At 47.8% G+C, this 42,876-nt stretch carries 42 protein-coding genes, 1 rRNA gene and 1 riboswitch (1 of these 44 only partly in view); of the genes, 16 read left to right on the top strand and 27 right to left on the bottom strand.

What is annotated here, in order from left to right; all coding sequences use genetic code 11:
- The 3 genes from rrf to C8D98_RS09645 all read left to right on the top strand — a co-directional run.
- Positions 1–84: ribosomal RNA gene (gene rrf / locus C8D98_RS14060) — 5S ribosomal RNA — on the top strand; the annotation flags it as partial.
- 900 nt (positions 85–984) lie between these two features.
- The gene (locus tag C8D98_RS09650; protein WP_132873922.1) at positions 985–2,586 is read left to right on the top strand and encodes a diguanylate cyclase domain-containing protein; all 1,602 of its coding nucleotides are present in this window, start codon (positions 985–987) and stop codon (positions 2,584–2,586) included.
- Between the two features lie 27 nt (positions 2,587–2,613).
- Positions 2,614–3,342 carry a hypothetical protein gene (locus C8D98_RS09645; RefSeq protein ID WP_132873921.1) on the top strand — a complete coding sequence of 243 codons (729 nt, stop codon included), beginning with the start codon at positions 2,614–2,616 and terminating at the stop codon, positions 3,340–3,342.
- A gap of 22 nt (positions 3,343–3,364) precedes the next feature.
- On the opposite strand, the gene C8D98_RS09640 is transcribed toward C8D98_RS09645, so the two are convergent.
- Positions 3,365–4,006: a flavodoxin family protein gene (locus tag C8D98_RS09640; protein ID WP_132873920.1), complete on the bottom strand. Its 642-nt coding sequence runs from the start codon at positions 4,004–4,006 to the stop codon at positions 3,365–3,367.
- A gap of 66 nt (positions 4,007–4,072) precedes the next feature.
- On the opposite strand from C8D98_RS09640, the gene C8D98_RS09635 reads away from it, so the two are divergent.
- Positions 4,073–5,125, top strand: a complete 1,053-nt coding sequence (locus tag C8D98_RS09635; RefSeq protein WP_132873919.1) for an EAL domain-containing protein — start codon at positions 4,073–4,075, stop codon at positions 5,123–5,125.
- A 26-nt stretch (positions 5,126–5,151) separates the two neighbouring features.
- Here the strand turns inward: C8D98_RS09635 and ribB are convergent, their stop codons facing one another.
- Both ribB and C8D98_RS09625 read right to left on the bottom strand, forming a co-directional pair.
- Positions 5,152–5,781: a 3,4-dihydroxy-2-butanone-4-phosphate synthase gene (gene ribB / locus C8D98_RS09630; RefSeq protein ID WP_132873918.1), complete on the bottom strand. Its 630-nt coding sequence runs from the start codon at positions 5,779–5,781 to the stop codon at positions 5,152–5,154.
- Positions 5,782–5,849: 68 nt separating this feature from the next.
- Positions 5,850–5,990, bottom strand: a riboswitch (FMN riboswitch).
- Positions 5,991–6,022: 32 nt separating this feature from the next.
- Entirely contained in the window at positions 6,023–7,543 is a 1,521-nt protein-coding gene (locus C8D98_RS09625; protein WP_165871270.1) for an EAL domain-containing protein, read from the bottom strand.
- Positions 7,544–7,757: 214 nt separating this feature from the next.
- Here C8D98_RS09625 and C8D98_RS09620 point away from each other — a divergent pair, with 214 nt between their 5' ends.
- From C8D98_RS09620 to C8D98_RS09600, 5 genes are all read left to right on the top strand, one after another.
- On the top strand, positions 7,758–8,642 hold the full coding sequence (locus C8D98_RS09620; RefSeq protein ID WP_165871269.1) for a sensor domain-containing diguanylate cyclase: 885 nt from the start codon (positions 7,758–7,760) through the stop codon (positions 8,640–8,642).
- 95 nt (positions 8,643–8,737) lie between these two features.
- On the top strand, positions 8,738–9,220 hold the full coding sequence (locus tag C8D98_RS09615) for a MarR family winged helix-turn-helix transcriptional regulator (protein WP_165871268.1): 483 nt from the start codon (positions 8,738–8,740) through the stop codon (positions 9,218–9,220).
- Positions 9,221–9,278: 58 nt separating this feature from the next.
- Positions 9,279–10,502 (top strand): GGDEF domain-containing response regulator, encoded by a 1,224-nt coding sequence (locus C8D98_RS09610; RefSeq protein WP_132873914.1) that lies wholly within the window; start codon positions 9,279–9,281, stop codon positions 10,500–10,502.
- A 67-nt stretch (positions 10,503–10,569) separates the two neighbouring features.
- On the top strand, positions 10,570–12,690 hold the full coding sequence (locus C8D98_RS09605; protein ID WP_132873913.1) for a helix-hairpin-helix domain-containing protein: 2,121 nt from the start codon (positions 10,570–10,572) through the stop codon (positions 12,688–12,690).
- The gene (locus C8D98_RS09600) at positions 12,690–13,847 is read left to right on the top strand and encodes an ATP-grasp domain-containing protein (protein WP_132873912.1); all 1,158 of its coding nucleotides are present in this window, start codon (positions 12,690–12,692) and stop codon (positions 13,845–13,847) included. Before C8D98_RS09605 ends, C8D98_RS09600 begins: the two co-directional genes overlap by 1 nt.
- Here C8D98_RS09600 and C8D98_RS09595 read toward each other — a convergent pair.
- The 8 genes from C8D98_RS09595 to C8D98_RS09560 are packed head-to-tail and all read right to left on the bottom strand — an operon-like array spanning position 13,813 to position 21,877.
- Positions 13,813–14,817, bottom strand: coding sequence for a tRNA dihydrouridine synthase (locus C8D98_RS09595; RefSeq protein WP_132873911.1), 1,005 nt, complete (start codon positions 14,815–14,817; stop codon positions 13,813–13,815). The two genes, C8D98_RS09600 and C8D98_RS09595, sit on opposite strands and share 35 nt — an antisense overlap.
- On the bottom strand, positions 14,789–15,769 hold the full coding sequence (tsaD, locus tag C8D98_RS09590) for a tRNA (adenosine(37)-N6)-threonylcarbamoyltransferase complex transferase subunit TsaD (protein ID WP_132873910.1): 981 nt from the start codon (positions 15,767–15,769) through the stop codon (positions 14,789–14,791). The genes C8D98_RS09595 and tsaD overlap by 29 nt, the downstream gene beginning before the upstream one ends.
- On the bottom strand, positions 15,766–17,004 hold the full coding sequence (locus tag C8D98_RS09585) for a divergent polysaccharide deacetylase family protein (RefSeq protein WP_132873909.1): 1,239 nt from the start codon (positions 17,002–17,004) through the stop codon (positions 15,766–15,768). Before C8D98_RS09585 ends, tsaD begins: the two co-directional genes overlap by 4 nt.
- Positions 16,988–18,262 (bottom strand): S41 family peptidase, encoded by a 1,275-nt coding sequence (locus tag C8D98_RS09580; RefSeq protein WP_132873908.1) that lies wholly within the window; start codon positions 18,260–18,262, stop codon positions 16,988–16,990. The genes C8D98_RS09585 and C8D98_RS09580 overlap by 17 nt, the downstream gene beginning before the upstream one ends.
- Before the next feature lie 18 nt (positions 18,263–18,280).
- Positions 18,281–19,414, bottom strand: coding sequence for a murein hydrolase activator EnvC family protein (locus C8D98_RS09575; protein WP_132873907.1), 1,134 nt, complete (start codon positions 19,412–19,414; stop codon positions 18,281–18,283).
- Positions 19,404–20,294: a cell division protein FtsX gene (locus C8D98_RS09570; RefSeq protein ID WP_132873906.1), complete on the bottom strand. Its 891-nt coding sequence runs from the start codon at positions 20,292–20,294 to the stop codon at positions 19,404–19,406. The genes C8D98_RS09575 and C8D98_RS09570 overlap by 11 nt, the downstream gene beginning before the upstream one ends.
- Entirely contained in the window at positions 20,287–20,970 is a 684-nt protein-coding gene (locus tag C8D98_RS09565; RefSeq protein WP_132873905.1) for a cell division ATP-binding protein FtsE, read from the bottom strand. The genes C8D98_RS09570 and C8D98_RS09565 overlap by 8 nt, the downstream gene beginning before the upstream one ends.
- 1 nt (position 20,971) lies before the next feature.
- The gene (locus C8D98_RS09560) at positions 20,972–21,877 is read right to left on the bottom strand and encodes an AEC family transporter (RefSeq protein WP_132873904.1); all 906 of its coding nucleotides are present in this window, start codon (positions 21,875–21,877) and stop codon (positions 20,972–20,974) included.
- 103 nt (positions 21,878–21,980) lie between these two features.
- Between C8D98_RS09560 and C8D98_RS09555 the strand changes: the two genes are divergently transcribed.
- Positions 21,981–23,333, top strand: a complete 1,353-nt coding sequence (locus C8D98_RS09555; RefSeq protein WP_132873903.1) for an ArnT family glycosyltransferase — start codon at positions 21,981–21,983, stop codon at positions 23,331–23,333.
- Here C8D98_RS09555 and C8D98_RS09550 read toward each other — a convergent pair.
- The 9 genes from C8D98_RS09550 to cbiR are packed head-to-tail and all read right to left on the bottom strand — an operon-like array spanning position 23,308 to position 30,692.
- The gene (locus C8D98_RS09550; RefSeq protein WP_132873902.1) at positions 23,308–23,847 is read right to left on the bottom strand and encodes a YqiA/YcfP family alpha/beta fold hydrolase; all 540 of its coding nucleotides are present in this window, start codon (positions 23,845–23,847) and stop codon (positions 23,308–23,310) included. The genes C8D98_RS09555 and C8D98_RS09550 overlap by 26 nt on opposite strands.
- Positions 23,848–23,900: 53 nt before the next feature.
- Positions 23,901–24,326, bottom strand: coding sequence for a precorrin-2 dehydrogenase/sirohydrochlorin ferrochelatase family protein (locus tag C8D98_RS09545; RefSeq protein WP_165871267.1), 426 nt, complete (start codon positions 24,324–24,326; stop codon positions 23,901–23,903).
- A gap of 11 nt (positions 24,327–24,337) precedes the next feature.
- The gene (cbiB, locus tag C8D98_RS09540; protein WP_132873900.1) at positions 24,338–25,303 is read right to left on the bottom strand and encodes an adenosylcobinamide-phosphate synthase CbiB; all 966 of its coding nucleotides are present in this window, start codon (positions 25,301–25,303) and stop codon (positions 24,338–24,340) included.
- Positions 25,269–26,702, bottom strand: coding sequence for a cobyric acid synthase (locus C8D98_RS09535; protein ID WP_132873899.1), 1,434 nt, complete (start codon positions 26,700–26,702; stop codon positions 25,269–25,271). Before C8D98_RS09535 ends, cbiB begins: the two co-directional genes overlap by 35 nt.
- On the bottom strand, positions 26,702–27,760 hold the full coding sequence (locus tag C8D98_RS09530; RefSeq protein WP_132873898.1) for a pyridoxal phosphate-dependent aminotransferase: 1,059 nt from the start codon (positions 27,758–27,760) through the stop codon (positions 26,702–26,704). Before C8D98_RS09530 ends, C8D98_RS09535 begins: the two co-directional genes overlap by 1 nt.
- Positions 27,754–28,503 carry an adenosylcobinamide-GDP ribazoletransferase gene (gene cobS / locus C8D98_RS09525; RefSeq protein ID WP_165871266.1) on the bottom strand — a complete coding sequence of 250 codons (750 nt, stop codon included), beginning with the start codon at positions 28,501–28,503 and terminating at the stop codon, positions 27,754–27,756. Before cobS ends, C8D98_RS09530 begins: the two co-directional genes overlap by 7 nt.
- Positions 28,469–29,542 carry a nicotinate-nucleotide--dimethylbenzimidazole phosphoribosyltransferase gene (gene cobT, locus C8D98_RS09520; RefSeq protein ID WP_132873896.1) on the bottom strand — a complete coding sequence of 358 codons (1,074 nt, stop codon included), beginning with the start codon at positions 29,540–29,542 and terminating at the stop codon, positions 28,469–28,471. The genes cobS and cobT overlap by 35 nt, the downstream gene beginning before the upstream one ends.
- On the bottom strand, positions 29,539–30,048 hold the full coding sequence (gene cobU, locus C8D98_RS09515) for a bifunctional adenosylcobinamide kinase/adenosylcobinamide-phosphate guanylyltransferase (RefSeq protein WP_132873895.1): 510 nt from the start codon (positions 30,046–30,048) through the stop codon (positions 29,539–29,541). The genes cobT and cobU overlap by 4 nt, the downstream gene beginning before the upstream one ends.
- On the bottom strand, positions 30,045–30,692 hold the full coding sequence (cbiR, locus tag C8D98_RS09510) for a cobamide remodeling phosphodiesterase CbiR (protein WP_132873894.1): 648 nt from the start codon (positions 30,690–30,692) through the stop codon (positions 30,045–30,047). Before cbiR ends, cobU begins: the two co-directional genes overlap by 4 nt.
- A gap of 64 nt (positions 30,693–30,756) precedes the next feature.
- On the opposite strand from cbiR, the gene C8D98_RS09505 reads away from it, so the two are divergent.
- The 4 genes from C8D98_RS09505 to C8D98_RS09490 all read left to right on the top strand — a co-directional run bounded on the left by C8D98_RS09505 (position 30,757) and on the right by C8D98_RS09490 (position 34,552).
- Positions 30,757–32,076 carry a cobyrinic acid a,c-diamide synthase CobB gene (locus C8D98_RS09505; RefSeq protein ID WP_132873893.1) on the top strand — a complete coding sequence of 440 codons (1,320 nt, stop codon included), beginning with the start codon at positions 30,757–30,759 and terminating at the stop codon, positions 32,074–32,076.
- 69 nt (positions 32,077–32,145) lie between these two features.
- Positions 32,146–32,835 carry a precorrin-2 C(20)-methyltransferase gene (gene cobI, locus C8D98_RS09500; RefSeq protein WP_132873892.1) on the top strand — a complete coding sequence of 230 codons (690 nt, stop codon included), beginning with the start codon at positions 32,146–32,148 and terminating at the stop codon, positions 32,833–32,835.
- Positions 32,832–33,449 (top strand): precorrin-8X methylmutase, encoded by a 618-nt coding sequence (locus tag C8D98_RS09495; RefSeq protein ID WP_132873891.1) that lies wholly within the window; start codon positions 32,832–32,834, stop codon positions 33,447–33,449. Before cobI ends, C8D98_RS09495 begins: the two co-directional genes overlap by 4 nt.
- Positions 33,446–34,552 carry a DNA recombination protein RmuC gene (locus tag C8D98_RS09490; protein ID WP_132873890.1) on the top strand — a complete coding sequence of 369 codons (1,107 nt, stop codon included), beginning with the start codon at positions 33,446–33,448 and terminating at the stop codon, positions 34,550–34,552. The genes C8D98_RS09495 and C8D98_RS09490 overlap by 4 nt, the downstream gene beginning before the upstream one ends.
- Here C8D98_RS09490 and C8D98_RS09485 read toward each other — a convergent pair.
- The 3 genes from C8D98_RS09485 to C8D98_RS09475 all read right to left on the bottom strand — a co-directional run bounded on the left by C8D98_RS09485 (position 34,549) and on the right by C8D98_RS09475 (position 36,864).
- A complete protein-coding gene (locus tag C8D98_RS09485) occupies positions 34,549–35,511 on the bottom strand; it encodes a DUF4062 domain-containing protein (protein ID WP_132873889.1) in 963 nt (320 codons plus the stop codon). The genes C8D98_RS09490 and C8D98_RS09485 overlap by 4 nt on opposite strands.
- A gap of 132 nt (positions 35,512–35,643) precedes the next feature.
- Entirely contained in the window at positions 35,644–36,420 is a 777-nt protein-coding gene (locus C8D98_RS09480) for an enoyl-CoA hydratase/isomerase family protein (protein WP_132873888.1), read from the bottom strand.
- Between the two features lie 111 nt (positions 36,421–36,531).
- Positions 36,532–36,864, bottom strand: a complete 333-nt coding sequence (locus tag C8D98_RS09475; protein ID WP_165871265.1) for a cytochrome c — start codon at positions 36,862–36,864, stop codon at positions 36,532–36,534.
- A 258-nt stretch (positions 36,865–37,122) separates the two neighbouring features.
- Here C8D98_RS09475 and C8D98_RS09470 point away from each other — a divergent pair, with 258 nt between their 5' ends.
- On the top strand, positions 37,123–37,707 hold the full coding sequence (locus C8D98_RS09470; RefSeq protein ID WP_132873886.1) for a c-type cytochrome: 585 nt from the start codon (positions 37,123–37,125) through the stop codon (positions 37,705–37,707).
- Between the two features lie 10 nt (positions 37,708–37,717).
- Positions 37,718–39,019: an NAD(P)/FAD-dependent oxidoreductase gene (locus C8D98_RS09465; RefSeq protein WP_132873885.1), complete on the top strand. Its 1,302-nt coding sequence runs from the start codon at positions 37,718–37,720 to the stop codon at positions 39,017–39,019.
- Between the two features lie 177 nt (positions 39,020–39,196).
- Here the strand turns inward: C8D98_RS09465 and C8D98_RS14000 are convergent, their stop codons facing one another.
- The 4 genes from C8D98_RS14000 to C8D98_RS09445 form a co-directional block, all read right to left on the bottom strand.
- Positions 39,197–39,466: a rhodanese-like domain-containing protein gene (locus C8D98_RS14000; protein WP_283805598.1), complete on the bottom strand. Its 270-nt coding sequence runs from the start codon at positions 39,464–39,466 to the stop codon at positions 39,197–39,199.
- 186 nt (positions 39,467–39,652) lie between these two features.
- Positions 39,653–40,417, bottom strand: a complete 765-nt coding sequence (locus C8D98_RS09455; RefSeq protein WP_132873883.1) for a rhodanese-like domain-containing protein — start codon at positions 40,415–40,417, stop codon at positions 39,653–39,655.
- Positions 40,418–40,733: 316 nt separating this feature from the next.
- Complete coding sequence (locus tag C8D98_RS09450) at positions 40,734–42,659, bottom strand: DUF3373 domain-containing protein (RefSeq protein WP_132873882.1); 1,926 nt, start codon at positions 42,657–42,659, stop codon at positions 40,734–40,736.
- Between the two features lie 103 nt (positions 42,660–42,762).
- A protein-coding gene (locus tag C8D98_RS09445; RefSeq protein WP_132873881.1) for a TorD/DmsD family molecular chaperone crosses the window boundary here: on the bottom strand, positions 42,763–42,876 show its 3' end. The gene runs 579 nt beyond the window's last position; 114 of the gene's 693 nt are visible here — the last part of the coding sequence; its start codon lies beyond the right edge, outside the window; it ends in the stop codon at positions 42,763–42,765.

Genomic DNA, 42,876 nt, shown 5'->3' with positions numbered 1-42,876 from the left:
CATTTCGAACACGGAAGTTAAGCTCTCCAGCGCCGAGGATACTGTGTGAAGATTAACACATGGGAGAGTAGGTCGCCGCCAGGGATTTTTTACGTTTATACTTCTGATATACTTCGTTCTTCTGCGTCAGCGTCCTTTCGCTCGCATCACGTACATCTGTGTACGCTCATGCTCGTCTCAAGAAATCTTCCTTGAATAACTCGCATCTCAAAAGCATAAGTACTAACCTGTTTCCGTCTTTGCGAGGGTAATGCCCGAAGCAATCTCATTAATCGACCATTCTTTAACTACGTAATCGCAATCTATAAATACAAAACACGTCACTGCGAACCTGCAAAGCAGGTGCGGCAGTCTTCCACGTACATCAAACCTAAAAGCTCAAACATATCGACAACAATGATTCGTCACTGCGAAAAGCGTAGCGACGAAGCAGTCTGCCATACTTAGATTACCTAGACATAATGCACACCAGACTTGGAAGTTCACTTCACCCTTGCAGGGTTCGTGAAGACATTCAGCTCTGAGCTAAGCGAAGAGTCTCAGCGTTTGAGATCCTTCGTCTAAAGCCTCAGGATGACTAAAACCGTCTCTGCGAGAAGCGAAGCTACGAAGCAGTCTGCCATACTTAGATTACCTAGACATCACGCACACCAGACTTGGAAGTTCACTTCACCCTTGCAGGGTTTGTGAAGACATTCAGCTCTGAGCTAAGCGAAGAGTCTCAGCGTTTGAGATCCTTCGGCAGTAGCCTCAGGATGACGCAATCCGTCTCTGCGAGAAGCGTAGCTACGAAGCAGTCTGCCACCCCCAGATTGACTGGATATCGCTGATCATAGTTATCTTTTGTTTCTCTATTTCTTTTAAACTACAAAATGAGAATTATGCAAATATCTTAAATTTATGTCATAATAGCTAAATATCAAACTCTGAATTATTTCGTGTGACAATAATTTGGAAAACATATAATTAATTAGCAGGTATTCAATGGGAATCAGAAAAAAAGTAACGTTTATAATTTGTTTACTTTGTATTTCTCTTACAACAACTGTCTGTATTATTGCGGGTCTGATAACAACTAGCGATAAGAAGACTGATATTGGCTCCTCCCTTGCAGAAACAGCATTTCTTACATCTGAAAAACTTGATAGATATATGTGGTCACGCTACAGCGAGATAAAAACTTTCTCACAGGTAGACTCGCTTGTTTCAGTAGATAACCAGCAGACAACAAGAGATGTGCTTAACAATCTCCAGTCAAATATTCCTGCTTTTTCATGGATAGGTCTGACAGATATAAAGGGTAAAGTCGTAGCAAGTACTGGCAGTATTCTCGAAGGTGTGGATATTTCTATGCGCCCTGTTTTTAAAGAGGGCATAAAAGGCGAATTCCTTGGAGATGTTCATGATGCTGTCCTTCTTTCAAAACTTCTCCCAAACCCCACCGGAGAACCCATGAAATTTGTTGATGTCAGCTTCGCAATTAGTGACATTGATGGTGAGAAAAGGGGTGTTCTTGCTACTCATCTCAGCTGGGAGTGGGTGCGTGAGGTTCAAAGAAGGGTTATTGCTCTTGAAAAACATAAAAGGAATCTTCAGGTATATATAGTCAGTCTTAATGGCAACACAGTGCTTTTGGGGCCGGAGAAGTCCATAGGTAAAACTCTGAATATTGAAACTGTTGATACCGCCAGAACAAAAAAGAACGGCTGGGCAGTTGAAAGGCTCCCGGACGGAAAGGAATATCTTATCGGGTATTCTTTCAGTAATGGATATTATGAATATAAGGGTTTCGGCTGGACTGTTCTCACTATTCAGCCTCTTCAAGAAGCTTATAAACCTGTTGTAATGAATATTCTTTTTATTGCGATTACGGGGGTGGTATTTACTTTGCTTTTTTCAATAGGCGGATGGTACTTTGCCGGAACCATCGCCGAACCTTTGGTATTCGCTGCCGAGGCAGCGGATAAGCTTCGTTTCGGGGATGTTGCTCCTATTCCTGTTTATAAAGGGGTGAAAGAGGCTGAAGCACTATGCAGATCCATCAATGAGCTTATATTCAGCCTTTCAGATGCAGAGAAGCGTCTGGACAAAATGCAGTATGCTGCCCATACTGACCGCCTCACGGGGCTTCCTAATAGGGCGGCACTGGATGAATACATTGTAAAAACAACTGCTCTTGCGGCAAGAAACGAAAAGCCACTGGAATTCCTTTATATTGATCTGGACGGCTTTAAGCCTATTAATGATAAATATGGCCATACAGCTGGAGACCTTGTACTTATTGAAGTCGGTAAACGGTTGAATGAATGCATCCGCAAAGAGGAGATCGTAGCAAGGATAGGCGGTGACGAATTTGTTGCTATTATCTATTCCGATGAGTCAAATGCGGGAGAGAGTGTTGCACAGAGAATTCTTAATGCACTCACAAGTCCTTTTGATATTGGTACAATGGAAGTTAGTGCAGGATGCAGCATTGGAATTTCCAGATGGAACAAAGATCTTTCGGTCAAGGCTGTTTTGGAAAATGCGGATAAAGCTCTGTATATGTCTAAAAAGAGCGGTAAAAATAGATTTACACGGCTTTGATACTTTACTATTCAAGTGAGGCTTTTTATGAAAATCAGTTTTCTTCTGTCTTTATTATTAATTCTTACTGCCTGTGCGAATATCAAAGATACTGTGGTTCCTCCTGCCGATCTGGCTCTGAGAAGCGGTTTAGCCGGCAAGGTTATCTATTCTGAGGGCTGTACATATAACGATGCATTTCTCAAAGTATCCCACTACCAGGGCATACTGAGAATGCCTGTTCCTTCCTATTTCGGCGGATTTCCCAAAGCTGAGCGAGAGAAGATGCTTCAGCTTTCCGTTCAGAGTGCGGCATTCGCTTTTTTCAATCAGCTCCAGCAGACAGGCGTAACAGTCAAACTTCTTTCAGAGGACACTGTTCCGGAGGCCGGCAGCATACGCCTTAAGTGCAATATATCAAAGATAAAGATAGGGATATATGACGATGGCTGGAGCGGTTACGGTTCCGCAGGCGATTTCTGGGAGGCTGAGACAGAGTTTAATCTGAAAGCATATTTGAACGGCAGGGAATACGTTCTTGCCCCTGTTACAGGCAAAGGCCAGATAAAACATGCGCCGATCAGCCCCGGATCATTTCTGGATGCTGTCGTTCTCTCTGCGAAAATAGCCACGGCGGCCATCAACGGAAGCATGTTCGGCGTTGTTAAGGAAGGGTTTATTGATTATGATATCGACAATGACGCAAAAACTCCTGTTGAGCCTGCGGCAGGCCTTGCAGCTGTTGAAGCGGCTAAACAGCTTGCCTCATTAAAATAGGGGGCATGAAGCCCCCGCGTTGTCAGCTTACAAGGGATGCGCCGAAATCGAAAGCTTTCTGTCTATCCAGAGGAAATTGCTTTTCTCTGCTCTCTTTTTTGCTCTCAATGTCGAATGCGCCTGTTTCATATTTTGAATAATCATTGAACTGATATGTGTTGCAGGCGGTGATATATTCCGATGCTCCGAAAATTCTTGCCATGTAGCCCTTGTTCATGTTGAAGAAATACTCATATCCCCTCTGTACCATAGCTTCCTCTTTCTGGTTCATTGTGTAGATGAAGCCTGTTTTTATCTTACGGGGAAAGATGCTTGAATAGCTTTTGTCATAGAGCATTGACGGATAGAAGAGTCTCTCCATGAATGAGCGGGTTTCTCCGGTAACGTCTGCGTAATAAACGGGTGAGCCTATCACGAATGCATCAGCTTCGTATAACTTGTTAAGAAGCTCTGTCAGCCCGTCGTTGACGGCACATTTGCCGTAGCTCTTGCCTGCGTTCAGTTTGCAGGCGAAACAGCTGTGGCATCCTTTGAAATCAATATCGTAAAGATGAACAAGCTCAGCATCAGCTCCTTTTGATCTGGCTCCTTCAACAGCGCTTTCCAGAAGCATTGCGGTATTCCAGTTTTTTCTGGGACTTCCGTTGACAGCTATAAATTTCATGTTTCCTCCCAAAATTTTAAGTTATAATAGAACCTGAACTGAATATTTGCAACCAAGAGGTGTTTAATGGCCTGTTCGAAATGTACTGAAGTTCCCCACGTGCCGGAAGGGGTGAAAAGTGTGTATGTCAGCGCATCACACGAATATATTCTTGATAAGATCTATAATATTCTGATGGCCGACTCATACGATGTCAAAAAACTCGGCTCTTATATCGTTTTTGAGACGTACTGTTTCAGTGCGTTCATTGAAAGGTGCGCATCGGATGCTTCGCTGACCGAGCTTGAGAAGAGGAATATCAGCATTCTGCCCCTAGGGAGAGATGAGGCGCTTGATTTCGGGAAGGCTTCAGCTGCCAAATCCCTTGACTCATGGAACACTCTGATACTTTCAAAGGATCTGATATGGATACTTGAGAACGGTTCGTTCACGGTTCATTTTCAGCCGATAATTGACACTGCGACCATGAGTATTTATGGCTATGAATGCCTTTCCAGAGGTGTTCTGCCGGATATGAGCATAATGAGTCCCGGAAAGATGTTTGATGCGGCGGCAAAAACAGGGATGCTCTTCAATCTGGACAGACAGTGCAGAGAGACTGCCATCAAAACGGCGGCTGTTAAGAACATAAGCAGGAATATTTTCGTGAATTTCCTGCCTACATCAATCTATAACCCGGAATTTTGCCTGAAGGATACCGTTAAATGGGCAAATCAGCTTGAGTTTGATCCTTCCACCATCGTTTTTGAGGTGGTGGAGACCGAAAAAGTAGACAGCTCTGAGCATTTGCAGAATATTCTCAGGTTTTATAAGGATAAAGGATTCAGAACTGCGATGGACGATGTCGGCAGCGGGTATTCATCGCTGAACCTGTTTGCCAGCCTCAGTCCGGATATAATTAAAATAGATATGGAGCTTGTGCGTGATGTGCACAGGAATGTCATGAAGCAGTCGGTTGCAAGGGCACTCGTTTCGATGGCGAAAGAGGCCGGATGCAGTGTTCTGGCGGAAGGAATAGAGACTGCGGATGAGTTTGAATGGTTCAGGGCTTTGGGCATAGACTATGCGCAGGGGTATTATTTCGGAAAACCATCTTCCGAGCCTTTAAGACAGATATAAAAAAAGGCGGGCTTTCGCCCGCCTGACTATGCATGTACGCCGATATATTCCTTGATATCTTCGATGGATATTACCGTAAAGCTGTTCTGCTCGGCATATTCGAGGATCTGGGGCAGTTTCATCATTGTGCCGTCGGGGTTTGTCAGCTCGCAGAGAACCCCGCAAGGCTGATAGCCTGCCAGTTTCATCATATCCACTGTTGCCTCTGTGTGTCCGTCCCTTTCGTGGACTCCGCCTTCACGGGCGACAAGGGGGAAGACGTGGCCGGGAGATGCCAGATCTGCGCCGTTTAAAACAGCATGGACGGTGGTTACCCTGTCTGAGGCGGAAACGCCCGTTGTAACACCCTCTGCGGCCTCCACAGATACGGTGAATGCCGTTCCGAACTGGCTTCTGTTATTTCTGGACATCATTTCAAGTCCGAGTTCTTTCCGTTTTTCCTCGGTGATGCAGACGCAGACGATTCCGCTGCAGTCTCTTATGAGCCTTGCCATCTGTGCGGAGGTAAGTGATTCTGCGGGATAGATGAGGTCGCCTTCGTTCTCTCTGTTCTCATCGTCAACAACGATGATACCTTCACCTGCCTTAAGGGCGGCGATGGCTTTTTCCATTCGTTCAGTTGAGTTGCCGAAAATAGATAAGGTTTTCTGATTCATGTTCTTCTCCTTCATGAATCAGGGCTGATGCGGAGAGTCAGATAGCCACGCGAAAACGTGACACATTCAAAAAATCTCTTCCATCCGGACTATGACCGTCGGCTACGGAATCTAACCGTATCTGCTGACTCTGCTTTTGGCAGACGCTCGCGGGCTACCTGAAAAGGATTACCGCCGGTGGGGAATTGCACCCCGCCCTGAGAATAAAACCAATATACTGCTTTTGTTCAGAAAATGCAAGTCAGCAGAGTCTGTCTCCGCAGACAAGTTTTGAAAATTCTTCGGCAGGGCATGGTCTTCCGAAGATATAGCCCTGACCGTAAAGAACGTTATAGGAGATGAGATAGTCGATCTGCTCCCGTTTTTCGATGCCTTCGACTATGACCTGAGTGCCTATGTCGTTGGCAATATTTACTATATTGGGGATCAGGTTCGATTTTATGGAGCCATGCTCTATCTCTTTTACGAATGAGCGGTCGATTTTGATATAGTCCGCATTTATGTCACGCAGGTATGAGAGGCTGGAATATCCGGTTCCGAAATCGTCTATGGATATCACATATCCCTTTGCCCTCAGTTCGTCAATTGCGGCAGAAACCTTTGCCAGCTCAATAAGTTCATCCTCTGTCAGCTCCAGATTTATGGTGAGCTGAGGATGCTCCTCCCTGTATTTTCCGACCATATCCACAATTGTTTCCGTCCGGAAATCAGAAGGGAAGATGTTGAACGATATTTTGAATGCGGGGATATCGCTTATGACAGGGGTCAGCTCCGCAAACGCCTTATCGATTATTATCTGCGTAAATTCTTTTGTTTTCTGAAGTTCCTTAACTATTCCGAGAAACTCGATTGGGGAGGCAACCCTTCCGTCAAAATCCACCCAGCGGCAGAGAACTTCGCATCCGATGAGTCTGGATGTTTTCAGTTCAACGATGGGCTGGTAGTAGCAGAGTATCTTTTCCGGCGTCAGTCCACGCTTGAAGCGGTTACGGAATCCTTTGAACCTGTTCAGGGTGTCGTAGAGATACTTCATCACGAAGATGGTGCTTATTGCGGAGAGCATTACGATTCCGAAGATGAGCGAGGCCTCTTTCTGGATTATGTCAGAATAGGATATATAAACTGCGGCACAGATGTTTGAGGAGGTGGAGCAGAGGACAGTTTTCATGCCCTTCATGTCATAAATGGCCTGTCCGTCGGTGACAGAGTCAACTGTCAGATCTCTATTGCCGCCGTAGAAATAGGGCGGTTTATCCTTCTGCATTACATATATGGCTATGTTCGACGCACTGATGTCGGCTCTGTCTATCTCACTGGTGTTGAACACGGCATTGTAGCTTCCCGTGCGGACAACGTGGGCGTATTTTTCGAAATTGAACAGCTTTATAGGAACTTTAAGCCAGACCAGTGAACCGCCCGGTGTTGTAAGATCTGCGGGAAGTTCGTCGAAAGGTTTATCCAGTTTCCCCAGCCCTGATGTGCAGAGGAGTTTGTTGTTTTTGCTGAAGCCTATATCTTTGATATATTTGGACTCAAACTGAGCGAAACGCATCTGTTTTATCATTTCGTCGCTGCACTCATCAAGTTTCAGTGAGTTGAGTTTTTTGAGTGTGGCGGCGATGTCGGCGGAGACTCTGTCCATTTCGCCGATGTATTTATATGCGTAGTTGCCGTTTTTTTGTTTATAGTTCTCAAGAATGACAGGGACTGCACCCCCTGTGAAAAAAGCGAACAGGAATACTGAAAAGAAAAATATAAGCAACGATATTGAATGTTTTTTATTCAAAAATCTGAAAATAAAGTTCATAGCCCTGCCAATAATGGAATATCTGATAATACCATATCATGTCAAATATATATGCGTTTCTTACAATCTTAACACTAAAATCCGACTATTTTTGTGTAGTATATCATATTGGATTGATAAAATCCCTTAATTCAATTAAGCTCGATTAAAAATGTGGAGAGTTGACGGGATGAGTAAGAGCAGCGATTTTATTTTTGCCGCCGTGAACGCACTGCCTGATCCGGTATATGTTTTTTCCGAGAACGGGGACTATATCGATGTTATCGGCAGAGGGGCAGGTGACGGAAAAAATCTTATCGGCAGAAATATATATGAAGTTATTGACCGTTCGCTCGCCGACAGGTTTTTAGGGATAATCCGTGAGACCATCTCCGCAAACGAACCCGGTGTTTACGAATATGACCTTGAGGAGACCGTCTGCCGTGTGGGTGGTGCGGAACCCTGCAAAGTGTGGTTTGAGGCGAGGGTTGCCCCGTTTGACTTCGAAAACAGAAAATGCGTGATATGGCTTGCCAGGGATATCACCGAACAGAAGGAGACGGAGAACAAACTGAAGGAAACTTCATTCGCCGATCCGCTTACGGGTGTGTATTCACGCAGTTTTTTCATAACCGAGCTTAACAGCTTTTACCACAGATTCCTGAGAACCTTCAGAACCTATTCAGTCATATCTGTCGATATGGACGGCTACAGGGAGACTCTGGAAAAATTCGGTCAGAAGGTGGGCGATTCCCTTTTGGTGCATATTGCGGCAGTTTTGCGCAGGGTGCTTCGCCAGTCGGATGTTATAGCGAGACTGGGGGGCGACAAGTTTTCCGTTCTGCTGCCCGACACCGATGTCAAGGGTGCTGAAACCCTTGCGGAGAGACTGAGGGAGGTTCTTCAAAAGAGCCACATCACCACCCCTTCGGGTAAGATGAGCCTGACTGCCAGCTTCGGCTGTTCGCAGGTGTCGACCAAGGACGAAGGCTACGAAAACACGGTTTCCAGAGCTGAGATAGCTGTCAGCATGGCCAAACTGGCGGGTAAAAATACGGTGCGTTCGGTTCTCTGAATTTCTTTTTCCCCTTTTCAGGTTAAAATGTATGGTAATATATAATCAAAAAGGGTGAATCAATGTTTTTGCTGAAAGAACTTCCTGATAAAAAAATGATAAAACTTACCTCAGCTGACGACAAGTCGGTGGATGCCTCTGCGGTTATTGCACTTTTGGGCATTCTGAAGGCATCCGGCGATGTTCTGGTTGAGGTGGAGAAATTTTTCGCAAAGAACAATCTCTCCCAGAGCAGATACATTGCCCTTTCCGTTCTCATTTCACGCCCCGACGGACTCTTTCCCTATGAACTGGCCGATCACATGGGAATCTCCAGAGCCACTGTCTCTTCGGTGATAAAGGGGCTTGAAAGCTCCGGATACATCATCACGGTGAAATCCGGCGATGACAAGCGTATGAAAAAAATATCATCCACGCCTGAGGGTAAAAAAATCCACGAATCACTTTTAAGCGATTATTATGCTATACTGACAGGGCTTTTCGGTGTTCACGATAAAAAAGACATAAAAACAGTCAACGCTGTGATGAAGGGAATCAGCGAGCAGGTTCTTAATTTTAAGAACAAGGGTCAGATTTAGGTATACAATTTTATTATTTCTGCTAATTATTTTTAGCGAGTTATTTATATAGGTTCGTATGGAAAGAATACTTGTAGTTGAAGACAGTAATATTCTCGGCACCCTGCTCAAAAAGCGTATTGAAATTGAGACGGGGCTGGAGGTTGACCACGCAGTGACATATGCTGATGCTGTGGCATACGTTTCGTCCTGCACATATTTTGCTGCGGTCATAGACCTTAACCTTCCCGATGCCGTTCAGGCGGGGATGGTGGATTTTGCGCAGGACAGAAAGATCCCTTCAATAGTCTATACCGGCGACTATGACGAACAGCTTCGTGAGAAGATATGGAAGAAGAACATAGTCGACTACGTTCTGAAAAAAGATCCAGACAGTGATATATATATTGCGAAGATGCTTAAGCAGATGATGCTTAACAGGAGCATAGACGTCATCGTTGCCGATGACTCAAGGCTCATGCGAAGCCGCATCAAGGCGCTTCTTTCGGCGCATCTTTTCCGTGTTCACACCTGCGAATCCGGCAAGGAGGCCTTCGAACTCGCCCTTAAACTTGAGAATCTGAAAATTGTCATTGCCGACTATCTGATGCCGGAGATATCCGGTTTCGATCTGGTGCGGCTCATCCGTAAAAAATTTACAAAGGACCGTGTGGCTTTCATAGGCATGTCCCGTGAGGGAACGGCGGAGCTCTCGGCCAAGTTCATAAAATACGGCGCAAACGACTTCCTGCTGAAACCTTTCAGCCCCGAACAGTTCTATTGCAGGGTGAATCAGAACCTTCAGACCCTTATGCTGATAGACCATATCAGAGATATGTCGTATAAGGACTATCTGACAGGACTTTACAACCGCAGGTACTTCTTTATGCATATGGCGGACGTTTTTGATGTTGAAAAGTCCAAGAGCATAGCTGTTCTGGACATCGACCATTTTAAAAAGATAAACGATTCCTACGGTCACGACGTGGGAGATTTCGTTCTCAAAAAGATATCCGCTGTCATATCCGACTATGTGGGTTCAGGCGGACTGGTGTCCCGTTTCGGCGGCGAGGAGTTCTGTATATACAAAGAACCGGGCGCAGACGAAGGCTATTTCGACGGCATGCGAAGAGCAATTCAGGACACTGTGATAAATTATAACAGCATCAGCATATCGGTGACGGTGAGCATCGGTGTCTGCTCCAGCTACGGCAAGGGGCTGGACGACATGATCTCCGCCGCAGACGACCTTCTATACACAGCCAAACACGAAGGCCGCAACAGGGTATGTTCGATCAGCTGAAAACTCTTGTCCGCTCATGATTAATTCTGTAATATATCCCGTTGCGAATTATATTTTCGGGTGACAAATGAGAGACAGACTCTATCAGGAATTTCAATTCAGAAAGAACCACATCGACAGCGTTATCGACCTTTTTCTTGAGGGCAACACAGTTCCCTTCATCGCCAGATACCGCAAGGAAATGACAGGCAGTATGGATGCGGAGGATATCCGCAATATCATAGAGAGATACGAGTATCTTGAGAACCTTGAGAAGCGCAAGGCCGAGGTCATCGCCGCCATTGACGAGCGGGGTAAGCTGACGGATGAGCTTAAAAAGCGCATTCTTGCGGCTGAGACTCTGAAAGAGGTTGAAGACCTCTACGAACCCTACAAATCCAAAAAGAAGACCAAGGCCGACATCGCCCGTGAGGCGGGGCTTGAGCCTCTGGCAGTCTATATCAGATCAAACGAAAACCTGTCCGGTCTCGACGAAGAGGCCGCAAAATATATCAACGAAGCTGTGGCAGACCCTCAGACTGCTGTCAGCATGGCTTCGGACATCATTATTGAGGACATCGGCCACGATGTTGACGTGAAAAACCGTGTCCGTGAGCTTTACACCCTCTACGGTGTTCTGGAATCATCCCAGAAGACCGAGAGCAAAGAGCGCAACCCCTATGAGGACTATTATCAGTTCTCCCAGAAACTTTCAGAGATTCCGCCCCACAGGGTGCTCGCAATGTTCAGGGGCGAGCGTGAGAAGATTCTGAAACTGAAGCTCATTATTGATGAGGAGATGTGCCTTAACGCAATTCAGAAGGTTTCAGCCGGAAAGGGCGTTGCAAAGAACGACATAACCGTTAAATGCGTCCGTCAGGCGTTTAAAAAGATGATAGAGCTTTCCCTTGAGCTTGAGTTCAGGGGTGAGCTGAAAGAGAAAGGGGAGCTTAAGGCCATTGAGGTGTTTGCGGACAACCTGAAAAACCTGCTGCTTACCCCTACTGTTAAAAACAAGACAATCATGGGTGTCGACCCTGCGTTCCGTACGGGATGCAAGTATGCCGTTGTGGATTCAACCGGAATGCTTCTGGGCTATGGTGTGATGTATCCCACCAAGCCTCAGGAGGACGTTGAGGGCGCACGCAGGATTTTCCTGAAAGCTGTCAAAGATTACGGAGTGGATGCCGTCGCCATAGGCAACGGAACGGCCAGCCGTGAGACCGAGGAGTTCATCGCCTCGGTAATCAAGTCCGACAGCCTGAACATAAGATACACCATCGTCAGCGAGGCGGGCGCAAGCGTCTACTCCGCAGGGGATGTTGCAAAAAAAGAGTTTCCCGAACTGGACGTTTCCATCAGGGGAGCAATCTCCATCGCCAGAAGGGTCATCGATCCCCTGGCGGAGCTGGTTAAGATAGAGCCTCAGGCCATAGGCGTGGGCATGTATCAGCATGACGTTCAGGGCAAGAAGCTCGACAAGACCCTGACAGACGTTGTCGAAGACGTGGTAAACAACGTCGGTGTTGACCTGAACACAGCCAGCGCATCGCTTCTGTCATACGTTTCAGGTCTCAGCTCATCGCTGGCGGAGAAGATAGTCAAGTTCCGTGAGCGGGTGGGACGTTTCACTTCCAGAAAAGAGCTTATGAAGGTGGACGGAATAGGCGAGCAGACCTTCCGTCAGGCGGCGGGATTCCTTAAGGTATACGGCGGTGAGGAGAAGCTGGACAGCATGTTCATACACCCCGAAAGCTACGATGCCGTTTACTCATTCCTGAACGCAATGAACCTGAGCGTGGACAAATGCGAAATGGTGAAACTGGCAGTTAAAGGCAAGGACACCTCCGCACTGGGTTCAAAGCTCGGACTGGGCGAATATACCATCAAAGACATCATAGAGAACCTTGAGAAGCCCGACAGAGACATCAGGGACGACGTTGACCCTGTTATCTTCAAAGCGGGCGTTATCAGCATAAACGAGCTGAACGTGGGCGATATCCTCACCGGAAAGATAAGCAACGTTGTGGATTTCGGCGCATTTGTGGATGTTGGTCTTAAGAACGACGGACTGGTGCACATCTCTCAGCTTGCGGATAAGTTCGTCAAGGTGCCTTCCGAGGTTGTAAAGGTCGGTCAGATAGTGAAAACGAAAGTTTTAAGCATAGACAAGGAGAGGGGCAGGCTGTCCCTTTCTATGAGGATATAATGTTCATACTCGATAAACCCTTTGTTTCAAAGGTTCTTCTGGATACTGTTAAACGGAACAATTATCCGGTTCTGGATAACGACACCGCAAGGGAGCTTCTGGGCGACAGCGGAAACCTGCTCAGCTCCGAAAGGTTTGCGGACAGGTTTCGCAGCAGGCCTGTGGTCTATACCAACTCTGAGAACGCCGTTGCATGGATAAACGAGAACCTGATGTTCTCGGATATAGTTGAAAAGGTCGACCTGTTTAAGAACAAGGTAAAATTCCGTGATCTTTTAAGCGGAATGTTCCCCGATTTCTTCTACCGTGAGGTGCTTTTCAACGAGATCGAGACCCTGCGGTCAAAGGATCTGCGGTTTCCGTTCGTTATAAAGCCCGCAGTGGGCTTTTTCAGCCTCGGTGTATATTATGTCGAGGACGAGACCGCATGGAAGCGCATCCGTCCGCAGATAATCGAAGAGACCCTTAAGGTGCGTGACTATTATCCCGACGACGTTCTGAACGCCCACAGCTTCATCATAGAAGAGGTTATCGAGGGCACGGAATATGCTATAGACGGATATTACAACTCCGACGGCGAACCCGTTATCCTGAATGTTCTCAAACACTTTTTCGCAGGCTCGGAGGACGTTTCCGACAGAGTTTACGTCACATCGGTTAAGATAGTCAGGGAGATTTCCGAGCAGGTGCACAAATTTCTCGTTTCCCTCGGCAGACTGGCAGTTGTTAAGGATTTTCCGTTCCATATCGAGGTGCGGATAGACGACAAAGGACGTGTTGTCCCCGTGGAACTTAACCCCCTGCGTTTTGCCGGCTGGTGCTGCACTGATATCGGTTTTTTTGCATACGGGCTGAACACCTACGAATACTTTGCCGGAAGCAGTGTGCCCGATTGGGACGAGATAGAATCAAGATGCGGCGACAAGGTATACGCAATGGTGGTTGTTGAAAAGAGTGCGAAGATAGACGACGGCAAACTTGTGGGATTTGATTATGAAAAGCTGAGAAACAGCTTTACGAAAGTTCTGGAACTGCGTGAGTCGGATTTCAGAAGCTATAACGTTTTCAGCTTTGTGTTCGCCGAAACAGACAGCGAGGATGCGCCTGAGCTAAAGGCGATACTCAACTCCGATCTGTCTGAGTATCTGATATACTGAGGAAAAAACGCTCCAGCAGGTCATCAAGCTGTGCCCTGTCGGTGCATTCATATACGCTGCTTCTGAGGGCTGCCGCACCGGGCAGTCCTTTCAGCATCCAGACTATATATTTCTTTGAAGCGTCAATATAGCGGCTGCCTCTGGCGTTCTCCTGCTCCAGTTCGATTATGCGGGTGATAACGTCTTTCAGTCTGGGCAGAGTCAGATATCCGTCCGTAGCCTTTCCGTCATTAATGGCCTGAAATATCCACGGCTGCTTCATCATTCCCCTGCCTATCATTACTCCGTCAACGCCCGTTTCAAGCATCCTTTTGTGGGTCTCACAGCATACAATGTCGCCGTTGCCTATTACCGGCAGTTTCGCTCTGGATTTCGCATCGGCGATAAGGTCATAGTGCACCTGTCCGCCGAACATCTCCGCCTTTGTGCGCCCGTGGAGGGTGACAGCGTCCGCCCCCTCTTCATAGGCTATCTTTATCACTTCGTTGTAGTTGACCGAGTTTGCGTCCCAACCCAGACGAATCTTTATGGAAAGAGGCACACTGCCGCATGCGGATTTTGCCGCACGGACAACCTTTGCTATGTTCTCTTCATCCTTCATCATAGCGGCGCCGGACCAGGTTTTTATCACCTTTTTAACCGGACATCCCATGTTTATGTCGATGACGGCTGGAGCCATGGTTTCAAGCACAACCTTAACAGCGTCACCGTAGCTTTCGCTTTTGCTTCCGAACAGCTGAACGCCCAGCGGCATATCGTTTTCGTTGGTGCGCAGAAAGACCATTGTGCCCGATCCTTTACGGATGAGCCCTTCAACGCTGACCATCTCTGTGAAGAGCAGACCGTCGAAGAACAGACGGACAATGCGTCTGAAAGCGGGGGTTGAAACGCCCGCCAGCGGTGCGCCTATCATCGGTCTGGTTTTCAGAAGTTCAAGGTAGTTATTTGTTGATGTGCTGCATTCTGTCATGTGCTGTTTCTATGAGTGATGAAAATTTCCTGAGTTTAAAAAATCTGTGAGCGGCAAAGGCGATCATGTCGCCGTTGTCTGTGCAGAGTTTTTTTGAGGGGAAATATACGCTGTATCCCTTCTGTTCGGAAAATGCCTTGCGGATGTATCCGTTGCATGCCACTCCGCCCGCAACCACAACGTTCTTTCTGCCGGTTTCTTTGGCGATACGCAGGGTTTTAAGAATAAGAGTGTCCGCCACAGTCCTCTGAAAGGATGCGGCTATATCCTCACGGGATATGGTGTTGTCGTTTATCTTGTTCATTGCGGCGGTTTTTAGCCCGCTGAATGAAAAATTGTTCTCTTTGCGCATGGCAATGGGGAAGGCCACGGCCTTTTCGTTGCCGCCCTCTGCCAGTTTTTCGATGAGAGGACCGCCGGGATATCCCAGTTCCATCATCTTTGCGACCTTGTCGAATGATTCGCCTGCGGCATCGTCAACGGTTTTTGCCAGCAGTTCAAAGTTGTATGCGGCGTCAACATCATAGATATGCGTGTGTCCGCCGGAAATTATCAGAGCGGTGTAGGGAGGTTTCAGTTCCGGATTTTCCAGCTCCGCCGCCAGAATGTGCGCCGAAAGGTGGTTTACGGGCATAACGGGAATTTTGAGCGCATATCCCAGAGCCTTGCCGAAGGATACGCCCACAAAAAGCGCACCGATAAGCCCCGGTGCAGTGGTGACGGCTATCATGTCCAGATCCTGAGGGGTAAGCTCTGCCTGCTCCATACATTTGGAGAAAAGCTCCTCAACCTTCAGAATATGGTTTCTGGATGCCACTTCGGGAACAACCCCGCCGAATTTATTGTGCAGATCCACCTGCGAGTTGGTAAAACTGGACAGAACCCCTTTTTCGGTGTCAAACACCGCCAGAGAGGTTTCGTCGCAGGATGTTTCTATGCCGAGGATTATCACCTTACCGCAAGCTCCTTAACAGGGACTACTTCAACGCCCATTGCCTCAAGCTCCGGCAGGATCTTCACCAGAACCTCCACAGTTGAGTCACGAAGGTGACCGATCATGATTATGGAGCCGTTGGCCTTCGCAAGGTTTACGCCGTCCATTATCTTTCCGCGGATGTATTCGGGGTCGGATTCGTTGTCGATGAATTTATTGTTGATGGCGCACACCATACCCTGTTTCTGGCATTCATCGAATGCAACGGTTTTGGGGGAGGTGTAGCTGTCCACATAGAAGTTCGTATATTTCTTCATTGTGTCAAAGACCTGACTCATTTTCTCACGGCTTTCGGTGAGTCCTGAGCCCATGTGGTTGTTGAATCCGTCTATCTTTCCGCCGAGGTCTTCAACGTTTTTCTGGAGGGATATCGCCACGAGGCTTTCGGGCATGTTCAGCAGTATTGCGCCTTTGCCGGGGTCTTTTTCAGGGTATGCCTTGGGTTCCATGGGCTGATGGAGAAATACGGTCTTGCCCAGTCTGCGGAAGACTTCCGCAGTCTCCCTGCTGTGGGGAGTATAGGGGATGATGGCCATTGCCATAGGGTATTTCACTTTGCCCAGTTTTTCTGCAAGGGGAATGCTGTAGCCGCAGTCGTCTATGACGAATGCAACCTTAACTCCGTTGTAGTCTCTTGCCACACGGGGTTTTTTATCCGCAGGTTTCTGGGGCTCTGCGTGTCTTTCGATGAAATCTATCACAACGCTGAGTTTGCCGCTCGCAAACGACACGGATTTTCCGACCTCAGGCTCTGTTCCCATGCCTTTGATGCGTTCGGAGAGGCTGTTTTTCAGGTTCTCCAGATTTGCAGTGCCCTGATCGATTATAAAGTGCAGGTTTGTTGTGCCGTTCTCTTCCTGCTCTGTGCTCTCCTTTATGCTGCTGTTGTCCAGCCCGTTGTCGAACAGCGAAAGGGCGATGGCGTCCATCACCGCACGCCTGTCAAGCCCCGATGCGTTGGGGTTGTCGTCCTGTGCTATGTCGTCAGGTGCTTTTGTGTGCAGCGGAGCCGTATGCTCGGTTGCCGCCTTTTCAGTTTTGGGCGCATCGTCTTTCAGCAGAAAGTGGAGTATGCCCATCGAGGCGAAAATTGCCGCAACCACGGCAAAAGCTCCTACAATGAGGAGCTTTTTTATATCCGGTTTCTTTTTGTTATTTTCAGGTTCTATGCTGTTGTTATTTTTTTGCTGCATTTCCTGCAATTTCCTTCATTTTATCCAGAGCCGCTTTCAGCTGAACGTCTTTAACAAGGTCAAAGTCAGCTTTTGAAGAGTTTGTGGTGAGGTCTTTGTCCAGTTCCTCCTCTTCGGGCTTCTCTTTTTTATCGTCATGAGCAACGGGTTCTTCATGTTTCGCCTCAACTTTTATGTCGGGCTCAATGCCTATGCCGTGGATAGAGCGGCCTTTGGGAGTGAAATATTTAGCTGTGGTGAGCTTGAGTCCGGATCCGTCAGCCAGATGGATAACGTTCTGAACGGAAGCCTTGCCGTATGTTTTTGCGCCGACAACAGTTGCTCTGCCGTAGTCCTGAAGTGCTCCGGTGAGGATCTCGGAAGCGGATGCGCTTCCTTCGTTAACAAGCAGAACTATGGGCTTTGTCAGCTCTTTGCTGAATCCGCCGTTGGATTTGTAGTCGGTTCTCTTCTGTGCTCTGTCCATTGTGTAAACGACTATCTCGTTGCTGGGCAGGAACAGGCTTGAGACGCTGATAGCCTCTGTCAGCAGACCGCCGGGGTTGTTTCTCAGGTCGATTATGTATGCCTTTGCTCCCTGAGAATCAACGGCACGCAGAGCGTCCTTGAGCTGACCGGAGATATCGTTGCTGAACTGTATCAGTCTGATATATCCGATGTTCTTGTCTATCATGGTGTATTTGACGGATTTTATCTTGATGATGGCTCTTTTCATCTTAACATCGAAGGGTTTTTCAACGTTTTTGCGGAAGACGGTGATGGTCACATCCGTTCCCTCTTTGCCCCTCAGCTTGTTCACTGCATCGTCAATGGTTATGTCCATTGTGCTTTTGCCGTCGATCTTGATTATCTGGTCGCCGGCTTTGATGCCTTTTTTGAATGCGGGCGTGTCCTCAAGGGGTGCTATGACAGTGAGTATCTTGTCCTTCATGCCTATGGTGATTCCAAGGCCGCCGAACTCACCCTGAGTTTCGACTTCGAAGTTGGTGAGTGTTTTGGGATCCATGAATGCCGAGTGGGGGTCGAGCTCCTGCGCCATACCCTTTATGGCTCCGTAGATTATCTTCTGATCGTCAACAGGCTCAACGTAGTTGTTCTCTATCAGATAGAGCGCCTGAGTGAATATATCGAGATTCTGGTATTTGTCTGCTTTTGCCGCATAAACGTTCTGAGAGCGGAAGAGTGCCACAGACGTTATTATGAGTGCTATTGTGAGAAAAACTGTTAAAAGCGGAAGAAAGCGAAATTTGAATTTCATTTAAAACTCCTGTCTATATCAAGAAGAGGCGAGCCACTCGAGAGGGTCCACCGCTTTGTCATGTATTCTTATTTCAAAGTAAAGATAAGGTGTATTCGTTTCATGGTCAACATCTATTGTGCCCAGATTTTGTCCTGTTTTAACTTTTTCATTTTTACTGACACTTATGCCGTCCATGTTTGCATAAAGGCTGTAGAAACCGGACGGATGGGCGACGATCAGGAAGTTGCCAAGTCCCCATGCGTTGTCCCTGTGGATAACGACTCCGTCGTATACGGCTTTGACACTGTTTGACGAAGGGACGATTTTGATGCCTTTTTTCAGTATAACACCTTTAAAGCCTTCAACTGTCTTAACGCCGAATTTTTCTATAACGTGTCCGTGCACAGGCCATATCAGTTTGCCCCTTTGTCTGCCGAACTCCGAGGAAAGGCCCTTAAAGCTGACGGGGGCGGATTTTGCAAAGTCCTTCTTAATTTTTGAAAGCTGAGCCTGAAGCTGTTTCTCACGCTTGAGCAGCCTCGCCAGATATTCCCTGCGAACCTTTTCGTCCTTGACTGCACTCTGATAGAGCTTGTCGGTGGTCTGTTTCTTCTTTTTATATTCTGAAAGGGCGGAGCGTTTTTCCTCAACAGCTCTTTCCATCTTCTTCTTTTTGGCTTCTAGTTCGGAGGCGTTCTCTTTTATCTCTTCGCTGGTTTTCTTCAGTTCTTGAACGGACTTGAAGAGTTTCTGGTTCACCTCGCCGACGATCTGGCTCATGGCCGCCGCATCCTTTGCGCTGTCGGACATTATGACCGCTTCCAGCATGTCGTATTCGCCGGAGGACACCAGATATCTGTTGGCCGCCTTTATGGTTTTGACCAGTTCGGCGTGCTTCTTCTCCAGTTTTCTGCTTTTGGCCTTAAGACGTGTGTGCTCGGATTTGACTGCGGAATATCTCAGATTTATCTGACGCACCGCACTCTGCTGTTTCTCAAGCTCTTCCTGAGCCTGTTCCAGCTTCTGGGCTATCTTTTTCTTCTCTTCCGCCGCCTGTTTAACAGACTGATTCTGCTGGGATATCTGCTTTCTTATGTTCGCAAGGTTATCCTTTGCGTAAGCAGACTGGAAACACAGAAAAACGGCCAGGAAAAGAACGCTATATCTCATTGATGCTCTTCTGTTTCATAAGAAATGTCACAACGCTGAATATGGCCGCCAGTGCGGACAGGGTCATCAGAATGACGTAAAAGAACAGGTTGTGCCAGAACCCGGGAGGGGTGAGCACAAAGAATGAGTCTTTCAGGATGTATGCACCCGCAAACCCGGTGAAGAGTTTGTTCAGAAGCCATGCGAAAAGGAAAGCGAAGGTGGCCTCGAATTTTGAAGATACCACGTAGGGCAGAGTGATGAACTGCCTTGTGGCTCCCACAAGGGTATAGACCATGATGGCTCTGTGGTGCTTATACAGGCTGAGCCTGATGTTGTTGAACAGAATGAACACACAGGAGAGGCCTGTCAGAAGTGTCAGCACGAAAACGAACATGCCGGAGATGCCTTTTATCTTCTGCATCTTCTCGTTCTGCTTGCGGCCTGATTCCACGGAGGTCACTCCGTCTATGCGGCTCAGTTTTTCAGATGCGGAGACCACTGCCGTGTCGGTGTCTGAGTCTGAAAGGGTCTTTATCTCAAAAAAACGGGGGAAAAGCTCTTCGGGCAGTTCCTTCAGATTCTCAGCGTTGGGGGCTATCTCCAGAACACGCTCTTTGGCGGCCGCTCTGTCGAAATATACCGTTTCGCCCTCTATCTTAAGCCGGTTGATACCCGCTTTAACCTCTTTCGCATCAACCTCGTCATCGATGAAAACCCTGATGAGTCTGCTGTCGGTAACGTTGCCTACGGCCTTTGCAACGGACGAGTTGACCGTGTATACGGCAAAATACAGAAACAGTATCGTGCCCAGTGTCAGAATTGAGGGAATGCTGTATTTCAGGCTGTTTCTGAAAAGTGCCCAGCCCTTTATGAATGCATATTTATATTGTTCAAGCATCTGCGCCCGCCTTCTCTCTGCTGTCGTAGGTTATCCGGCCTTTGTCCAGATACAGCACACGGCCGGGGTATTCTTTTATTATGCGCTGATCGTGGGTGGCTATCAGTATTGTGGTTCCCTTTGCTGTCTTGTGCAGCAGCATGTCCATTATCTTGTCGGCGTTCTTTGCGTCCAAACTGCCCGTGGGTTCGTCCGCAACCACAATGAAAGGATCGTTCAGCAATGCCCTTGCAACGGCAACCCGCTGTTTTTCGCCGCCGGACAGTTTTTTCACAACCGAATCCCTGTGGGTGAAAATGTCCAGTGCCTTGAGAATGCCGTGTATCTTGGATTCAATCACGCTCTTGTTAAGATAGAATATTTCCAGCGGCAGAACGAGATTTTCGTATACTGTCTGCTCTTCCAGCAGTTTGAAATCCTGAAAGATAACTCCCACGTTTCTGCGGAGAAACGCAACGCTGTTGTGGTTCATGCTGCCGATGTTCTGTCCCTCAACCTTAACAACGCCCTTGGAGGGCATTATATCGGCATACATGAGCCTCAGCAGGGTGGATTTTCCCGCACCGCTGCTGCCTGTAACATAGACCAGTTCGCCCTTGTCTATCTGAAGATCGATATTGGAAAGTCCCTTGTTTCCGTCCTCATAGGTCACATCGACCTTGTGGATCTGAATCATGTCATACCCCTGATAATAAATAATGCCACACGGGAGCTGTCAGAAGCGAAAGCGGAATGCCCACTCCCAGCATCATGACGGCCAGTTCCTCGTCCAGCCCGTACTGAATCGACACTATGCCCGCTGTTATCATAGGCGCCATGGCCGCTTCGAAAAGGGTCACCTGCATGTTAATGCCGGAGCCGCGCATTATGACAACATAGAGCAAATAGAAGAAAGCCGGAGCGAGAAAAAGTTTATAGCCCAGACCGAAAAATAATTTTTTTATTATTCCCGGTGATTTGACAAATTTAAGCTGATATCCCACAGACACCATTGCAAGGGGAGTTATGGTGAGCCCCAGAGTTTTCATTGAAAGCTGGGCATATTCCGGAATCTCAAAAGACCGTAGAAGAACCGCCAGAAGCATCGCCTGAAAGGGAGGAAAGGTGAAAACCTTTTTCAGCAGTCCCATTGCGCTGATGGCTCCAGAGGAATAGATTGCGGCGGTGGCTATTCCCAGTGTGGATAGCACAAGGAACGTGCCGGGCTGGTCGACCAGAACGCCCACACCCAGATATTCCGCACCGAAATATGCAGTTATCAGCGGAAAGCCCACAAATGAGGTGTTTCCAAGCCCCGCAGTGAGAATTATCGCTCCGGTGGTCTTTTTGTCATAGTTCATCCTTTTTGCGATGAAGCGGAACAGGAAAAACGCCAGCCCGAAGTGTATCCACGGCATAAAAACCGGAAAAAGAAGCGATGTGTCAAACTGCATCTTGTGGATGTAGTAAAAGGTTATCGCAGGCATGGAAAGATTGATTATAAACCCGTTCAGAACCATGGGCGTGCTGGAGGGAAGGAGTTCCAGTTTTCTGGCCAGCATTCCGAACAGAAAGCAGAATATAAGAAGTACTAATGCATCCATAGCCAGTCACAATAGCAGATTTGGAGCAATAAGCAAAATAATAAATTGACTTGTCATTTATTCTTTATGCATTTATAAATTCTGTAGTTATTGTGAGGGTTGAATGTTTAACAGCGTCAGAAACTGGACTGTGTTTTTCTTTGTTGTTCTGTTTGCGGGCAGAATCGGTGATGGCGATCTCAGGGGCGACAGCATAAACTATGCCGCCATATCAAGAAACGTTCTCACGGGTGACAATCCGCTCATCCTCACACTGAACGGCGAGCTGTATATGAATAAGCCGCCGCTCTTTTTCTGGCTGAATGCACTTTGCATAAAAATATTCGGAGCAACTGTTTTCGGGGCTAAAATAGCCGTTGTTGCGGCGGTTGCCGGAATTGCATGGGTGCTTTACAACCTTTCCAAAAAGCTTTTCGACGATGAAGACATTGCGGTGGCAACGCCGATGATGTTCTTCTTCTCATACATAGTATACAAGAACACCCAGATGCTCAAAATGGAGGCTCTGCTTTCGTTCTTCCTCATCGCCTGCACATATTTTCTGGTGCTCTACATCCAGAACCAGAGCAGGGTATATATCTTCATGGCGGGGATACTGATGGGACTGGCGGTTTTCACCAAAGGTCCGGTTGGCTATTCGCCGTTCATCACATCATTCTTTTTCGTTTTTTTCGGCAGAGGGATAGATAAACGCAAATATATTGCAGACATGTTCCTCATGCTCTTCATCTCAATTCCGGTGTATGCATGGTGGTATGCTTATGTGCTGATGAAAAATCCGTACTTTTTCGACCATTATGTCATAAAACAGAATCTGGCAAGGTTCGGCACAGAGGAATCGGAAACTGCATATTATGCGGTAAGGCCTATGTGGCAGTACCTTAAATATCTGTTCCTCCACGGGATATACTTCACCCCCTTTGCAATCTACGGCATGGTGAAACTTCTCCGAAGCAGATACACATCGGAGACCATAAAGTTCATGCTGGTGACTGTGGGCGTATATTTTGTCGTGATCCACTTTGTTAAGACCAAAGAACACAGATATCTTTACGAGCTTTATCTGTTTGCCAGTGTTTTTGCGGCATACGGTTTCGTAAGACTGCTTAAACGGAACGTTTCGGGCTATGTCAGGCCTGCGGCAATTGTTCTGCTGTCAATGTTCGCCTTTATGCCCCCTGTGACCAAACCGACCACCTATGATGCGCTCCATTTTGCAAAACAGACGGCAGAGGTCAGAAACCTGCCCATAGTGGCGGCAAAGAGTGAGATAACAAATCCGCACGACATAGCGGCGATGGATTATTTTGTGGGAAAATATCTTGTGGAAAGGCCGAAAGGCACTGCCTACATTGAAATAGTCAATAAAAAGACGGGAATATTCGGAGCCGAGAGGCTTTATGAGTTCCGTGACCTTGCGGTCTATCTGGTCACTCCGAAAGGATCTGCTTTATAGCGGGAAGCATCTCGCCTATGAAGTTGCTGCTCTGGTGTCCGCCCTTTTCATATCTGTAAATGTTGCATCCGAAACGCTCTGCAATACCCACTATTTTATGTGAGTCGAGAACCTCATCGTCCATATTCATCATGATATGGATGTTGGGATGCTTGGATTTCATGGGTTCGGCTTTTATGGCCGCAACCTGAGCAGGCTTGATGAAACTCAGCTTGTTGGGGTACTGTTCCATGAGAGTTGAGAAACGTTTGTCCAGATAGAGGGACGGGTTAACGCTGATGCATTTCTGTCCGGTGATGACAGCCATGTTGAATGCGAAATATCCGCCGAAGGACGAACCGAACAGAACATCGTAGTTGCGCACCCTTTCGATGGTCTTTTTCGAGTCGAAGTTTCTGTAGTCAAAAACCTCGCAATCGCATATCTCCATCAGATGCACCAGCTTGTAGCTCTGTGCAAAATCGTATTCCTCTGCAATAATTGACTGAATCCCCGGAAAGTATAATAATTTCATATGGAGATATTAACATTAATAGTAAATAATTCAAATACAATATTTTCGAAAGGTTATGTGTTTTTCAGGATATCTTCAATTTTTAAGCGCATTTCTTTGGATTTCGCAGGATTTTTTCCGTCTGTTGATATCGAAATGACGAAATCATCGGTTCTGATGACCGATGCGGTGTGAAAATCGGAATATTCCGGATCGTCCGCTATGTTAACAGGAATCTTCATGCTCTTGGCCAGTTCTGCGGCGGCGGCGTTTGTGCTTCTGTCGCTGGTGCATATGAAAATCAGGAAATAATCCCCCCTGATGTCGTCCATCTCAAAATGCCTTTCAACCGTTTTCACTCCGCTGCTCTTTATTCCGGAGGTGATATAGGGCGCAACAACGGTTATATCGCATCCTTCACTCAGCATTGAATAAATTTTGCGCTCGGCAACCTTGCCGCCGCCCACAAAAAGTATCTTTCTGCCTTTGAGGCGAAACATCAGCGGATGCATCACATCACCTTCCAAAGAGTGATAAGGCAGCATATCACCGCCCAGATTATTGATGAAAGCTCCATGAGCTTAACTGATTTTTTTATGTCAGAGGTTTCCGGCTCCCGTTCGCTGTCGCCGATATAAGGCTTTTCCGTTATCTGCCCGAAATAGCTCACAGCTCCGCCCAGACGGATATTCAGAGCACCTGCAAATGCGCTCATGGGGTGTGCGGAGTTTGGGCTTGCGTGTGATAGCCTGAATCTCATAAACGATTTTACCGCATTTTTTGTGTTAAGCCGCATTAAAATTGAGGCAATGGTAATGGGGATTATGGAGAGTCTGGCGGGGATGAAGTTCAGCACGTCGTCAAAACGTGCGGCAAACCTGCCGTAGTATAAAAACCTTTCGTTTTTGTAGCCTATCATGGAATCCATTGTGGAAACGGTTTTGAACAGCACAGCCCCCATCGGTCCGAAGAGTGCCGCAAAGAGGAGGGGGGATACCACTGCATCAACGTAGTTTTCTGACACCGATTCCACCGCAGAGGTGATTATTTTCGGTTTCGGCATGTTCTGCGTGTCACGGGAGACTATTTTCGCAAGCTCCTTTCTGCCGGCCTCTTCCGATTCCTCAAGGCCTTTGCAGACGTTCTGTGCATGTTCGGCCAGAGAGCGGACGCTGATTGTGAAATAGATGATTATGGTGCTCACCACAAAATACCAGAAGGTTCCGGCCTTTGCGGCATAGTACAGCGAAATGCCCGCAACGGAAAGGGTGAACGCAAGAGTGATGAATCCGGAGACCACGCCCTCAAAGATGGTGCTTTTGCGGCGCAGGGATTTTTCGCAGTAGCTCACGGCACTGCCCGCTATGCGCACGGGGTGGAAAGGGAAATCCGGTTCGCCCAGAAACCAGTCCAGCCAGAAAGCGGTTATCACCGCCATGAAGTCAATATAAAGAAGATAGGATATATTCAGTGTCAAGGTGCTGTTCCAGTGTGTCGGCAAGCAGATCGAGCTGTGCCTGTTTATTTTTGTGGTATGAATAGTCAGGGCGTATGCTTTTTCCGGACAGGGCTATTATTCGGGCGGCCACTTCCTCGCTGTCAAATATGCCGTGGATGTAGGTTCCGATTATCTTTCCGTCCGCAATGCAGACGTCCTTTTCCGTGCAGAGCTGTGCATATTCTTTTGAGGTCTCAGACACACCCATGTGTATCTCGTAGCCTCTGAAATCAAGTCCTTCAAGCAGTCCAAGTCCTTGGTAGGTTCTGTTCAGCAGGGTCTTTTCGGGGGTTATGACCGTTTCCATGTTGAGCAGACCAAGCCCTGCACATTCACTGTCGCTCCCCTCTATGCCTTCTGGGTCTTTTATGGTTCGCCCCAGCATCTGAAACCCGCCGCAGATTCCCACTACGGGTGTTTTGTCCGCCATTGAGAGTATTTTCTTGTCAACCCCCCGCATGCGGAGGTCTTTCATATCTGCTATGGTGCTCTTACTGCCGGGCAGGATAATGATATCCGCTCCCGTCAGCTCGTTGGGCGATTTTGCATATATCAGGTTGATATCAGGGCAGCTTGCCAGCGGGGTGAAATCGGTAAAGTTGGACATGCGGGCTGTGCGCACCACCGCAACGGTGACGAATCCGCCCTTTGTGCTGTTTTCGATGCTCTGGCTGTCCTCCTCCTCAAGGGTGAGGTTAAGCATGGGCACAGTGCCCGTAACAGGCACGGGAACAAGCTCCCTGAACATATCTATGCCGGGCTGAAGAAGCGATATATCGCCCCTGAATCGGTTGATTATAAATCCTTTGACCCTTGGTCTGCCGTATTCGGGCAGCAGGTCGTAGGTTCCCTTCATCCATGCGAAAACGCCGCCACGGTCGATATCGCCTATGATGAACACGGGGGCGTCCGCAAAATCCGCCGTACGCATGTTGACTATGTCCGTGCGGTGCAGATTTATCTCTGCGGGGCTGCCTGCGCCCTCAATGATGATTGCGTCATATTCATTTGCGAGGCTTTCGTATGCCTGAACGGCTGTTTTCAGGTTCTCCTGAGACATTTCGTAGTATTCTCTGGCGGTGAAGTTGCCGACCGGCTTTCCAAGGCGTATCACCTGACTGGTGGAGTTGCCTATTGGCTTTAACAGAACGGGATTCATGCGCACATCAGGCTCAATGCCCGCCGCCTGCGCCTGCAATATCTGGGCACGACCCATCTCGCCGCCTTGCGCCACTCCGCTGTTGAGCGCCATGTTCTGGGATTTGAAAGGCGCAACCTTTATGCCCCTGCGAGCCAGCAGACGGCAGAATCCGGCGCATATCACCGATTTGCCGACACCGCTTCCCGTTCCCTGAAACATGATTGATCTGGCTTTCATCAGTATATCCTGAAATACACTTCCGCCAGACGGCAGAAGGTGTCCATGTGAATCTGTTCCCTTACGGCTATTCGGATGTATTTGTCGCTGAGGCCTACGAAATTTGAGCAGTTGCGCACCAGAATTTTGTGGTTCAGCATATATTCGCAGAAGGATGCGGCATCGGATTTTTTCAGTTTTATCAGCATATAATTGGCGTGTCCGATGATCACTTCCAGATTTTCGTTCTCCGAAAGTCTTTTTATGGTTTGTTTTTTAATGTTCTGGATTTTATCGAAATAGGGGCGCATATCCTCGTTCAGTGCACGTTTGCAGACCTCCTGCGCCAGACTGTTCAGACTCCACGGCGACACCGCCTTTTTCAGTTCCGCCATCAGGTGTCTGTTCTGGGTGTAAACATAGCCCGCTCTCAGCCCCGCCACTCCGTATGCCTTCGAGAATGAGCGCAGAACCACAATGTTGCTCTGCTGACAGCCGATGAGCGTGTGGTTGTTGTCCGTGCAGAAATCTATATAGGATTCGTCAATGACGAACAGGGTCTTTTTGAACATATCCGCCAGAAACAGAATTTCGTCTTTGGGGATAAGCGTTCCCGTGGGGTTGTTGGGATTGCATATAAAGCAGACCGCCGTTTCCGGCAGACATTGGAGAATTTCGTTTTCGTCGAAAGCGAAATTCTTTTTTCCGCACATTATGCATCCGCAGACCTGCATCTCCGCCAGTTCCGCCTGCTTCATGTAGTCTATATAGGTCGGCTGAATGATCAGTGCCCGTTTTTTCGTGTTCAGCGAACATATTTTCTGGATGAACTCCGAGGAGCCGCTTCCTGCAATTATCGTGTCTTCAGGCACGTCGTGATATTTAGCAATTTCCGACACAAGGCTAAGGCTGTAGGGTTCCGGAAGCCTTGCAATGGTGCTTTTGATGTTGATGCCTTTCAGCAGTGAGTCGGGAGTGAAAGGAGATACGTTGCTGCTGAGATCGATTATCTCGTCCACATGACAGCCCGCCGCCTTCGCCGCCGAATAGACGTTTCCGCCGTGTCCGTACATTACCATATGCACACCGCCACAAGGAAAAGGAACGCCTCGGATGCTTCGCACATCCCGCCCAGCATGTCCCCTGTTATGCCGCCAATCTTATTGCGGTAAAGCCTTGTTATCAGGAATATGAAGACCAGAAAAGCTATGTTGAATATTATGAACTGGGGAAGCCCCAGAAGAAAACTTAAAGCCAGAATAATAATCCCCTGAACAAATATCAGAGGTGAGAAATTTCCGAAGAAAGCCGCCGCTGTGCCCTCTTTGCGGGCGTATTCGAACATGTAGAACCCGAACACCATGGAAAATCTGGAATAGGCCGGAATCAGCAGGAAATATAGAGGATTTCCAAGTGAATACGCCGAAAAAGCCTTTATCAGAAGAACCATGACTATAGCCACCGCACCCATTGTGCCGATGCGGCTGTCACGCATTATCTCAAGCATTTTTTCACGGTCTCTGAATGAAAAGATACCGTCAGCCGTGTCCGCAAGCCCGTCCAGATGGAGTGCTCCCGTTATCAGCACCAGATACAGCACAGTGATCACAGCCATAGCCGTCTGCGGCAGAAAACCCTGCGCATAGCTGTAGAACAGCCAGAGGGGAAGCCCCACTGTCAGCCCAACGGGAACAAAACTGTAAACAGCCTTCCGTCCGTCAAAATCCGGCGAATTGAACCGGATAACGGTCAGAAAGCTCAGTGCGTCACGATAGCTTTTAAAAATGTCACATCTCCTTAGTGGAAACGCCTGCCTCGGCAAATGTGGATATTTCAGTAATGACCCGCACGCCCGCCTCGACAGAGTGCATTGCCATCACTGCGCCTGTGCCTTCGCCCAGTCTGAGACCGAGGTCAACCAGAGGCTCAAGCCCCATGTACTGGAGCATTTTTATCTGACCCGGTTCAACGGATTTGTGTCCGCTGATCATATATTCCACCGCAACAGGGCACAGACCGTAGGCTATCAGTGCTCCGGCGGCGGAGATTATTCCGTCCACCAGAACAGGAATTTTATGGTATGCGCCCGCAAGGATAACCCCTGCGATGGCTCCTATCTCAAGTCCGCCGACCTTTGAAAGAACGTCCAGAGCATCGGATTTGTCGGGCTTGTTCAGCTCGATTCCACGCTTGATAACGTCTATTTTGCGCTTCAGCGCATCGTTGTCGATTCCTGAGCCGAATCCGGTCATAACCTCAGCAGTCTCACCTGTGAAAACAGCTCCAATTGCGCTTGAGGGCGTTGTGTTGCCTATACCCATGTCGCCAGTGGCAATGAGGTTCAGGTCGTATCTTTTTATCATTTCATCCGCAATTTCAAATCCTGCCATGATGCATTTTTCAGCCTCTTCACGGGTCATTGCGGCACCTTTGGTAAAGTTGGCCGTGCCTTTGCGTATCTTTTTAACAACGAAAGTGTTGTCGGGATCGGCAGGAACGGCGTTAACATCGCACACGGCGCCTATGTCGGCCACCAGAACCTTTGATTTTGCCTGTCTGGAAAGAACGTTGATTGACGCAAGCCCTGCAACGAAAGCTCCCATCATCTGCCCTGTGACCTCCTGAGGGAAAGCCGCCACACGCTCTTCGACTATTCCGTGGTCCCCCGCCATGACAAACACCATGCGCTTATCCACTTTAGGTTTCATCGTGCGCTGGATGGAGCATATCTTTTCGCCTATGTCGTTCAGCCTGCCCAGTGCTCTGGGGGGCATGATGAGGTTTGCGGTGCGCTCCTGCGCCTGTCTGAAAACCTCTTTGTCTGCGGGTTCAATATTTGAGATTATATCTTTGATGTTCATTTTTTTGCTCCTTTGATGGTGAGGGGAATTGAGGATATCATGAAAATAACTTCGTCCGACATTGCCGCCAGTTTTGTGTTCAGCTTGCCCAGTTCGTCTGCAAACCTGCATGCATCGGGGTTTGCAGGCATAACGCCAAGCCCCGTTTCGTTGGTGACCAGCACCACAGGCTTTCCGCACTCGGCGAGCCGGACGAGAAAATGTTCTATGTGCTTCTCGGTGTTCAGCTGTTTGTAGATAAGGTTGTTCAGCCACATGGTTATGCAGTCTATGAGGATTACATCCTGCTCCTGTGCGTTGTCGAAAACGCTGTGGAGGCTTACTGGTTCTTCAATTGTGACCCAGCTTGCGTCCCTTTCGGCCTTGTGCAGGTCTATTTTGGTCTGCATCGCCTCGTCAAACGCTTCGGCAGTGGCGACATAGGTCTTTCCGGTGTAGGCATCGCAGAGTTTCAGGGCGTGGGCTGTCTTGCCGCTTTTAACTCCGCCTGTGATGAGTGTAATCATTTGTATTCCTTAATTATTTCGTATGATACGAGAAAATCGTCTTCATTGAACATTTCAAGGCAGACGGTAGCCCCGTTTCTCTTTGCATGTGTAAGGATGGATTCTAGCAGATTGGTTTCTATATGCTCAAGACTTTTGTGATGCTTTCCGCCTGTTTCCCCCTGAAGGTGGTATTCGGCTATATAGGGAGCATATTTTTCATGGAATTTATGTGCGCTGTCACCCGCATGGGCGTTGTCAAAGCATATTCTGAAGCCCATTTCCACTGCATCGTCGAAGAATGAACCGTAAAAGTCTGTGTTTTCGATAATGATATCAGGTCTTTTTGCAAGTTCTTTCAAAAAGAAGGAGGTTTCGGCAGGATGAATAACAGCCCGTTTCAGGTTCAGAGGTTTCAGCTTTTCAAGATATGCATCTATCACCAGCCAGCCGTCAGGCGTGTTCAGGTCTGTGTCGGTGGGCAGATGTGCGCTGTATGCCATGCCCAGCTTTGCCAGAGCGGCAATTTCGCTCTCTTCGGGCATGTCTAATTCGTGTCTGCTGTCGAAAAACAGAAGTTCGACCTCGTCCACCATGTTTTTCAGATATCTGACATTGCTCACCCTGTCGGCGGGTATCACAAATGACGGAGCGGATATTTTCATCAGGTCAGGTTATAGTTTTTTTTCTTCCCTTGCAAGATTATAGATAATGCAATAATCTTTTTCTATGTTCAGCTCATTCATGATCGCCGCCGACAAGAGCGGCTCAGGCAAAACCACTCTGACAACAGGGATAATCCGATATCTCACCCGCACGGGGCGAACTGTCGCTCCTTTTAAGTGCGGCCCTGACTATATCGACACCCTGCACCTTGAGCGGGCTTCCGGCAGAAAGGCCTATAATCTGGACAGTGTTATGCTGTCGAGAAGCACTGTTGCCGATGTCTTTACCAAAGGCTGTGCGGGGGCTGATGCCGCCGTTATCGAAGGGGTTATGGGGATACTGGATGGTGTTTCCCATACGGACTTTGCGGGGAGCAGTGCGGACGTTGCATCAATCATCGATGTGCCCTGCGTTCTGGTACTCGACTGTTCCGGCAGTTCATACACTGCGGCGGCCATGGCTCGTGGTATCTCGGAACTTGCAAAGGTTCGCATCGCAGGTGTGGTGCTGAACAACATAGCTTCCGACCGTCACGCATTTCTGGTGCGTTCGGCTGTGGAGACCCATACGGACTGCAAGGTGCTGGGCACTCTGCCAAAAAACAGCGAAAAGCTCCTCGGTTCCAGACATCTGGGGATAAAGACCGCTATGGAGGTTGACGGGGAATATCTTGACGCATGCGCAGATTTTGCATCCGCCAATGTCAATATAGAAGACCTTCTGAAGCTGTGCAGGATGGCTGAGGCTGCGGCGTATCCGGCTGCTCTGAGCGAAAAGAGAGATAAAACCGCATACGTTGCATACGATAAGGCGTTCCAGTTCTATTACAATTCCAACATCGACTTCCTTCGTTCGGCAGGGTTTGACGTGCGCTTTTTCAGCCCGTTGGCAGGCGAGGGGATAGACGGGGCGGATTTTGTTTATATCGGCGGCGGATATCCTGAGCTTTATGCCAAACAGCTTTCAGAAAGCCCCACCGCCAAGATCATAAAAGACTACGCCGAATCCGGCGGCAAGCTCTATGCCGAATGCGGCGGGCTGATGTTCCTGTCCGGCGGCATCCACACCTCAGACGGATTTTTTCCCATGGCGGGCGTGTTTGACTGCGTCACCAGAATGTGCGACAGGCGGCAGGCTCTGGGCTATGTCCGTGCGGAACTGCTTAAAGACTGCATTCTGGGCAGGGCGGGAGAATCGAACATCGGCCACGAGTTCCACTACTCGGCCATGGAAAGCTATTCGGGTGAATACGCCTACAGACTCACCAGAGTCACGGACGGCAAAACGTCTCTGGACGGACTGATATATAAGAACACGGCGGCGGCGTATACGCATCTGCACTTTCTGTGCGATAACCCGCTGATAAAGAATTTGATAATATAAATCCACCCCGACCCTCCTTTGCCAAAGGGAGGCTTGGTGGGATTTACATTCTGATTTACAGGAGTTGAAATGAAAATTTACGGAATAGGCATAGGCCCCGGCGACCCCGAACTTCTCACCGTTAAGGCTGTGCGCCTGATGCAGGAGAGCGATGTCGTTGTTGTGCCCCAGTCGGACAAAACGGGCAGGAGCCTTGCAAAGGACATAATTAAAGACGTTATATCTGACGAGAAAATATACATGTACTATTTTCCCATGACGGGGAACAAGGCCGATCTGGACGCAAAATATGCCGAACTGGCAGAACAGATAGCCAAAATGGTGAAAGAGGGCAAAAAAGTTTCATACGTCACCATCGGCGATGCGCCCATCTACTCAACCCTGAACTATCTGGCGCACAAACTGGGACTGCACGGCATAAAAATGGAGTTCGTACCGGGTATATCTGCCATTTCCGCAGTGCCGAACATCCTCTGCCTTTCCGTAACTGAGAAAGACGAGAGTTTCTGCACCGTTGAGATGAAAGAGGACACGGCGTTTCTGAAAGAATGCACTGAAAAGTTTGCCACAGTGTTTGTCATGAAGGTGCATAACAAACTGGACGTGCTGAAAAAATTCGTTAAAGAGAACAACATAAAGACGGCGTATGTCATTTCCCGTGCCACACTGGCAGACGAGATCATTCTGAACCTGAACAGTGACGAGCAGAAGGACATAAACTATCTTTCCACAGCGATACTTAAGAAGGGCAGAGCATGAACAAGGGCGACAGAATAGAAAAGGAATCATTCGAGATTATAGAAGCTGGCTGCGACCTTTCGGCATATGACGAACGTCAGAAGCGGGTGGTCATGAGGCTGATACACACCACAGGGGATTTTGAGTTCGCAAAAATGACCCTTTTCAGTCCGGACGCCATCGACAGGGCAATGGACGCTCTGGACAGAAAACTGCCTGTTATTTGTGACGTAAACATGGTCAAAACGGCCATAACGGCCAAATATACCGATGCGGTGGGAATTGAGAGGCACTGTTTCATAGCGGATGAGAGGGTGGCGAAAGAGGCGGCGGCACAGGGCAAGACCCGTGCGGAATACAGCATCGAATATGCCGCAGAGAATTTCCCCGATGCAATATACGCTGTGGGCAATGCACCCACTGCACTGCTGAAAATAATGGAGCTTCACAGGCAGGGCAGAATAAACCCTGCGCTGGTGATAGGCCTGCCAGTGGGGTTTGTCATGGCAGCGGAGAGCAAGGCTATGCTTGCCGAAAGCGGCATGGAATATATCACAAATATAGGCACAAAGGGCGGAAGCCCCTGCGCCGGAGCGGTCATGAACGCTCTTATAAAAATCAAGGCGGGAATATGAGCTATCTGCTTGCGATAGTTATCTTTATGGCGGGATGCGCCTTCGGCTTCGGCCTGGCGTATTTTCTGCGTCAGCGTGAGAGGGAGATGGCGGAGGGGCTGAAAGGCGTTTTCGCTCAGGTGTCCATGGACAGCCTGTCCAGAAACTCCGAGGAGTTCATGCGCCTTGCGAAATCCGTTCTGGAGGCAAAAACAGGCGAGGGCGAGAAACAGCTTGAGAGCAAGAAAGAGCTGATCGACGCTCAGCTGGTGAACATGAAGGACAGCCTTGAAAAATTACAGCTCTTCATGAACTCAATGGAGAAGGACAGAGAGGCGAAGTTTGCCGAAATTTCCGAACAGATAAAGGGCACTGTTCGCCAGACAGAGAGGCTTACAGACGTTGCCAACGACCTTAACCGTGCGCTTTCGTCCTCTGCCGAGCGGGGCAGATGGGGCGAGCGGATGGCACTGGACATCATCCGTGCGGCAGGGCTGGTAGAGGGCGTGAACTATAAGGAACAGCAGACGATGAAGAACGGCAGCAGACCGGATTTCACGTTTTTCCTGCCCAAGGGGCTGATGCTGAATATGGACGTAAAATTCCCTCTGGATAACTATGTCAGATACTACCAGACAGACGGTGCTGAGAGAGAATCATGCCTGAAACTGTTCATCAAGGATGTCAGAACCAAGATAAAAGATGTCAAAGACAGAGGCTACGTTGACAGAGCGGAGGACACGCTGGATGTGGTTCTGCTGTTCATCCCCAACGAGAGCGTTTATGAATTTATATATGAAAATGACGACACGGTGATGGATTTTGCATTGAACAACAATGTGATACTCACATCGCCGATGTCTCTGTTCGCCGTTCTGGCGGTTATCCGTCAGTCGGTGGAGAACTTTGCATTCGAGAGCACTTCGGCGGACATGCTGAAACTGTTCGGCGAGTTTTATAAGCAGTGGAAGATGTTCTCAGAGAAATTCGAAATGCTCGGACGCAGAATAGACGACGTTAAAAAGGAGTTCGAGGTGCTCACAACCACCCGAACCAAGCAGCTTGAGAGACCGCTTGAGAAGATAGATACACTCCGCAGAGAGAAAGGGCTGGAGATAGATTAAGATTCCAATTCAGTTCTTATTGCTCTTGAATAACGATAATATTCTTTTCCTCTATCAGTTAGGCATGCTTCATTCGATTCGTATGTAATAAAATTGTAACATTCAAATTGGTTTATTATGTCATCAAAATGAACATTATTAATTTTGCATGTATTGAGTCCAACTCTGTTATATGTATTTGTTATTCTGAGAAAATCTTGTGCGGCTTTATTTCTTATTTCTTCTAATGAAGATTGCGACTTGATATATGAGGCAATGATGGAAAATATTCTGTTCCATGTGTAGGTCAAGTCAGCTGATGTTCCCATATTGTCAGATATTCTAAAAGTAAAAAAATCTGAAAGGTTTGCTAATCCTTCAAATTTAGGTTGAATTTCAATTTTTGCAATTTTATCCTTGAGTTCTTCAACTTCTTTATTTTTGACAATTAAATCCGACATCACAAATTCATTTGCGATCAAATTTGCTCTTTTCCATCCGACTCTCGGGTATAGGATGGAAGCTTGTGAAATAGATGTATTTATTTTTAGAGCCAAGTCATTGGCATCATTCCAAAATTTAACAAGCTTATTTGCGCTTGCTTTTTTTTTGAAACTTTCGAGCTTTAGTCTTTTTTCTTGGTCTTGTTCGCTTTTACCAAATTCAATTTTATCTATTTCTTGATGAATAAAAACAAGAGTTGGAATACCTTGCTTAATAGCATAATCATACTCCATTTCTGTATAGCTAATCCCAGTTGAATCAGTTGAACCGTAGCGTCCTGCAATTATGAGAACATAGTAGTCGCTTATGTCAATAATGCGCTTTATATATTCAAGCTGCTTTTCATCCATAGCTGGAAACTGTTCCATCCCGGCAGGAATATGATTTAATTCCATGATGGATTTTATTACAACTTCTCTTTCCTGTTTTAAGTCTTCATAAGTAGAGCTAATAAATATTTGATACTTCACGTCCATATTTCACCTTGAAAATATTGTATCTTGCATTTAGGCAAAGTCAATAATATATAAATTACTTAATAAATCCACCCCAAACCTCATTTGTCAAAGGAGGGAGTTACTAAAGCAAATAGAGTTTGTGCTTATTTCTTATCTCAGCTTCCATTCGGCCTTACGCTTTTCAAGGAACGCCCTGATGCCTTCGGCGGCGTCCTCCGTTGCGCAGAGTGCCGCAAACACCTTTGAGCCGTTGTCTATGGATGCGTGATAGCCCAGATCATAGGCCGCACTGAGTCCCCGCTTTCCGGCCGAAACAGCGAAGGGGCTTTTAGAGGCCAGTTTGTCGGCTATTTCCTCGGTTTTTGCGTCAAGCTCATCATCCGCCACAACCCAGTTCACCAGCCCAAGCTCATGCGTCTGCTGAGCTGAAAGCAGCTCACCCAGAAGCACCATCTCCATAGCCTTCTTTCTGCCCACGTTTGCTATCAGAGGGATTCCGGGGCCTGTGCAGATCAACCCTATGTTTACAGCCGTTGTGCCGAACCTTGCGCTCTCTGCCGCAACGGTCATGTCGCATGCGAAGCTCAGTCCCGCACCGTTTGCCACGCAGTAGCCCTTAACAGACGATAGAACAGGCTTTTTCATGTTTGCTATGGTGTGGTTGTGTCTGTCCATCAGCGAGATGAACTCAAGGAGTTTGCTGTCTTCAACGGTTTCAAGCTCACGCAGGTCTATGCCTGTGGAAAAATTATTACCGTTATTTCTTATTATGACCACCCTGATATCTTCATCTTTATCAAAATCCTCCAGAGCCTTGTTCAGAAGGAGTGCAAATTCGGTGCTGAATGTGTTATGCGCCTCTGGTCTGTTCAGAGTTATGTATCCTTTTTGGTCTGATTTTTCTGTGATGATTGGTGATGTTGTCATAGCTCCTCCTGATCTCCTATTGTATTTGATTTGAGCGGATGTTCAAGAGGAAAAGAGCGCAAAAAAAAGGCGACTCAACGAGCCGCCGTTGATTCTATTGCAGGGTATCTATTAACCGCAAGTTTCGGGCTGATCAGAGTCAGCAGCGTGGTCGAAGAGATATCTGAAAACGTTCTGCATATCCTCTTCAGTTTTGATGCCGTCTGCCCATTTTCCGCCGCAAGGCAGTTTAGCGGGGTTGTTGAAAGCGTCTTTCCACTGAGCCTGAGTCTTGGTGGATGCGCCTACTTTGTTGGGAAGAGTTTTGCCGTCAGCACACTGAGTGTGATATCTTTTCCACAGTCTTTTTCCTTTTCTTCCGTCGCCGCCGTTGAAATCAAAAGCGAAAACAGTTGAAGCAGTGAATGCCAGAGCCAGTACAACTAACATGATTTTTTTAAGCATTTCAACACTCCTTATAGTAACCAAAAGGTTGGTTGTTTGTCATGCATAAAGATATCACTATATTTGCATAAGCGCAAGTAATTTTTGTATACAATATACATTTAAATGAACATGAGAATATATCTATGTTTTTAACAGCATTCACCATATCGGTGCTATAATATATCAAAAACTTAATGTTGCAATATTTAATGATATGGTTTAATAGATATAAATAGTATTAATACCGTTTGAGTATTAATTGAATCGGAGGCAAATATGCAGAGACACAAATGGATCTATTCAGTAATTGCAGCCGCAGTATTTATTCCTTTTGCGGCACTGGCAGCTTCTTCTATCTCCGAAGGGGAGAGACTCGGCAGACCCTGCGCAGGATGCCACGCCGGAAACGGCTATGCTCCCGGCGAATATATCGCACGCATCGGCGGCCAGAATGCGCAGTACATGACCAAGGTCATGACGGAATATGCCACGGCAAAAAGACCGGGCAGTGTTGAAATGTCCATCATCGCAAAGGGTTATTCCGAAGCCGATATGGCCGCCATATCAGAGTATTATGCCGCAAAGAAATGGGCAAACTCAACAAACAGAATCGACCCCAAAAAAGCCGCCGCAGGCCTTAAGCTGGCAAAAGACAACGGCTGTTTCGACTGTCACGGTGAAAAAGGGCAGGGAGTTGAATCCACTCCCAGAATAGGCGGACAGAACGCAGGCTATATGGCTGAGGCACTGAAACGCTATAAGGCAGGCCAGATAGTTTCCGAAGAGATGGCAGTGGTTAAGGATATGACCGACAGCCAGCTGGAATCTCTTGCGCAGTATTTCTCCGGAATCAGGAAATAGGGGGCGGAACATGAGTATTTCAAGACGTGATTTTGTAAAATATACAGCGGCAGCCGCCGCAGGCACAGCTGTTTTCGGGCACTCAGGCGAAGTTTTTGCGGCAAAGACCACAGGAATCGTAATGCCTAAGAAGGGCAAGCGCATCGTCGTTCTCGGCGGCGGCTGGGGCGGATGCACAGCGGCGAAATATGCCAGGCTGGAAGACCCTTCCGTAGAGGTTATTCTGGTTGAAAAGGAGCCGACATTTATCTCCTGCCCCATGAGCAACTTTGTTATAGTGGGTAAAAAGAGGATGCAGGACATCACCTTTACCAGAGATAAACTGACCAAAAACTACGGTGTGAAAATAGTTTATGCAGAAGCCAAAGGGCTGGACGCAGTAAAAAAGACACTGGCAACCTCAGCAGGTACAATAGAGTATGACAAGCTGATAGTCGCCCCCGGTATCAGCTATGACTACGACAAAATAGAAGGGCTTAACAACCCTGAGGCAATCAAAAGATTTCCCGCCGCTTTCAAAGCGGGTGCTGAAACGATCGCACTGAAAAATCAGCTTGAGGCAATGAAGCCCGGCGGCGTTGTTCTTCTTTCTGTTCCGCCCGCTCCCTACAGGTGTCCCCCCGGTCCCTATGAGCGTGCGTCTATGATAGCGAACTATCTGAAACAGAACAAAAAAGGCTCAAAGATAATAGTTGCTGATGCCAACGACGATGTTACATCAAAAGGCCCGCTCTTCAAAAAAGCCTGGGCGGATATGTATCAGGGCGTTCTGGAATACGTTCCGGATTCGGCAGTGCTCAAGGTTGACGCTTCCACAGGTATCATCACCACAGAGCAGGGCGAAATAAAGGCCGACGTTGCCAACATTATTCCTCCTATGAAGGCAGGACAGATAGCGTTTGATCTCGGCCTCATGAACAAGCCCGATGATATGTTCGTAAGGGCTGACGCATTCACCCTTGAAACATACAACTTCAAGGATGTCTATGTGGTCGGCGATGCCGCACATAACGGAACAGTGGGCGGCGTTCCAAAATCAGGATACATCGCAAACTCTATGGGCAAATACTGCGCCAGTGCCGCCGTGCGCACGCTGAACGGTCAGGAGCCGCTTGCTCCTTCGCTCATAAACACCTGCTACAGCGCAGTGAGCGATGACGAAGCTATCTTTGTTGCGGCGGTATACAAGTACGACCCCGTGAGCAAAAGACTTATAAGCGCATCCAGTGCCACCTCTCCGGAACGCAGGAAACTCTTTGAGAAGCATGCGGAGGATTGGGCGGTGGGAATCTGGAGCGATATCCTCTCCTGATTCCGTTCCTGATCCCGTTTATAATGCTTCGCATTTCTGCGTTGGCGATGCAGAGTCAACTGATGAACCTGATTTCAGTCATTCTGAGGCAAAGCCGAAGAATCTCACTTTTAGATAGTACCAATAAAAAAGGCGGGGCAAATACCCCGCCTTAACTTATTCAGAGAGAAGTGGAAATTACTTAGCAGTACATTTGCCGCCGGAGCAGTTTACATACGCATCAAGATAGTAGAATCTTGAGATGTCGGGCAGTTTGCATTTGTCTTTCAGGAAGTCATACACTTCCATAGCTCTGCCGCCGGATGCGCAATGGAATACAACATAGCCTGTTTTGGGAAGCTGGGGAACGAAAGCATCGCATCCTTTTGCTGTCTCTTTTGAGGAGATGTTGATTGAGCCGGGGAAAACGCCGTCGCCGAGTTCGTTAGCGTTGCGAACGTCAACTATAGTAACGTTTGCGGGTTTCTTAGCCGGATCAGCGATGGTTGAAAGGAAGAACTCGGTCTTAACGATACCGGGTTCATCGCCCTGAGGCAGACCTGTTGTTGCGGCAGGAGCAGCAGCGGGAGCTGCGGGTGCGGCTGCGGGAGCTTCAACTTTGCCTGCGGGAGCCAGAGGATATCCGGCTGCCTGTCACTCAGGAACGCCGCCTGCATATACCTGAACTTTTTTGTAGCCGAGTTTAACCATCTGCTCTGCTACGAAGTGAGATTTTTCACATTTGAATCCGCCGCAATAGGGAATGTAAAGTGCTTCTTTGTCAGCGGGAAGGTTAACCTTTGCTGTTTCCCACTCTGTGTCGGGGATATTGATTGAACCGGGGATTGAGCTTTTGGCGAATATCTTTGCGGGACGGGCATCGATGAATATCACGCCGCCTTTGTCAAAGAACTTTTTGGCTGTGTCCATAGTGATCTCGCCGTAGTTCTTTTTCTCCCAGTCGGGCATGCCGTCCAGATACATTTTAACGTTTGTGTATCCCTGCTCTTTCAGGTACTTTGCAACGATGAGAGATTTCTCGCATTTAACGCCGCCGCAGTATGTTACGATGTAGTCTGTTTTTGCCAGACCGAGTTTTTCGAATGCCGGCCAGTAAGTGGCAATTTCAGTGTCTGACATAAGGAAAGCAGTGGGGATGTGAGACGCCGCATAAACTTTTGCGGGACGGGCATCGATGAGTGTGCCTCTGGTTTTGTCATAAACGCCGTTACCGACGATTTTGTTGACCTCAGCAAAGGGAACAAGCTCGACTTTTGCAGCCTTTGCCATTTCGGCAACGCTGACCGCTTCAACAGCCTTCGCAGGTGCGGGAGCGGGTTTTGCCGCTTCGCCGCAGCCCATAACAAACAGAGCCGCAACGAACGAGAGAACCATAAACATTCTGCTCATGAAACGCATATACAACCTCCGGATTTAATGCAGTTTTGCACAGTTAAACGTTTTTGCATAACCTTTTCACTCAATCCAACATGCTGTCATGTTTGACTGAATACAAACGTTACTAATGAACCTTTTTACTCATAATTAATAAAATGCAAAGAATCGTATATATCTATCAATCGATATTTTATTATACACATCTGAATATGTTTTTCAACGCATATTGTATACATTATACAATTATAACTCAAAAAACCTTTTATTATATGTGATGTATCAGATTTAAAAAAAAGGCGGATGTTTCCATCCGCCTTGTTATAGCAACCTACAGGTATCAGTATCTGTAAGTGAAGGAGGCGTATATCTTTTCGACTTTGTCGGTAACGGGCATCATTGCGTTGAGACCGTTAACCTCGCTGACCTTTACAGGTGCGCCGAGGTAGCTTCCTGAGCCTGAGTACTCATAGTCGAAGAGCTGGTAGCCGATTGTTGCAAACAGTCTGTCGCCAACGATGGGCTGGTGGTAGTAAACTTCGAAAACATCACCGCGAACGGCAAGTTTGGAGCCTACGATATCGTCTTCAGCACCTGTCATAGCAACCCAGTATTTAGAACCGTGGTTGTACTCGAAACCGAGTTTACCGCCGGTGAAGGGAAGCTCGGGAGTGGAGATTCCCAGCCAGTAGCTGTGACCGTTTTTAGCTGACATAGAGCCGAGCATCTTGTCCATATCCATGAACTGATACATAGCGTTCTGAGATATGTTCTTGGGGTCTGTTTTGCTTGTTGAGTAAGATGCGAACCACTCGAATCCGAGAGTTTTACCCTGTGCAAGGAATGAATGCCATTCCATGTCGCCCATCTCTGTTGTGGCTTCCATTCTGGATGAAGAGCCGAAGTAGTTGGGTGCGAATTCGAAAGCGTCGTATTCTTTGTCGAGGTTATAGTCGTGGCCTACGATTGCGAAGGGCATAACCACTGAGCCTGTGAAGCCGTCAGTAACGCCGAAGCCTTTAGCATAGTTGTACCAGAACTTGTAAGTGTCGTCGTCATAGAACTTAACGATCGTTCCGAAGAACTCGACATCGTCAACAGGCATAGTTGCGATGAGACCGTTGTTTGCTGACATTGCGTTGCTTGAACCCCAGCCGGATTCATAGCCTTTTCCATAGCAGAACTTGATGAATGAGCCGGGCAGAAACTCGGCTACGTTCTCAAAGTCGAACTGGAGTGAAGCACCGTCGAACTGCCACTGGATGATATGCGACAGAGGTGAACCGCCGAGTGTGGCGTTGTTGCGCAGCTCTTCGCCGGGGCCGTAGTTGGAGGGTCTTCTACCGAAGGAGAAGTGATAGGGGATGGGACCCATATCGTTTTTGTATACGAAATATGCTCTTTCAACGTGGAGTTTGTCGTCAGTGGGAACTGCTCCTGCGTTGCCGTCCATATACATAGACTTATAAGTGCCGTCCATCCAGCGAACGTCTGTAGCATCAGACCATGTCTTATACATAACCAGACGGCCTGTGAAAGAGAGATTCTCGTTAACAGTGCTGTTCATGCGGATGCGCAGTTTGTTTGTGAAGATGGAGTCGTTGTTTGTGCTGTATTTGCGGGGTTCGATGTGTTTGAACATCGTTTTCATCATCTGAGCCTGCTGTGCGGTAACGGTTGTTCCGGACATCATCTCATACATGAAATACATAAGTCCCGCCATGTACTGACCCTGCATAGAGGTCATGTCGAATCCGGCTGCCGTTCCGGCTGCTCCGATGGCCGCCATGTTGGTTCCGAACCATGTCTGCATTTCTGGTGTCTGCATCATAGCCTGAATGTCGGGCTGGGTTACGAGGTTCTGCATGAAAGCCATGAACTCGTTGCCGTATGTTGCAACCCATGCGTCGTTAAATCCGTCGGGAGTGTTTCCGCCCTGCATGTTGTACTGGTCCCATGCTGTTGCTGCGCCGGAATCGTTGATCATGTAGCCTCTCATCCAGAGACCCATCATGTCGTTTGCGAAACCGGGAAGAGCTCTAACATCGTCATAGCTGATGCTGTCCATTTTTGTTCTGAGCTCGATACCCATATCAACTTTATCTTTGATACGGTGAACTTCGTTTTTGTCAACACTTTTGGACATGGTGTTGACCTGCTCCTGAAGTGCTGATATCTGGCTTTTCAGCTCTTCAAGGGTAACGTCGGCCGCATAGGCAGATGCGGCAAACAAAGTAAGAAGAATAAATAACAGTGCTTTCCTCATACTGTATACTCCTCAAAAGTATATCTCCGGCGGTCTGTGCAAGGCAGCCCGTCAGAAAAAAGGGCATTAATAGATTTACCCTTTTGTTTCCTTGTCAGAAAGACTATCCGGCGGATGCCAGAACCTCTTCCATTATTCCGTCTATGTCGCTGACGAAATTTTTAAGCAGAACGCCGCAATGGGCATAAAAGGGCATTTCGGCTCTTTTCGCCACCTG

The organism is Seleniivibrio woodruffii (genome assembly GCF_004339245.1).
In the GTDB taxonomy this organism is placed as follows: domain Bacteria; phylum Chrysiogenota; class Deferribacteres; order Deferribacterales; family Geovibrionaceae; genus Seleniivibrio; species Seleniivibrio woodruffii.
Note: the sequence above shows the minus strand (reverse complement) of the source record. Positions and strands in the feature narration are given on the sequence as shown.

Bases quoted from the DNA above. Each gene is read 5' to 3' on its own strand.
- C8D98_RS09560 (WP_132873904.1), bottom strand. From the start codon at position 21,877: ATGGATGCATTAGTACTTCTTATATTCTGCTTTCTGTTCGGAATGCTG.
- C8D98_RS09575 (WP_132873907.1), bottom strand. From the start codon at position 19,414: ATGAGATATAGCGTTCTTTTCCTGGCCGTTTTTCTGTGTTTCCAGTCT.
- cobI (WP_132873892.1), top strand. From the start codon at position 32,146: ATGAAAATTTACGGAATAGGCATAGGCCCCGGCGACCCCGAACTTCTC.
- ribB (WP_132873918.1), bottom strand. From the start codon at position 5,781: ATGAATCAGAAAACCTTATCTATTTTCGGCAACTCAACTGAACGAATG.
- cobU (WP_132873895.1), bottom strand. From the start codon at position 30,048: ATGATTACACTCATCACAGGCGGAGTTAAAAGCGGCAAGACAGCCCAC.
- C8D98_RS09485 (WP_132873889.1), bottom strand. From the start codon at position 35,511: ATGGACGTGAAGTATCAAATATTTATTAGCTCTACTTATGAAGACTTA.
- C8D98_RS09530 (WP_132873898.1), bottom strand. From the start codon at position 27,760: ATGGTAATGTACGGACACGGCGGAAACGTCTATTCGGCGGCGAAGGCG.
- C8D98_RS09565 (WP_132873905.1), bottom strand. From the start codon at position 20,970: ATGATTCAGATCCACAAGGTCGATGTGACCTATGAGGACGGAAACAAG.
- C8D98_RS09555 (WP_132873903.1), top strand. From the start codon at position 21,981: ATGTTTAACAGCGTCAGAAACTGGACTGTGTTTTTCTTTGTTGTTCTG.
- C8D98_RS09650 (WP_132873922.1), top strand. From the start codon at position 985: ATGGGAATCAGAAAAAAAGTAACGTTTATAATTTGTTTACTTTGTATT.
- C8D98_RS09450 (WP_132873882.1), bottom strand. From the start codon at position 42,659: ATGAGGAAAGCACTGTTATTTATTCTTCTTACTTTGTTTGCCGCATCT.
- cobT (WP_132873896.1), bottom strand. From the start codon at position 29,542: ATGAACATCAAAGATATAATCTCAAATATTGAACCCGCAGACAAAGAG.
- C8D98_RS09470 (WP_132873886.1), top strand. From the start codon at position 37,123: ATGCAGAGACACAAATGGATCTATTCAGTAATTGCAGCCGCAGTATTT.
- C8D98_RS09600 (WP_132873912.1), top strand. From the start codon at position 12,690: ATGTTCATACTCGATAAACCCTTTGTTTCAAAGGTTCTTCTGGATACT.
- C8D98_RS09620 (WP_165871269.1), top strand. From the start codon at position 7,758: ATGAGTAAGAGCAGCGATTTTATTTTTGCCGCCGTGAACGCACTGCCT.
- C8D98_RS09490 (WP_132873890.1), top strand. From the start codon at position 33,446: ATGAGCTATCTGCTTGCGATAGTTATCTTTATGGCGGGATGCGCCTTC.
- cbiR (WP_132873894.1), bottom strand. From the start codon at position 30,692: ATGAAAATATCCGCTCCGTCATTTGTGATACCCGCCGACAGGGTGAGC.
- C8D98_RS09580 (WP_132873908.1), bottom strand. From the start codon at position 18,262: ATGAAATTCAAATTTCGCTTTCTTCCGCTTTTAACAGTTTTTCTCACA.
- C8D98_RS09495 (WP_132873891.1), top strand. From the start codon at position 32,832: ATGAACAAGGGCGACAGAATAGAAAAGGAATCATTCGAGATTATAGAA.
- C8D98_RS09635 (WP_132873919.1), top strand. From the start codon at position 4,073: ATGGCCTGTTCGAAATGTACTGAAGTTCCCCACGTGCCGGAAGGGGTG.
- C8D98_RS09605 (WP_132873913.1), top strand. From the start codon at position 10,570: ATGAGAGACAGACTCTATCAGGAATTTCAATTCAGAAAGAACCACATC.
- C8D98_RS09465 (WP_132873885.1), top strand. From the start codon at position 37,718: ATGAGTATTTCAAGACGTGATTTTGTAAAATATACAGCGGCAGCCGCC.
- C8D98_RS09610 (WP_132873914.1), top strand. From the start codon at position 9,279: ATGGAAAGAATACTTGTAGTTGAAGACAGTAATATTCTCGGCACCCTG.
- C8D98_RS09640 (WP_132873920.1), bottom strand. From the start codon at position 4,006: ATGAAATTTATAGCTGTCAACGGAAGTCCCAGAAAAAACTGGAATACC.
- C8D98_RS09455 (WP_132873883.1), bottom strand. From the start codon at position 40,417: ATGCGTTTCATGAGCAGAATGTTTATGGTTCTCTCGTTCGTTGCGGCT.
- C8D98_RS09615 (WP_165871268.1), top strand. From the start codon at position 8,738: ATGATAAAACTTACCTCAGCTGACGACAAGTCGGTGGATGCCTCTGCG.
- C8D98_RS09550 (WP_132873902.1), bottom strand. From the start codon at position 23,847: ATGAAATTATTATACTTTCCGGGGATTCAGTCAATTATTGCAGAGGAA.
- C8D98_RS09505 (WP_132873893.1), top strand. From the start codon at position 30,757: ATGTTCAGCTCATTCATGATCGCCGCCGACAAGAGCGGCTCAGGCAAA.
- C8D98_RS09595 (WP_132873911.1), bottom strand. From the start codon at position 14,817: ATGACAGAATGCAGCACATCAACAAATAACTACCTTGAACTTCTGAAA.
- C8D98_RS09480 (WP_132873888.1), bottom strand. From the start codon at position 36,420: ATGACAACATCACCAATCATCACAGAAAAATCAGACCAAAAAGGATAC.
- C8D98_RS09570 (WP_132873906.1), bottom strand. From the start codon at position 20,294: ATGCTTGAACAATATAAATATGCATTCATAAAGGGCTGGGCACTTTTC.
- C8D98_RS09585 (WP_132873909.1), bottom strand. From the start codon at position 17,004: ATGCAGCAAAAAAATAACAACAGCATAGAACCTGAAAATAACAAAAAG.
- C8D98_RS09645 (WP_132873921.1), top strand. From the start codon at position 2,614: ATGAAAATCAGTTTTCTTCTGTCTTTATTATTAATTCTTACTGCCTGT.
- C8D98_RS09545 (WP_165871267.1), bottom strand. From the start codon at position 24,326: ATGTTTCGCCTCAAAGGCAGAAAGATACTTTTTGTGGGCGGCGGCAAG.
- C8D98_RS09535 (WP_132873899.1), bottom strand. From the start codon at position 26,702: ATGAAAGCCAGATCAATCATGTTTCAGGGAACGGGAAGCGGTGTCGGC.
- C8D98_RS09475 (WP_165871265.1), bottom strand. From the start codon at position 36,864: ATGCTTAAAAAAATCATGTTAGTTGTACTGGCTCTGGCATTCACTGCT.